Origin of the sequence: Solibacillus sp. FSL W8-0372, assembly GCF_037969735.1 — a bacterium.
GTDB lineage: Bacteria > Bacillota > Bacilli > Bacillales_A > Planococcaceae > Solibacillus > Solibacillus faecavium.
The window spans coordinates 1,077,570-1,135,240 of record NZ_CP150204.1 but is presented as its reverse complement, the minus strand read 5'-3'; the positions used below and the strand labels follow the sequence as shown (position 1 = coordinate 1,135,240).

60 protein-coding genes and 1 riboswitch (2 of these 61 cut by a window edge) are annotated in these 57,671 nt (G+C 38.6%); of the genes, 11 read left to right on the top strand and 49 right to left on the bottom strand.

Annotated features, from left to right (window positions below; all coding sequences use genetic code 11):
* The 3 genes from MKY13_RS05445 to MKY13_RS05435 form a co-directional block, all read left to right on the top strand.
* A protein-coding gene (locus MKY13_RS05445; RefSeq protein ID WP_191698254.1) for a bifunctional UDP-sugar hydrolase/5'-nucleotidase crosses the window boundary here: on the top strand, positions 1–4 show its end. It extends 1,439 nt beyond the left edge of the window; the window shows 4 of its 1,443 coding nt (coding positions 1,440–1,443); its start codon lies beyond the left edge, outside the window; it ends in the stop codon at positions 2–4.
* A 466-nt stretch (positions 5–470) separates the two neighbouring features.
* A complete protein-coding gene (locus tag MKY13_RS05440) occupies positions 471–1,001 on the top strand; it encodes a hypothetical protein (protein WP_339215680.1) in 531 nt (176 codons plus the stop codon).
* A 19-nt stretch (positions 1,002–1,020) separates the two neighbouring features.
* A complete protein-coding gene (locus tag MKY13_RS05435) occupies positions 1,021–2,559 on the top strand; it encodes a flotillin family protein (RefSeq protein WP_339215678.1) in 1,539 nt (512 codons plus the stop codon).
* A 423-nt stretch (positions 2,560–2,982) separates the two neighbouring features.
* Here the strand turns inward: MKY13_RS05435 and MKY13_RS05430 are convergent, their stop codons facing one another.
* The 12 genes from MKY13_RS05430 to MKY13_RS05375 form a co-directional block, all read right to left on the bottom strand.
* A complete protein-coding gene (locus tag MKY13_RS05430) occupies positions 2,983–4,053 on the bottom strand; it encodes a branched-chain amino acid aminotransferase (RefSeq protein ID WP_339215676.1) in 1,071 nt (356 codons plus the stop codon).
* 144 nt (positions 4,054–4,197) lie between these two features.
* Positions 4,198–4,869, bottom strand: a complete 672-nt coding sequence (locus MKY13_RS05425) for a hypothetical protein (RefSeq protein WP_339215674.1) — start codon at positions 4,867–4,869, stop codon at positions 4,198–4,200.
* Positions 4,866–5,360 carry an ECF transporter S component gene (locus MKY13_RS05420; protein WP_339215672.1) on the bottom strand — a complete coding sequence of 165 codons (495 nt, stop codon included), beginning with the start codon at positions 5,358–5,360 and terminating at the stop codon, positions 4,866–4,868. The genes MKY13_RS05425 and MKY13_RS05420 overlap by 4 nt, the downstream gene beginning before the upstream one ends.
* Complete coding sequence (locus MKY13_RS05415; RefSeq protein WP_339215670.1) at positions 5,347–5,775, bottom strand: adenosylcobinamide kinase; 429 nt, start codon at positions 5,773–5,775, stop codon at positions 5,347–5,349. Before MKY13_RS05415 ends, MKY13_RS05420 begins: the two co-directional genes overlap by 14 nt.
* Positions 5,727–6,323, bottom strand: coding sequence for a histidine phosphatase family protein (locus MKY13_RS05410; RefSeq protein ID WP_339215668.1), 597 nt, complete (start codon positions 6,321–6,323; stop codon positions 5,727–5,729). The genes MKY13_RS05415 and MKY13_RS05410 overlap by 49 nt, the downstream gene beginning before the upstream one ends.
* A complete protein-coding gene (gene cobS, locus MKY13_RS05405; protein WP_339215666.1) occupies positions 6,296–7,078 on the bottom strand; it encodes an adenosylcobinamide-GDP ribazoletransferase in 783 nt (260 codons plus the stop codon). Before cobS ends, MKY13_RS05410 begins: the two co-directional genes overlap by 28 nt.
* A 3-nt stretch (positions 7,079–7,081) precedes the next feature.
* Positions 7,082–7,624, bottom strand: coding sequence for a bifunctional adenosylcobinamide kinase/adenosylcobinamide-phosphate guanylyltransferase (locus MKY13_RS05400; protein WP_339215664.1), 543 nt, complete (start codon positions 7,622–7,624; stop codon positions 7,082–7,084).
* Positions 7,625–7,689: 65 nt separating this feature from the next.
* The gene (locus tag MKY13_RS05395; RefSeq protein WP_339215662.1) at positions 7,690–8,643 is read right to left on the bottom strand and encodes an ABC transporter substrate-binding protein; all 954 of its coding nucleotides are present in this window, start codon (positions 8,641–8,643) and stop codon (positions 7,690–7,692) included.
* Positions 8,630–9,190, bottom strand: a complete 561-nt coding sequence (locus MKY13_RS05390; RefSeq protein WP_339215660.1) for a hypothetical protein — start codon at positions 9,188–9,190, stop codon at positions 8,630–8,632. Before MKY13_RS05390 ends, MKY13_RS05395 begins: the two co-directional genes overlap by 14 nt.
* Positions 9,191–9,348: 158 nt before the next feature.
* Positions 9,349–9,531, bottom strand: a riboswitch (cobalamin riboswitch).
* 52 nt (positions 9,532–9,583) lie between these two features.
* Entirely contained in the window at positions 9,584–9,994 is a 411-nt protein-coding gene (locus MKY13_RS05385) for a Fur family transcriptional regulator (RefSeq protein WP_191698265.1), read from the bottom strand.
* Entirely contained in the window at positions 9,991–10,857 is an 867-nt protein-coding gene (locus tag MKY13_RS05380) for a metal ABC transporter permease (protein ID WP_191698266.1), read from the bottom strand. Before MKY13_RS05380 ends, MKY13_RS05385 begins: the two co-directional genes overlap by 4 nt.
* A gap of 16 nt (positions 10,858–10,873) precedes the next feature.
* On the bottom strand, positions 10,874–11,620 hold the full coding sequence (locus MKY13_RS05375; RefSeq protein WP_339215658.1) for a metal ABC transporter ATP-binding protein: 747 nt from the start codon (positions 11,618–11,620) through the stop codon (positions 10,874–10,876).
* Positions 11,621–11,715: 95 nt separating this feature from the next.
* Here MKY13_RS05375 and MKY13_RS05370 point away from each other — a divergent pair, with 95 nt between their 5' ends.
* Positions 11,716–11,964, top strand: a complete 249-nt coding sequence (locus MKY13_RS05370; protein ID WP_339215656.1) for an isopropylmalate synthase — start codon at positions 11,716–11,718, stop codon at positions 11,962–11,964.
* A gap of 111 nt (positions 11,965–12,075) precedes the next feature.
* Here MKY13_RS05370 and MKY13_RS05365 read toward each other — a convergent pair whose 3' ends face one another.
* The 4 genes from MKY13_RS05365 to MKY13_RS05350 all read right to left on the bottom strand — a co-directional run bounded on the left by MKY13_RS05365 (position 12,076) and on the right by MKY13_RS05350 (position 16,531).
* The gene (locus MKY13_RS05365; protein WP_191698269.1) at positions 12,076–12,687 is read right to left on the bottom strand and encodes a pyroglutamyl-peptidase I; all 612 of its coding nucleotides are present in this window, start codon (positions 12,685–12,687) and stop codon (positions 12,076–12,078) included.
* Positions 12,688–12,699: 12 nt separating this feature from the next.
* Positions 12,700–14,118 (bottom strand): D-alanyl-D-alanine carboxypeptidase/D-alanyl-D-alanine-endopeptidase, encoded by a 1,419-nt coding sequence (gene dacB / locus MKY13_RS05360; RefSeq protein WP_191698270.1) that lies wholly within the window; start codon positions 14,116–14,118, stop codon positions 12,700–12,702.
* A gap of 123 nt (positions 14,119–14,241) precedes the next feature.
* Positions 14,242–15,129 (bottom strand): deoxyribonuclease IV, encoded by an 888-nt coding sequence (locus MKY13_RS05355; protein ID WP_191698271.1) that lies wholly within the window; start codon positions 15,127–15,129, stop codon positions 14,242–14,244.
* Between the two features lie 85 nt (positions 15,130–15,214).
* Complete coding sequence (locus MKY13_RS05350) at positions 15,215–16,531, bottom strand: DEAD/DEAH box helicase (RefSeq protein ID WP_191698272.1); 1,317 nt, start codon at positions 16,529–16,531, stop codon at positions 15,215–15,217.
* A 333-nt stretch (positions 16,532–16,864) separates the two neighbouring features.
* On the opposite strand from MKY13_RS05350, the gene vrrA reads away from it, so the two are divergent.
* Complete coding sequence (gene vrrA / locus MKY13_RS05345; RefSeq protein ID WP_191698273.1) at positions 16,865–17,410, top strand: VrrA/YqfQ family protein; 546 nt, start codon at positions 16,865–16,867, stop codon at positions 17,408–17,410.
* 116 nt (positions 17,411–17,526) lie between these two features.
* On the opposite strand, the gene MKY13_RS05340 is transcribed toward vrrA, so the two are convergent.
* Together MKY13_RS05340 and MKY13_RS05335 are read right to left on the bottom strand one after the other, a co-directional pair.
* Positions 17,527–18,399 (bottom strand): SDR family oxidoreductase, encoded by an 873-nt coding sequence (locus MKY13_RS05340; RefSeq protein WP_191698274.1) that lies wholly within the window; start codon positions 18,397–18,399, stop codon positions 17,527–17,529.
* A gap of 123 nt (positions 18,400–18,522) precedes the next feature.
* Positions 18,523–18,801 (bottom strand): DUF1450 domain-containing protein, encoded by a 279-nt coding sequence (locus MKY13_RS05335; RefSeq protein WP_191698275.1) that lies wholly within the window; start codon positions 18,799–18,801, stop codon positions 18,523–18,525.
* 214 nt (positions 18,802–19,015) lie between these two features.
* Here MKY13_RS05335 and MKY13_RS05330 point away from each other — a divergent pair, with 214 nt between their 5' ends.
* A complete protein-coding gene (locus tag MKY13_RS05330; protein ID WP_191698276.1) occupies positions 19,016–19,984 on the top strand; it encodes a 4-hydroxy-3-methylbut-2-enyl diphosphate reductase in 969 nt (322 codons plus the stop codon).
* A gap of 141 nt (positions 19,985–20,125) precedes the next feature.
* The gene (locus MKY13_RS05325) at positions 20,126–21,940 is read left to right on the top strand and encodes a dihydroorotate dehydrogenase (RefSeq protein WP_339215651.1); all 1,815 of its coding nucleotides are present in this window, start codon (positions 20,126–20,128) and stop codon (positions 21,938–21,940) included.
* A gap of 277 nt (positions 21,941–22,217) precedes the next feature.
* On the opposite strand, the gene MKY13_RS05320 is transcribed toward MKY13_RS05325, so the two are convergent.
* The 9 genes from MKY13_RS05320 to MKY13_RS05280 all read right to left on the bottom strand — a co-directional run bounded on the left by MKY13_RS05320 (position 22,218) and on the right by MKY13_RS05280 (position 31,455).
* Entirely contained in the window at positions 22,218–23,339 is a 1,122-nt protein-coding gene (locus MKY13_RS05320) for a Nif3-like dinuclear metal center hexameric protein (protein WP_339215649.1), read from the bottom strand.
* Complete coding sequence (locus MKY13_RS05315) at positions 23,336–24,031, bottom strand: tRNA (adenine(22)-N(1))-methyltransferase TrmK (protein WP_191698279.1); 696 nt, start codon at positions 24,029–24,031, stop codon at positions 23,336–23,338. The genes MKY13_RS05320 and MKY13_RS05315 overlap by 4 nt, the downstream gene beginning before the upstream one ends.
* Before the next feature lie 138 nt (positions 24,032–24,169).
* The gene (locus MKY13_RS05310) at positions 24,170–24,508 is read right to left on the bottom strand and encodes a cytochrome c (RefSeq protein ID WP_191698280.1); all 339 of its coding nucleotides are present in this window, start codon (positions 24,506–24,508) and stop codon (positions 24,170–24,172) included.
* 150 nt (positions 24,509–24,658) lie between these two features.
* Complete coding sequence (locus MKY13_RS05305; protein WP_191698281.1) at positions 24,659–25,795, bottom strand: acyl-CoA dehydrogenase family protein; 1,137 nt, start codon at positions 25,793–25,795, stop codon at positions 24,659–24,661.
* 176 nt (positions 25,796–25,971) lie between these two features.
* Positions 25,972–26,529: a hypothetical protein gene (locus MKY13_RS05300; RefSeq protein WP_191698282.1), complete on the bottom strand. Its 558-nt coding sequence runs from the start codon at positions 26,527–26,529 to the stop codon at positions 25,972–25,974.
* A gap of 164 nt (positions 26,530–26,693) precedes the next feature.
* Complete coding sequence (gene rpoD / locus MKY13_RS05295; RefSeq protein ID WP_191702496.1) at positions 26,694–27,821, bottom strand: RNA polymerase sigma factor RpoD; 1,128 nt, start codon at positions 27,819–27,821, stop codon at positions 26,694–26,696.
* A 30-nt stretch (positions 27,822–27,851) separates the two neighbouring features.
* Positions 27,852–29,681, bottom strand: coding sequence for a DNA primase (dnaG, locus tag MKY13_RS05290; protein ID WP_339215642.1), 1,830 nt, complete (start codon positions 29,679–29,681; stop codon positions 27,852–27,854).
* A gap of 311 nt (positions 29,682–29,992) precedes the next feature.
* Positions 29,993–30,808 carry a pyruvate, water dikinase regulatory protein gene (locus tag MKY13_RS05285; RefSeq protein ID WP_191698285.1) on the bottom strand — a complete coding sequence of 272 codons (816 nt, stop codon included), beginning with the start codon at positions 30,806–30,808 and terminating at the stop codon, positions 29,993–29,995.
* A gap of 8 nt (positions 30,809–30,816) precedes the next feature.
* On the bottom strand, positions 30,817–31,455 hold the full coding sequence (locus tag MKY13_RS05280; RefSeq protein WP_191698286.1) for a helix-turn-helix transcriptional regulator: 639 nt from the start codon (positions 31,453–31,455) through the stop codon (positions 30,817–30,819).
* A gap of 399 nt (positions 31,456–31,854) precedes the next feature.
* Between MKY13_RS05280 and MKY13_RS05275 the strand changes: the two genes are divergently transcribed.
* The gene (locus tag MKY13_RS05275; RefSeq protein ID WP_339215639.1) at positions 31,855–33,243 is read left to right on the top strand and encodes a glycine--tRNA ligase; all 1,389 of its coding nucleotides are present in this window, start codon (positions 31,855–31,857) and stop codon (positions 33,241–33,243) included.
* Positions 33,244–33,766: 523 nt separating this feature from the next.
* On the opposite strand, the gene MKY13_RS05270 is transcribed toward MKY13_RS05275, so the two are convergent.
* The 7 genes from MKY13_RS05270 to MKY13_RS05240 form a co-directional block, all read right to left on the bottom strand.
* The gene (locus MKY13_RS05270) at positions 33,767–34,540 is read right to left on the bottom strand and encodes an IclR family transcriptional regulator (protein WP_339215637.1); all 774 of its coding nucleotides are present in this window, start codon (positions 34,538–34,540) and stop codon (positions 33,767–33,769) included.
* A gap of 116 nt (positions 34,541–34,656) precedes the next feature.
* The gene (locus MKY13_RS05265) at positions 34,657–35,796 is read right to left on the bottom strand and encodes a CoA transferase (protein WP_339216853.1); all 1,140 of its coding nucleotides are present in this window, start codon (positions 35,794–35,796) and stop codon (positions 34,657–34,659) included.
* A 5-nt stretch (positions 35,797–35,801) separates the two neighbouring features.
* Positions 35,802–37,775 (bottom strand): TRAP transporter permease, encoded by a 1,974-nt coding sequence (locus MKY13_RS05260; RefSeq protein WP_339215635.1) that lies wholly within the window; start codon positions 37,773–37,775, stop codon positions 35,802–35,804.
* A 26-nt stretch (positions 37,776–37,801) separates the two neighbouring features.
* A complete protein-coding gene (locus MKY13_RS05255) occupies positions 37,802–38,761 on the bottom strand; it encodes a TAXI family TRAP transporter solute-binding subunit (RefSeq protein WP_339215633.1) in 960 nt (319 codons plus the stop codon).
* Between the two features lie 23 nt (positions 38,762–38,784).
* Complete coding sequence (locus MKY13_RS05250; protein ID WP_339215631.1) at positions 38,785–39,591, bottom strand: enoyl-CoA hydratase-related protein; 807 nt, start codon at positions 39,589–39,591, stop codon at positions 38,785–38,787.
* A gap of 13 nt (positions 39,592–39,604) precedes the next feature.
* Positions 39,605–40,657, bottom strand: coding sequence for an acyl-CoA dehydrogenase (locus MKY13_RS05245; RefSeq protein ID WP_339215629.1), 1,053 nt, complete (start codon positions 40,655–40,657; stop codon positions 39,605–39,607).
* Positions 40,654–41,796 (bottom strand): acyl-CoA dehydrogenase family protein, encoded by a 1,143-nt coding sequence (locus tag MKY13_RS05240; RefSeq protein ID WP_339215627.1) that lies wholly within the window; start codon positions 41,794–41,796, stop codon positions 40,654–40,656. Before MKY13_RS05240 ends, MKY13_RS05245 begins: the two co-directional genes overlap by 4 nt.
* A 245-nt stretch (positions 41,797–42,041) precedes the next feature.
* On the opposite strand from MKY13_RS05240, the gene MKY13_RS05235 reads away from it, so the two are divergent.
* The 3 genes from MKY13_RS05235 to MKY13_RS05225 all read left to right on the top strand — a co-directional run bounded on the left by MKY13_RS05235 (position 42,042) and on the right by MKY13_RS05225 (position 44,480).
* On the top strand, positions 42,042–42,506 hold the full coding sequence (locus MKY13_RS05235) for a hypothetical protein (protein ID WP_191698295.1): 465 nt from the start codon (positions 42,042–42,044) through the stop codon (positions 42,504–42,506).
* A 65-nt stretch (positions 42,507–42,571) separates the two neighbouring features.
* Entirely contained in the window at positions 42,572–43,384 is an 813-nt protein-coding gene (locus MKY13_RS05230) for an EcsC family protein (RefSeq protein WP_339215624.1), read from the top strand.
* A gap of 112 nt (positions 43,385–43,496) precedes the next feature.
* Positions 43,497–44,480: an alpha/beta hydrolase gene (locus MKY13_RS05225; protein WP_339215622.1), complete on the top strand. Its 984-nt coding sequence runs from the start codon at positions 43,497–43,499 to the stop codon at positions 44,478–44,480.
* A 109-nt stretch (positions 44,481–44,589) separates the two neighbouring features.
* On the opposite strand, the gene MKY13_RS05220 is transcribed toward MKY13_RS05225, so the two are convergent.
* From MKY13_RS05220 to MKY13_RS05150, 15 genes are all read right to left on the bottom strand, one after another.
* Positions 44,590–45,375, bottom strand: coding sequence for an MBL fold metallo-hydrolase (locus MKY13_RS05220; RefSeq protein WP_339215620.1), 786 nt, complete (start codon positions 45,373–45,375; stop codon positions 44,590–44,592).
* An 82-nt stretch (positions 45,376–45,457) separates the two neighbouring features.
* Positions 45,458–46,231, bottom strand: coding sequence for a DNA repair protein RecO (gene recO / locus MKY13_RS05215; RefSeq protein WP_339215618.1), 774 nt, complete (start codon positions 46,229–46,231; stop codon positions 45,458–45,460).
* Between the two features lie 61 nt (positions 46,232–46,292).
* Complete coding sequence (locus MKY13_RS05210; RefSeq protein WP_339215616.1) at positions 46,293–47,489, bottom strand: CapA family protein; 1,197 nt, start codon at positions 47,487–47,489, stop codon at positions 46,293–46,295.
* 141 nt (positions 47,490–47,630) lie between these two features.
* Positions 47,631–48,545 carry a GTPase Era gene (era, locus tag MKY13_RS05205; RefSeq protein ID WP_191698300.1) on the bottom strand — a complete coding sequence of 305 codons (915 nt, stop codon included), beginning with the start codon at positions 48,543–48,545 and terminating at the stop codon, positions 47,631–47,633.
* Positions 48,532–48,939, bottom strand: coding sequence for a cytidine deaminase (locus tag MKY13_RS05200; RefSeq protein ID WP_191698301.1), 408 nt, complete (start codon positions 48,937–48,939; stop codon positions 48,532–48,534). The genes era and MKY13_RS05200 overlap by 14 nt, the downstream gene beginning before the upstream one ends.
* Before the next feature lie 119 nt (positions 48,940–49,058).
* Positions 49,059–49,409 carry a diacylglycerol kinase family protein gene (locus tag MKY13_RS05195; RefSeq protein WP_191698302.1) on the bottom strand — a complete coding sequence of 117 codons (351 nt, stop codon included), beginning with the start codon at positions 49,407–49,409 and terminating at the stop codon, positions 49,059–49,061.
* The gene (gene ybeY, locus MKY13_RS05190) at positions 49,396–49,881 is read right to left on the bottom strand and encodes an rRNA maturation RNase YbeY (protein ID WP_191698303.1); all 486 of its coding nucleotides are present in this window, start codon (positions 49,879–49,881) and stop codon (positions 49,396–49,398) included. The genes MKY13_RS05195 and ybeY overlap by 14 nt, the downstream gene beginning before the upstream one ends.
* A gap of 11 nt (positions 49,882–49,892) precedes the next feature.
* Positions 49,893–52,010: an HDIG domain-containing metalloprotein gene (locus tag MKY13_RS05185; protein ID WP_191698304.1), complete on the bottom strand. Its 2,118-nt coding sequence runs from the start codon at positions 52,008–52,010 to the stop codon at positions 49,893–49,895.
* A 798-nt stretch (positions 52,011–52,808) separates the two neighbouring features.
* The gene (locus tag MKY13_RS05180; RefSeq protein ID WP_339215612.1) at positions 52,809–53,768 is read right to left on the bottom strand and encodes a PhoH family protein; all 960 of its coding nucleotides are present in this window, start codon (positions 53,766–53,768) and stop codon (positions 52,809–52,811) included.
* Between the two features lie 2 nt (positions 53,769–53,770).
* Positions 53,771–54,844, bottom strand: a complete 1,074-nt coding sequence (locus MKY13_RS05175) for a sporulation protein YqfD (protein ID WP_339215610.1) — start codon at positions 54,842–54,844, stop codon at positions 53,771–53,773.
* 32 nt (positions 54,845–54,876) lie between these two features.
* Entirely contained in the window at positions 54,877–55,113 is a 237-nt protein-coding gene (locus MKY13_RS05170) for an RNA methyltransferase (RefSeq protein WP_191698307.1), read from the bottom strand.
* A gap of 55 nt (positions 55,114–55,168) precedes the next feature.
* Complete coding sequence (locus tag MKY13_RS05165; protein WP_225231058.1) at positions 55,169–55,711, bottom strand: hypothetical protein; 543 nt, start codon at positions 55,709–55,711, stop codon at positions 55,169–55,171.
* Between the two features lie 137 nt (positions 55,712–55,848).
* Positions 55,849–56,301: a hypothetical protein gene (locus MKY13_RS05160; protein ID WP_339215607.1), complete on the bottom strand. Its 453-nt coding sequence runs from the start codon at positions 56,299–56,301 to the stop codon at positions 55,849–55,851.
* Positions 56,302–56,342: 41 nt separating this feature from the next.
* Positions 56,343–57,350: a flotillin-like protein FloA gene (gene floA, locus MKY13_RS05155; protein ID WP_191698309.1), complete on the bottom strand. Its 1,008-nt coding sequence runs from the start codon at positions 57,348–57,350 to the stop codon at positions 56,343–56,345.
* Positions 57,347–57,671: the final stretch of a nodulation protein NfeD gene (locus MKY13_RS05150; RefSeq protein WP_191698310.1), read on the bottom strand. Its footprint extends 1,010 nt past the window's final position; only the last 325 of its 1,335 coding nucleotides appear in the window; its start codon lies off the right edge, out of view — the gene reads right to left on this strand; the stop codon is at positions 57,347–57,349. Before MKY13_RS05150 ends, floA begins: the two co-directional genes overlap by 4 nt.

Below are 57,671 nucleotides of genomic sequence, written 5' to 3'. Positions count from 1 at the left end.
ATAAATGCTCAAAAATAGCGTATGTCGCTTCGAACAAAACGACATATGCTTTTAATTGCTACTTTACTAATTCCCCACTGGCATCATAAAACTTCAATCCAAAACTCGTATTTCTTTGAGGTAGGTAAACTGCTTCAATACCAGCTTTCCCTTGCTCTACCTGAAACGCTACTTACTTACTAGCATGATCATTCAGCACGCCTTTAACGATTGGATGACCTTCTCCTCGTCCCTTGTAAGACTCCTTCATGCCTCTTTAATTGCCTATAGTTCACCTTTCTTTGTTAGCTCTATGACAAGCATTTGACGTACACGACGCAATTTTTTCTTAATCGTATTATAGGGCGTTTTAAGATAGAGAAATTATTTCTAACCATCAATATATTCTCCCTTTAAATTTTTGTTTTTTCTGAAACTTTTTCCAATTTCATCCGTATTTACTAATACAAAGGACTTAAGGAGGTGACAACTTGTTTGGATATTCCATTGAAACCATTTATTTAACCATCTTAATTGTCATTGGATGCTGTACGATTCTTTATTTGTTTTTCGCAGATTTTGCAGATGTGTCTATCGATGGACTTCCTTTTTTAGATCCGGCTGTTAACCTATCGTTTATTACATTCACTTCTGCTGCCGGTTATTTTTTTGAGCGTTTTTCAAGTTTTACAAGCTTCATCATCTTTATTATCGCATTCATTATAGCGTGTTTACTCACAGCACTTCTTTATTATTTCTTGCTCGTTCCTTTACGCTCAGCTGAAGTATCTCTTGCTTATACAGATGAATCGCTTGAAGGCCAGGCTGGAAAAGTCATTGTACCTGTACCTTTAGATGGCTTCGGGGAAATCGTAATAGAATCAGCAAACGGTATCATTTCCAAACGTGCGGCGAGCTTTCATCATGTAGAAATTCCATATGATACAAAAGTTTTAATTATTGAGATGCGTAATGGTACGGCAATGGTTGCGATTTATGAGAAAGAGGAGTTTCAATTTTAAATTTTAGGAGGAAAAGTATATGTCAAGTATTGCAGAAATGTCAGGTATTTTAATTGCAGTGGGTGTTGCAGTATTTCTAGTTGTCGCTCTTGTAGCGGTTTATGTAATGAAATACCGTACAGCGGGTCCAGATGAAGCATTAATCGTAACAGGTAGTTATTTAGGGAGTAAAAATGTACATACCGACGAATCGGGTAATCGTATTAAGATCATTCGTGGTGGTGGTACATTTGTTTTCCCAGTGTTCCAACAAGCAAAGCCACTTAGTTTACTTTCCAGTAAATTAGAAGTAACAACACCTGAAGTATACACGGAACAAGGTGTACCGGTTATGGCTGATGGAACAGCTATCATCAAAATTGGTGGTTCCATTTCAGAAATCGCAACTGCTGCCGAGCAATTTTTAGGGAAAGATAAACAGGAACGCGAAAGTGAAGCGCGCGAAGTACTGGAAGGTCACCTACGCTCTATTTTAGGATCGATGACTGTCGAGGAAATTTATAAAAACCGTGATAAGTTCTCACAGGAAGTACAGCGTGTCGCATCGCAGGATTTAGCAAAAATGGGCTTAGTCATTGTTTCATTTACAATTAAAGATGTCCGTGATAAAAACGGCTATTTAGATTCACTCGGTAAACCTCGAATTGCTCAAGTTAAACGTGATGCTGATATTGCAACAGCTGAGGCGGATAAAGAAACACGTATTAAACGTGCTCAAGCTGCTCAAGAAGCGCAACAAGCCGAATTAGAGCGTGCTACTGAGATTGCAGAAGCTGAAAAAAATAATCAATTAAAAGTAGCTGAATTCCGTCGTGAGCAGGATATTGCAAAAGCTCGTGCCGACCAAGCTTATGAGTTGGAATCTGCACGTGCAAAACAGGAAGTAACAGAACAGGAAATGCAAGTTAAGATCATTGAGCGTCAAAAGCAAATCGAATTAGAAGAAAAAGAAATTCTGCGTCGAGAAAAACAATATGATTCAGAAGTTAAGAAAAAAGCTGATGCGGATCGTTATGCTATCGAGCAAAACGCAGAAGCCCAAAAACGAAAAGAGCTAGCGCAGGCTGATGCGGAGAAATACCGTATCGAAACACATGCACAAGCTGAAGCAGAGCGTATTCGATTAGATGGTCTTGCTAAAGCTGATGCAGAGCGTGCACAAGGTACGGCTGAAGCTGAAATTATTCGTTTACGCGGTCTTGCAGAAGCAGAAGCGAAGGAAAAAATTGCAGAAGCATTTGAACAATACGGTCAGGCAGCTGTCCTTGATATGATTGTGAAAATGTTACCTGAATATGCAAAACAAGTTGCAAGTCCACTTGCCAATATCGATAAGATTACAGTTGTCGATACGGGTGGCGGTGCAAATGGTGGCGCAGGTAAAGTTACAGGCTACGCAACAGATTTAATGGCCGGTCTGCAGGAAACTTTAAAAGCATCATCTGGTATTGATGTAAAAACATTAATCGAATCATATGTCGGCAAAAATGCATTCGAAAAAGCAGCATCCGTTTCTCACGAAAGATTTAACCATGTAGAGGAATTAGTGGAAAAATAATTCAAGTCGATTATATAATTCCTTAACATTCAAAAGGTCGCTAATTTATTTTTAATTAGCGACTCAGATTGTCGACAAAAGGTCTCGAGGGTTCATCTCTCGAGACCTTTTGTCTTTTAACTAGATACTTAACAGAAACAAGTTGTTCAATCGTTAATATTTCAAATTATGCAGGCGCATTGATTTGTTTGCTAGTCATCATAGGTATAGTACCTCACTTTATTTAAAGCAATAAATAAGTTGATTGGAATGGAGGGACCGTGACTCCACCGGGTAAAGCATCGGCCCCGGAGTGGAAATCAACGATGTCACTGTTAATTTTATTTTTAATTAAAAAATGACTGTAAACATACACTCTTTAAGAGTTGTTTACAGTCTGAGTCGCTAATTTATTTTTAATTAGCGACTTCTTTTTTATCTCAATTATATTTTAACCGTCCAACCAAATAGATCTTCCATTTTACCGTACTGAATGCCTGTTAATGTATCATATAGCATTTGTGTTACTTCACCAATTTGACCGTTGTTAACAGTAATCACATCATCCAGCCACTTTAATTCACCAACCGGAGAAATAACTGCTGCTGTACCCGTACCGAACGCTTCTTCCAGCGTACCATTTTGTGCTGCAGCAACAATTTCTGCAAACTCGATTGCACGTTCTTCAAGCGGAATGTTTTTTGATTTTAATACTTGAATCATCGAGTCACGTGTAATGCCGGGTAAAATACTGCCATTTAATGCAGGTGTAATGACTGTACCTGCAATTTTAAAGAAGATGTTCATGCTTCCTACTTCTTCTACATACTTATTTTCCTTACCGTCTAACCATAATGTTTGAGAGTATCCTTGTTTTGCGGCAAGTTCCGAACCCTTTAAGCTTGAAGCGTAGTTACCCGCTGTTTTTGCTTCGCCGGTACCCCCTACTACAGCACGTACATAATGCTGCTCTACTAAAATTTTAACCGGGTTAATGCCTTCTTTATAATAAGAGCCAACTGGTGACATAATAATCATGAATTTATAGCTTTTCGCAGGGTTTACACCTAAATAGCTTTCCGTCGCAATAATGAATGGACGAATATAAAGAGATGTACCTGGTTCTGTTGGTACCCATTCACGATCCACTCGGATTAATTCCTTCAATGCTTCCAGTGCAAAATCCTCATCGATTGGCGGAATGCAAAGGCGTGCATTAGAAGTATTCAACCGTTGGAAATTACGTTCCGGACGGAATAATTGTACGTCACCTTGCTCTGTCATGTATGCTTTTAAACCTTCAAAAACCGCTTGTCCATAATGGAAAACCATTGCAGCAGGGCTTAATGTAATCGGTGCATAAGGTTCAATAGATGCATTATGCCACCCTTTACCTTCTTCATAATCCATTACAAACATGTGGTCCGTAAAAATTTGACCAAAACCAAGCTTTTCTGCAGGTGTCTTTTCTTTTTTGTTTGTTGATAACTCAGTTGTAATTTGGTACGTTGTCATAATTCATGCTCCTTAACTTATTGAAATTGATACACTCTATCATACCACTTTATTTTTAGAATATTTAGTATTTTTTAATTTTAAACAAAAAATATTTTTTACTAGCAGTTCTAATAGTTTTCGAGCATATTTCATCATTTAAAATTAATTCATTTCTACAATTTCAGTTAAAGGTGCTGTCATATTCTTTTTAAAAGTTTCTTCATATTCTTTTTTTACTGCGACTAGCACAGCACATGATGGTCCGGCCGACGCTTCTAAATTGATTGCTGCACTGTATTCTTCACCGATAAAGCGCTTAATTTCGGTACCAATTCCTTTTGAACCTGTAGGCCAGATTGCTTCAATGATCCCACTTTGTAAACCTTCAAACAACTCTTTTAAGTTAGCAATTTTGTCAAAGTTTTCCACTACATCGTTACCGACTAGCGGTTCACCGACAATATAATAAAGGCAGTTCGTCCGATCACCGCTAAATTGCTTTTCCCCTATTATTGTTAAGGAAACAGCCGACTGCAAAGCGGAAAAATTCGTTTCACTGGAACCTGTCAATGGTGGCATATTTAAAGCCATTTCATTAAATGCCTTTTTAAACCCTTCTGCATACTCATTCCATACGTTGTCACCCGAGAAGTTGGCCATTAATAACTGCACAGGAATTGCCCCTGCACATAACTGCTCCAAAATGGCGGTACGTGCTGTAAAATATGCGGTAATTTCATTTGGTACTTTGACAAGATCATGCTCTTTTGTTCCAATACATCCTGAATTATCGATTGTTACGATTAACCCGTTTACTTCGATCGCGTTTCTCATGCGTTCACCCCAACACGCTGTACCACATTTTTAATGACCGGCATTACGACGATGGCAATGAGACAGTTCACGAATGTTGCAATAGAAAGTGAAGCAATGGATCCGATATAAAATGCCGGTGAAATTAGGAAGTAAAATGGTAAAGGTGCAATAACCCCATTTCCAATCACAACAAATATCCACTTTGAAATATGCAGTCCTTTTCGATGCATTACAGCGAAAATTGCGACAATGATGAACATCTCTACTGCAATAATGATATGGAAAACACCTAATGGAAAGCCAGATGTAAGTCCTGTTGCAATATGACCGAGTGCTCCTGCTGCGCCTGCGAAAATAGGCGGTAAAAAAATCGCACTAATAAATGCGGGAGCCGAATCCAGTGCTGCTGTTGTAACAACGCCTACCGGTATTTTAATAAAACTTCCAATCGCACACATTGCAGCGATTAAAGCGGTTAAAATGATGAAACGTAATTTAGTTTTGTCCATAATGTGCTCCTTTTAAAATTTGTGGAATACCGTACCATACACGAACAACCGTATGCCCTTCGCTACAAAGCTTTTGGTATAGTCGACCACAAGTATCTCTTAATTGTCGTGCTTCCTTTTCAAGCGGCACTACCCCCCTACTCGTATCTGTACAAATACAAAATACTTCAGCAAGTGTGGAAATTTCAGCAATATGCTCAAAAATCTGTAGTGCAACCTGCTCCTCCGGTAGATGAAGATGAGGTAATACAATCTGTTCGAAATTACTAATAATAAATCGTTTATCTCCAGTTACTTCCTCTATCCGAGGTAATGCCCCTTCGTATTTGGCAAGCTCTTTTGTAGGTAATTGTGCAACTAAATCTTCTACATATGCTCGTTTACCGTTATGTGCGCCTCCGAGTATAATGAACATCTTGCACCTCCTATAAAGTCTTCAATCGAACCCCAGCTAAGCGTATAAATTGTTCGGTGGTTGGCAATCGTTTGCTGAAACGTCTGCTCCGTAATACCGTATTTCGCAAGCAGTATCCGAATGACACCACCATGAATGATTAATGTATATTCTTTCTCTTGTTGTACAATTTCATGAACACCCGTTAAAACACGCTGTTGAAACTGTAATAAGTGCTCCCCGTTAGGAATTGGCGTATTTACCGGATCATCAATCCATGCCCTGTAAGTGGGGTTATGTTCTAATTGCTCATATGTACACATTTCAAAATCCCCGAAATGCAGTTCCCTTAAATTTTTGTTTTGATAATATGAAGCATGTGGAAAATAGCATTGAGCTGTTTCACGGCAACGCAATAAATCACTTCCAAATACTTCATTTGTATGGATTGGCATCTGTGCTTGAACCAACTTTAATATCGGTTCATCTGTCCAGCCTATATATTTTTTCTCTATATTCGCTTTTGTCTTTTCATGACGAATTAAATGCAAAGTAACACCGTCAGCCATAGCACAACCTCCACCCCTTCTCCTAAAGCACCGAGTAAATCACCGCTCATCCCGCCAAAATGCTTTTGCGACCATTTCCGGTAAAAGAAAATCGATAGCAACATAACAATAACTAAAATAAATAAGCTGTAAATCGAAAAATAAATCCATGCCACCATAAATACTATAGAAAAAACGCTTATGATTAGCATCAATTTCTTTGGAATGATAATGGATTTAAAATAAGCTGCGAGCCCTGTCTGCTTGGCCGTTTGCATCGTTAAAAAGTAAATGAGCGTCCCTAAACGGGCAATAAAAGGAATAAAAATAATAAAGGGAATAATCTCCTCATGACCATTTAAAAGCATTTCATAAATAACACCGACTTTTAACAGCAATAAGCAAAAAACACTGATGACACCGAAAGCACCTGTACGCGGATCATCCAAAATTTCCAATCGTTTTTCTTTTTCACCATAGGAAAAAAAGGCGTCGCTCATATCTATCCAGCCATCTAAATGCAGACCGCCTGTTAGAATAATGAACATAATTACAATTAAAATCGCCAATAGTAGACTCGAAATGTCACTATAACTTGAGATGATAAAAATGCCACCACTTATTATTGAACCGATGAGTAAACCAACAATCGGTAAGAAGGCGTACATCCATGTAACCGACTTGGCATTCATATCAAGCTGCTTCTTAATTGGGATTGCCGAGAAAAATTGCCATGCTAATAAAAATCCTGTAAAGCTGTTTTTCAACTTGCCCACTCCTTACTTCCACCGCTGTACAAGCTGATATTGTACTTCATATGCTTCATCGCTATGTTGGACAATCCACTGATGAAGTTTTCCCAACAGTTTACGATATAAATTTACCTCATCATAATGTGAAGGCAATTCGTCTAACACTTCATTTGATACAACTATTATTGTAGCACCTTGCTGATGCCAAGCTAGCAATTGCTTTTGCAGCGATTCAATACAATCATTGATATATTCGCTATTTTTGCCTTCTGCTTCATAATTGAAAAGTACATTTGAAAGCCAGGTTGTCACACATTCAAAAAGCACGACTGCCTCTTTTGAAAGCTGTTGAATTGTTAAAGGAATCTGTACTTGCATTTCCACCGTGTCCCAGTTAGCGTTTTGGTTTTGACGGTCCCGCTGATGACGGACAATCCGTTTTTTCATTTCATCATCAAACGATACTCCCGTAGCGACATAGTAAAGCGACTTATTTTCGCCTAACTGCCTCGCATAGTTCTCTGCAAAAGCACTTTTACCGCTGCGTACACCACCTGTTATAAAAATCAATCGTATGCCTCCTTTCCAGTTCAAAAAGAACATGCCCAACTAAGGCATGTTCTTCTATTCTATAACTATTTAAACAGCTCTGGGTATACTGATTGTGCCATAATTTCAACGGCTTCACCAATACGCGGTCCAGGACGTGACATGATATCTCCGTCCACTAAGTAAACTGCCCGCTCCTTGACTGCTTGTATTTTATTCCAGCCTGTGCGTCCTAAAATTTCTTCAACCGCATTTTCCATATAAGTTGCAGGTGAAATAATAATTTCGGGATTGCGAGTAATAACATCCTCTTCTGTCACACTAATCCAGCTCGTCTGATCAGCATAGATATTTTCGATATTCGCATAATCCATTATTTCTTGCTGGAAAGTACTGTTGCCGGTTGTCCAAAGATCCGGAGCTGGGGACACTTCGTAATACACTTTTTTCTTCGTATCGACTGTTGCTGTTTTTTCTTGTACTGTCTTAATTTGTGCTTTAATATCGGCTACAACTTCTTCACCTTTTTCTTCGATACCCATTACTTCAGACAACTGAATAATATCTGAGTAAACATCATCGAATGTCGTGGCAGAAGCAATAACAAATACTTTCAGACCCGCATCTTCCAGTTGAGCAATTTGTGCTTCCTCCCCAATTGTATATGCCACAACTACATCCGGATTCAATTCCAAAATTCGTTCTGCATTAATGGCTGTAGACGTTGAAACACGTTCAATTTTTTGTGCGGCTTCCGGATATGTATCAAAGTCCGTTGCACCAATAATTTGTTCACCTACCCCTAGTTCAAACAAAATTTCTGTATTGCTTGGCTGTAATGAAATAATCGTTTCCGGGACTTCATCAAATGTTACCTCAACACCACGGTCATCGACAACTGTATAAGGAGCGCCATCATTTTTGGATGCAGCTTGCTCCTCATTTTGAACGTCCATATCTGTTTTTTCCTCATCTGATCCACATGCTGCTAATAATAAAGTTGCTGCTAAAGCAACTACCCATTTGTTATTCAATTTCATTTGTTGTAACTCCTTTTTTCTTTTTTGTTGGATAAGATTTTGAGATGAATGGAATTTCTTCTTGATGATGCTGTTGATTCATATAGACCGCCATGACAAAAAATACATTGGCAAGCAGCCCGAGAAAATCAAACAGAATTTTATCCACTTCTCTTTCTTCGCTTACTTTATGTAATGCTCTGTAAGACTTTTTCGCCTCACTGCGGCAAATATGAAGTCTTGCGGCACTTTCGATTCCTTGTGGCAAGACAAACTGCTGAATCGTTTCCCCGACTTCACTTACATAAAAATCGTATCGATCGCTTAACCATTTTAAATCTTCTGATGTAATGGCTAATTTACCGCGGACCGAACCATTGGCATGATAGGCTAATGGTTGAATTTCCTTTAAATCTTCAAGCACAATCTGACCTAATACATCATCGACTAATGTTGGAAATACTGCGCCGATTCGTGTTGTTAAAGAATCTGTCCGAATCTCGTAGTCAACACAGCTTGATTTTTCCCGCATAAACGGATAGCAGGAATAACGAATATCCTTTTTCATAAAGTTCTCCTCACTTCAAGTTGTACCTCCTCGCAATTATTGAGTGAACGAAAAAAAGCCACCCATAAGAAAATGGATGGCTTCAAAAATCAATAAAAGGGTGCAAAACGCTCATTCGATCAGTGATTGCCGTACATTCTCTTTAATTCCGAAGAGGGATGTTACGATAAGAAAAAGATTGGTCTCCTGGCTCTGCGTTTCACTTTACTCATAAGTACCTTCCCGCTATATTAGCAGTGGTATTACACTTATTTTCATCAACGCTTACAGTTACGGATATAGCTTCGGATTTACACCGAATTCCCATTTATGCATCATGCATCTTTTTCCTGCAAATCTATTCAATTTGTCTTTATCACTTTAGCATATAAAAAACTTTATGCAAACTAAATTTTATAAACATTCAGGACATTTGCCATAAATCTCAAATTTATGCGCTTCTACAGTATACCCCGGCAACTTTTCACCAAGCATTTCCATTGGACAGACGGACAGCTCTTTTACTTTACCGCAATCACGGCAAATAAAATGATGATGATGGTGGTCTGATTCACAATGCATGCGGAAATTGCGCTCGCCGTTTAATTCCGTTTCTTCCAAAATATCAAGCTCAACAAAAGTCGCTAAGTTACGGTAGATCGTATCGAAGCTCATCCCAGGGAAATCCTTTTTCAATACTGACAGCAAATCACGGGCAGTCAAATATTTATCAGTAGCTGCAAACATATCCAAAATCAATTCTCTTTTATCGGTCTTTTTATAGCCGTTTTCCTTTAATATTTCCCACGCGCGCGTTGCATTCACAGTACTTCTTCCCCTTTCGATTTAATCGATACTTTTAACACAATTTTTTTGATAAATATAACTAACAATAAAATAATGATTGACGTGACAACAATTGTTCCACCAGGTGCTAAGTTTAAGTAAAATGCAGAAATCAATCCAATAATTACTGCCAGTTCTCCAAATACAATGGCCAAAATAATGGCTTCTTTAAATCCACGGGCCAACCGCATTGCAGCAGCTACCGGTAATGTCATTAGGCTTGAGACAAGTAGAATTCCTACGATACGCATACTTGCGGCAATGACTAATGCGACGACAACCATAAACAATAGATGAATCCACTTTGCAGGTAAGCCACTCGCTTTAGCATATTCTTCGTCAAACGATAAAACAAAGAGCTCTTTAAAAAACAGAACTAAAAATAATACGACAACGACTGCAATCGCCATCACTACATACAAATCCTGGCGCGATACAGCGGAAACTGAGCCGAATAAATAACTCATCAGATCCGTATTAAAGCCACTTGCCAATGAAATTAAAATCGCGCTAATTCCGATACCACCTGACATAATAATCGGAATTGCAAGTTCTTCATAATGTTTATACAGTCGACGTAAACGCTCAATCAATATCGAGCCACTTACAGATGCCACAATACCTAGATAAATAGGGTTTAGCAATGCCAGCCCTGCAAATGACTGACTTAAGTATAGACTTCCGGCAATACCGGCAAGTGTTACATGTGATAAAGCATCTGCTATTAACGACAATCGACGAACAACGATGAACACTCCAAGAAGCGGTGCAATCACGCCAATAATCAATCCCGAGAAAAAGGCATTTTGTAAAAATTCATAGTTTAATATTGCTTCTATCATAATGGCGGTCTACTCCTTAATGAATCTTTCGAACAGAGTGACCATTCCAGCTAGCGATCTGTTCTTCCGAAATTGTATCAAAATCATTTTTATATCCGTGGAAATGGATCGATTGATTTAGGCATGCTACATGACTGACACGATCCGAAACTGTATCAACATCATGCGTAACTAAAATCATCGTCATATTGTGATGCTTATTCAAGTGTGCAAGCATATCATAGAATGCCTGCACATTTTCGCGGTCAATTCCAACTGTAGGTTCATCTAATATAAGGAGCTTAGGGTCTGACACTAAAGCACGTGCGATAAATACACGCTGCTGTTGGCCACCGGAAAGCTGCCCAATATTACGCTTCAAATATTTTTCCATACCGACATCCTTTAAAGCACCTTTCACTAAAATGTCCGCATCTTTTGGATAGCGTTTAAATAATCCAACCTTTTGGACCAAACCGCTTTTAACAACTTCTTCAACGGTTGCAGGGAAGCCGGAATTAAAGGCATTGGACTTTTGCGACACATAGCCAATCCATTCACGGTGCTTAAAGTGATTGGATGGTTCGCCAAATAATTTAATTTCTCCAGACATCGGCTTCAATAGACCTAAAATTAATTTTAAAAGTGTCGATTTTCCAGAGCCATTTTGCCCCATTAACGCCAAAAAGTCGCCCTCATGAACACTTAAAGAAATATTTTTCAATGCTTGTGTGTATTCATATTGAAATGAAACATCCTTCAATTCAATTAGTATTTTTTTCATATCGTTCGCTTCTTTCTAATTCAAAATCATTACGATTCACATCATGTTAGTATAATAGACTTTTTGGTTCATGTAAAGGAAATAAACTTGAAAGGATGATGACTATTCAAATGTTACAATGGTTTGAAAATCTTAAGGGAATGAATGATAAACAGCTACAGAAGTTTGCCAAACAACAGGAGCTTGAATTTTCTATTGAAGAAATTAAAAAGCTTCGAAAAATTTTAAGTAATGCTTCCATTACTTGGGGTATTTACGGAATACCGCAAAATGTACGGGAGGATATTGAAGAGCTGATCGGCTCTAAAAGATATAAAAAACTAAGAAAAGTAATCGGATTTTAATCTTAGCGGAAGGGCTTTTGAGGCCAAATATAAAAAGCTTGGAATTTATATTTAGTTCGTTTTAGAACATTTATAAATTTCCAAGCTTAGTTATTTAATAATATTGTCCAATTAAACGTTTTCTATACATTCTTCTAATGCAAGCTCTATTGCAGCCTCCAAATCACGCCCAGACCAGCCGGGGATTCGACCATGTTGGATCGCCAAATCAAACGACGCCGGTATATGAATAAACCCGGCGGCTCGAATCGAATCGTGATTTGCTGCGTAATACAAGCCTTCATACATAATGTTATTGCACAGGTACGTCCCTGCTGAATTGGATATCGCTGCTGGATACCCTGCCGTATTTAACCGATTGACAATTTTTCGTATAGGCAAAGTTGACAAGTAGGCAACATCGCCATTTGCTCGGATTGGTGCGTCTTCAAATGCATGACCTGCATTATCTTTTTCTCCATCCTTTACATTGATGGCGACACGTTCCGGCGAAATTTTCGCAATACCTGCTGCTAATCCAAGTGAAACAATAATTGTAGGCTGTACTTCTTCAATCAGCTTCAAAAATTGTTCAGGTGCTTTTTGAAAATTAACGGATAGTATATGCCCAACTATTTCATATTGTCCAATAGTTTTCCCATTCAGTGCCTGTACAATATCCATCGTAGGGTTAATCGGATTGGACAGGAATGGCTCAAACCCTGTTAATAATAGTTTTTTCATCTCATTACACCTCTACAAGTTTTTAACAAGCGCTGTCATTGTACGATCGATATAGGCATTTCCGTTCGCAGTGTTATGCAATAAAATCGAGAAGATATATTCTTTTCCACTTTGCCCTTTAATATAGCCTGACAATGTGTACACATTTGGGATATATCCAGTCTTCGCATAAATCCGATTTTGTAAATTAGCGCTCGTCAAACGCTTGCGCAATGTCCCTCCGACAAAACGTTCATCGTTACCTGCGATTGGCAATGATCGATAAAACGTATTGAAATAAGGTTCTTTTTGAACTTTAAATAATAATTGTGACAAACTATTTGTCGTCACAAGATTTGAATTGGACAAACCTGAACCATCTACGATACGCCAATTATCCACAGGAATATCCAATGATTCTGCATAGCTCTTTAATAGCGTTACGCCCTTTTTCGTGCTTCCTTCCCCTAGCTGCTCCTTGCCCATCGCTTTTACGAGAATATCTGCAATACTGTTATTGCTCAGCTTCATAAATGCAGGGAAAATGGATGCTAAAGTACGTGATTCATTCGTGTAAAGCAGCTTTGCCTTTTGTGGCACTTTACCTAATTGAACTTTTGAGTCCTTTGAAAACTTAATCCCTGCACTTTGCCATGTCAGTTTAATTGCCTGCATCGTGTTTTTCGAAGGATCCTGCAATGTTACCCATTCTTTTTTACTGCTGCCTTGTGGAATGTTTCCGGAAATAATAATGCGATTCGTATTGTAAGACCGTTTAATCGTAAGTGTATTTTTATTGCCTTTTTTAACAGTTCTCGCCTGATTGGAAATCACCATGCCACTTAAATTCGGTTCTACTGAATAGCTTGGTTTAGCCCCTACTTTTCCAGGCTTTGCTGTAATAATAATTGTACTCGCATCAAAGTCAGCATTTTGAGACATCGTAATAGCTGAAGTTCGGGCACCGAAGTAATACGTCTCATCCGTTTTGTCGACTCCTGGAGGTAATGTACTGCCGGAAAAGGCTGTGTCATCACCTATTACATGACCGTTAATAGTCCGTATGCCATTACGCTTCAATATTTTAGCAAACTCCTGAAAACTCTCTTTATTTAATGTCGGATCTCCACTGCCTTTTATGTAAACATTGCCGTTCAACGTATTGTTGACAACCTTCCCGTCAATAAATAAATCTGTAGTAAAACGGTAATCTTCCCCTAATATCGATAGTGCTGCACCACCGGAAATTAATTTCATATTCGATGCTGGGCGCATAAGCTTATCTCCATTTTGAGAATAAACAATTTTCCCACTATCAATATCGCGTATTGTCACCGCTGCATTACTTTTCCCTAAGTTCGAAGTAACAGCGCTACTGACAGAGGCGAAACTTTGAATAGGTAATGAAAAGAATAATGCAAATAAAATGACGAGTTGTATAACTTTTTTCATAACATACCTCCATTTAATTTTTTGAAATTTACAGTTAATTCATTATAGCAAATAATGTAATAAAAAAATGTAAAAAAACATACTTTGCATCAAATTTATGCAAAGTATGTTCATTAATTCTTATTAATTACGCAATTCATCAATTAATGCTGGGCGGAATTCCCCATCACGCAGCATTGCAATTTCATGTAAATAAGGTGCTTTTTTATTTTTTGCATCAATACCGACAAATGGTGTTTCCAATATTTTAGGTAAATGCATTAGTTGCGGATGATGAACAATATATTTCATTGCATCAAAGCCAATTTCACCAAATCCAATATTTTCATGACGGTCTTTTGCTGCACCGCGCACATTTTTTGAATCATTAATATGGATCACTTTTAAACGATCTAACCCGATTACTTTATCAAATTCATTTAAAACACCGTCAAAATCATTCACTACATCATAACCTGCGTCGTGAATATGACATGTATCCATACAAATTGATAAACGCTCATTATTCGTTACACCGTCTATAATGCGGGCTAATTCTTCAAATGTACGACCGATTTCAGAGCCTTTGCCTGCCATAGTTTCCAATGCAATTTGCACAGGGTAGTCTTGTGTCAGTACTTCGTTCAAGCCTTCTACAATTCGTGCGATACCTTCATCGACACCTGCACCAACATGGGCACCTGGATGTAATACAATTTGTGTCGCTTCTAATGCAGCTGTTCGTTTAATTTCTTCTTGCAGGAAATTTACGCCTAGCTCAAAAGTTTCAGGCTTCGTCGTATTGCCTAAGTTAATAATGTATGGTGCATGCACAACAATATTCGAAATATCATTTTCCTGCATATGAAGTAAGCCCTTCATAATGTTAAGCTCTTCAATTGGCTTGCGGCGCGTATTTTGAGGTGCACCCGTATAAATCATAAATGTATTGGCACCATAGCTTAATGCTTCTTCACTAGCGCCTAATAGCATTTTCTTACCACTCATCGAAACATGTGAACCTAATAACATTACTCTTCCCTCCAAATTTACTGTCCATTAAAAACAAAAGAGACCGCAAAGAAATACATTCTAAGCAGCCCCTTGCGAAAATTATTTATTGTTCTCTATTATTACGACGCGCTTTAATACGGCGTTCGCGCTTCTTCACTTTTTCCATTTCCCACTTCATATTACGTTTATAGCCTGGTTTTACTTTCTTCGGCTTACGTACGAGGGCTTTTGCTTTTACATCGATTTCATCTTGCTTACGCTCAGTCTTACGGTTTGCACGTTGGTGACGGTCTTTTAAGTCAACCCACTCACCATTTTTCACATCTTTTTGCTCAAATGGAATACCCATTTTTTCGATGCGTACTACTGCATCCTCATCTTCAGGCTGGAACAATGTAATGGCTGTTCCTTTTGTACCTGCACGAGCTGTACGGCCCACTCGGTGAATGAAGAATTCTAAATCTTCCGGGATTTCGTAGTTAATAACGTGTGAAATACCTTGAATATCGATACCACGTGCAGCCAAGTCTGTTGCAACGATGTATTGGAATTCTAAATCACGAACTTGTTTCATCATTTTTTTACGATCACGTGGACTTAAATCTCCGTGAATTTGACCGGCACGAATACCTTCTTCAGCTAAGAAGTTTGCTACAGCCTCTGCATTTTTACGTGTGTTACAGAAAATAACAGCTAAAAATGGATTGATTGCTTTCATAACTTCAAGCAAGCGGGTATTACGTGACTTAGAACGCACAGGTACTAATAGGAAGTTAATTCCTTCAGCTACTGGGCGTTTGTCATTCATATGAATATGGATAGGTGCATCCATATATTTTTTTAGGAATGGTTTTAATTTTTCTGGAATGGTTGCGGAGAACACAAACATTTCAAGCTTTTCAGGCATTGCGGAAGCAAATCCGTCAATGTCTTCAATGAATCCCATATCAAATGCTAAATCTGCTTCATCCACTACAAGTATTGGTGCTGTGTGTACAAGCAATGCATTTTCTTTCACTAAATCTTTAATGCGCCCTGGTGTCCCAACAACAATTTGTGGTTGAGTTTTTAGGCGGTCAATAGTACGTTGTTTATCCGTACCTCCGATAAATAACTTCGTTGAAATTTCCGTTCCTTCAACAAGTTGATTTAATGCATCAAAAATTTGTTGGGCTAATTCACGTGTTGGTGAAGTAATTACGGCCTGTACTTCTTGTTTTTCTTCTACAATACGCTCAACAATTGGCAATAAAAAACTATGTGTTTTCCCTGTACCTGTATGAGCTTGTCCAATCGCACTCTTTCCTTTTAGTACGAGTGGAATTATTTCTTTTTGAATTGGTGTCGGTTCTGTAAATCCAAGCTTTGCAATGGCGTCCTGCAAAAATGGCTTGAATTGATAATCAGTATATTTTGACATTTTTCGTACCTCCTTACATCATTCCTATTGTACCATGTTTCGTACATTTAAGTGACCATCTGCATATCATAACTTATAAATAGTTTCAACGTCAAACAGTTGAGATGAATTTTCTTCATTCAGAAAAATTACTCACATCTTCAAGTAGCTAATGTGTACTTGTTTTTGTTGGGTTCACTAGGTGTCTAAATCGCCCGCTGAATGAAGAAAGACCCCCGGCGCATGTCACAGCTTTTTTAAGAAGTTTTTAGTGTCTTAAAAAAATCTGGCCGCAATTACGCCGAGGCATAATTGATAGAAAATTTTATGAGGACTTTAAGAAAGGAGTTCATTATGCGCCCACCCTATTATTTTCCACCTCAAGGTATGATGAATCAAATGCCTGCTGCACCTGTTGCACCACGTTTCCCAATGTATGCACCATATATGATGCGGAACCCAATGATGAACCAAATGCCAATGCAAATGCCGCCACAAATACCTATGGATGCTGCCGGTGCTGCTGCCGCGGCTGGTGCTGCTGGTGTTGCTGGTGCTGCAGCAGGTGCACCTAGGCTAGAAGGTTTTTTAGCAGGAGCAAACTCTTTATTTAATAATGCACAAAAGTTCACCCCTTATATTCAGCAAGCTGCTCCAATGTTTAAAAATTTACCGGCTTTATGGCGTATGTACAGAGGTTTCAAAGATTCTCCGGATCCACTTGAATCATCCACTGTTGCTATGCCAACAGAACGTCCTAGGGGAGATACAACACCTGGAGAAAGGTCGCAGAGAGAACGGTCCGGCAGAGGTAGAGGGTCAAGACAAAATCCTGAGCCGGTGCAACCTATAACAACAAAACCTTCCCGACCAATGATATTTCAGCCACCCTTTGACTAATGACAACAAAAAAACTACCCCATATTTGACCAATTAAGGGTGATTCGTCAATTAAGTTAACGAGTCACCTCTAATTCGCATATGGGGTAGTTTGTTATTTCATCATTTATTCTTTTTTAAGAGCTCATTATACTTCCACCGTTTACATGAATACACTGTCCTGTAATATATGAGCCATCCTGAGATGCCAATAAAACATACGATCCCGCCAGTTCACTCGGTTGACCAGGTCGTTTCAATGGTGTATCTGTACCAAACTCCTCAACTTGGCCTGCATCAAAAGTTGATGGGATTAATGGCGTCCAAATAGGACCTGGGGCAACCATATTAACTCGAATGCCTTTATCAGCTACATTTTGTGCCAAACTTCTTACAAAGCCTACGATAGCTCCTTTAGTCGCTGTATAATCGATTAAAATAGAATGTCCTCTATATGCATTGACGGATGTCGTACATATAATGGAATCACCTTGCCCCAAATGTGGGAGGGCTTCCTTACTTAAATAAAACATACTATCAATATTTGTACGGAACGTTTTATCCCATTGCTCTACCGTTATATCCAAAAATGAATCTACCGGATATTGTACGGCTGCATTATTGACAACAATATTAATTTGACCGAAATGATCAACCGCTGACTGAACAAGCTTTTTACTTGTTTCATAGTCTGCAATATCTCCTTCAACCAAAATCGCTTTAATACCTTCTTTTTCAACGATGCTTTTTGTTTCTTCTGCATCTGATTGTTCTTTTTCCAAATAGTTTATGACAAGGTTTGCACCTTCTTTTGCATAAGCAACTGCTACAGCTCGTCCAATACCTGAGTCTCCACCTGTAATAATTGCTACTTTCCCTTTCAGCTTATCGCTGCCTTTATATTCATAAGGCTGCGTGGGTAAGGGATTCATTTCACTTTCGATACCAGGTTGGGATGGTTGTGTTTGAGCGGGTGTACCGCCAACTTGTTTATTTTCAACATTTGTCATGAAAGAAACACTCCTCTGATGAACATTTTTAAATGAAAAAATTTATTAGTGAATACAACTAAATTTAATATTTCATTTACGTAATATTTCTTCCCTGTTGAAATTTTTTAAAACAAGTTGAACTTAATATAGGACTGAGTTTTCTTCCAATTCTTTTTCAACTAAAGCCAGCAATTGCTCAGCATCTTCCGCTTTAATAATGTCGCCATTAACTATGGCAAAAAGATTGGCTTCACAAATTTCACAGTTGGATGTACAGCCCGATTCAGTAATTTCAACATCATCTCTTTCGATCAATACATCATATACATCTGCTGCACCGAGCGATAAATTTGTCATGCAAAACTCTACCTGATTTTTTAACTCTTTCGTTTTGCTACGTTTAAAAAAAGAAAACACCATGTCACTCCCCCGCTTTACATACCATTCATTTCTTTCATTATAGCAAATTCATATAGTATCTGTATCTCCATCAGGTTCAGGCTTAGCCGCTTTTCATTACCAGCAAACTTCATAATTTGTTATGAAATAAACTAAAATTCAGTAAGCGAACTTTGAATAAAGTATATACGTCCTATATAATGAACTTACAGGGCTTTGAAAGGAGTTACGTTAAATGAAAGTTATTAAAATTAATCCGCGTGGTTACTGCTATGGCGTAGTTGATGCTATGGTAATCGCTCGCAATGCTGCACTTGACACTTCATTACCAAGACCAATCTATATTTTAGGTATGATTGTCCACAATAAACATGTAACAGATGCTTTTGAACAGGACGGTATTATTACACTTGATGGCGATAACAGAAAAGATATTATAGAGCAAGTGGAAGAAGGAACTGTAATTTTCACGGCACATGGTGTGTCACCGGAAATACGTGAAATTGCCAAGCGTAAAGGATTGGTATCGATTGATGCCACATGTCCGGACGTTACGGTTACACATGATTTAATTCGTGAAAAAACAGCAGAAGGTTATGACATTATTTACATCGGTAAAAAAGGACATCCAGAACCAGAAGGCGCTATTGGTGTAGCTCCGGACCATGTTCACTTAGTCCAATCGATGAAAGATATTGATAGTCTATCATTTGAAAACGAAAAAATTCTCGTTACAAACCAAACGACAATGAGTCAATGGGATGTAGCTTTCCTAATGGATAGTTTAAAAGAAAAATTTCCACATGTAGAAGTACACAAAGAAATTTGTTTAGCGACACAAGTACGTCAAGAAGCAGTAGCTGACCAAGCCGGAGCTTCTGATTTATTAATCGTTGTTGGAGATCCAAAATCAAACAACTCTAACCGTTTAACTCAAGTATCAGTGGAAATAGCAGGTACTCCATCATACCGTATTTCAGATATTTCAGAGCTTCAAATCGAGTGGTTGGAAAATGTTGAAACAGTTGCGGTTACAGCAGGAGCTTCAACACCAACACCAATCGTAAAAGAAGTCATTGCATTTTTGGAAAAATTCGATAAGAACGACCCGGCGACACACGAGATTGTTCGCTCGGTAACGTTAGATAAAATTTTACCGAAAATCAAAACACCAAAGCCAGTAGAAAAAATTATGCCTCTTTAATTAATGGAGAATACAAAAATCGATTATATTGCTTAACGGCGATGTAATCGATTTTTCTTATACTATTGTATAAAATCCGTTTTCAAATTTACTTTTATCGTATGGTAAACTGGAAATAAAACGAGAATGGGGTGACTTCAAATGCCAGATTGGTCCTATCATCCGTTAAAAAAGATCGCTTTATCTAAGATGGAAGCGAAAAACAGTAGGCAATTCATCCATCACTCCATGCGGACCATTGCTTCTATTCCCGGCGGAAAGCGCCTCATCGAATTTTTAGGTCACAACCGAACTAGCCCGCTTTTGCAACAACAGGTAAACGGTATTCACTTTAATTCACCTATTGGTCTTAGCAGTAAATTGGACCCCCAACTTACTGGGGTAACGGCTTTTCAGGAACTCGGTTTAAGTTTTATAGAAATTGGTCCTATTTTAGTTAAAAAGCCTGCACGACAACTACCACCAAAGTGGCAGGAACAGCAAATTTCCTTTTCCCATACAGAGGAAAAAGTATTATTAAAAAATGCATTAAAACTAGTAATTACTAAAAATATTCATTTCCCTCTGTTTGCACGCTTAGACGAAAGCTTAAATAGGCAGGATTTATATACATGTATAACACAGCTTTCTCCGTATGTAGATGGGTTCTTTTTATATGCGAGTCAGATAGAACAACTCGATTCGGACATAGGGGCAACTCTCTATCAAATAATTTCAGCAGATTCTGCTAAGACAATCGAGCAAGTCCCAAGAGCAGTTAGTGGATTTATTATCGATGCCCCTATTACAGCTTCTGAGGACCGTTATAGCGAACATAGTAACGCTTTCTCGTTAATGCACCAGGCTGTAAAGGATTTAAAAAGTTCCTTTCCTGATTCCCCTATCATAACTAGCGGAGCGGTAGAGTCACCTTCACAGGCACTTAGTATAAAGGAGTCTGGAGCAGATTTAATCATGCTTTCAGAAGGTTATATAAAAGCAGGGCCAAGCTTACCAAAACGGATTCATGAACGGCTACTCTATGAAAAAGAGACCCGTAGCCCATCACAGAACTGGCACTGGTCATTTTTATTTGGACTTGGTATTTTAATTGGAGGTTTCATCGCACTATATTTTGCACTTACGACCGTCATTTTAAATTATGATGAATCTTTCATCGGTTTAACGCACCAACAATTAAATCTCATCAATCCACAGATATTGGCCTTTATGGCACATGATCGAATGTCACTCGCAGGCACGATGATATCTGCAGGAATTCTATATATGTCGCTTGCCTATTTCGGGATAAGGCGTCAGCTGCACTGGGCTAAAATAGCTTTTCATAGTGCTGCGATTACTGGATTTTTAGGCATTTTACTATTTATAGGCTATGGGTATTTTGATTGGCTACACGGCCTTTTTTGGCTATTATTGCTGCCGCTCTATGTACTGAGCTGGCAGGAAAGCAAAACGGCAAACCGCAGCCCGCGTTCTTGGCATGACACAAATGACCGGATCTGGATGCGCGGTGTGTATGGTCAACTGCTTTTCGTTATGCTCGGCTTTTTATTGTTGACTGGCGGAATCGTTATATCTTTCATTGGTATTACAAAGGTCTTTGTCTCGACTGATATTAGCTTTTTATGTATGCCAGTTGATATGCTGCAATCGATAAGCGACATGTTAATACCAGTGATTGCACATGACCGCGCTGGCTTTGGCAGTGCACTGATTAGTGTAGGCATCCTTGTATTATGTCTATCGCTTTGGGGATACCGCGCGGGTGAACGTTGGTTATGGTTTACGTATGCTTTCGGTGCCCTTCCCGCCTTTCTAGCAGGTATCGGCACACATTTTGCAATCGGCTATACAACATTCATTCACCTGCTCCCGCTCTATCTATTAGTTGTTATCTATTTAATAGGATTAGTAGTTTCGTATCCTTATTTAATGCAGCAGCCAGTAAGAAATTAATTTAAAATTAAAAGCAGATCAAATTTTACGGATAAGTAAAGTTTGATCTGCTTTATTGCTATAGCGCGTAAAATAGACGGACAAATTCCGCTTATTTATTAATTTAACGTAAAAATATCCAAAATAAGCGGAGATATTCCGTCTATTGATTAAAAAAGCATGTAATTTACAGAATTTCATGTAAATAACCGGAATTCCTCCGTTTATTTCACTTAATTTGAACGGAATTTTGAAAATAAGGGGAATTCCTCCGCTTATTTTACTCCCAGATCACATTCTAAATAAATTTAAACGGCTCTGTATGCATCTTGGATTGAAGAAACTCAACAGATAACTTTTTATCATTACATAAAGACGCCATTTTTTCTGCGACTCCTTTAATCATCACTTTTTCTACATGATGACCAGGATCAATAATGCTTAAGCCATCCAATTCCGCACTTTGGGCCATATGGAAACCAATGTCTCCTGTAACAAATACATCGGCTCCTGCAAATTTTGCTGTACGAATGTACTTATTGCCGTCACCACCGACGACAGCAACCTTTTGCACAGGCTGATCAAGTGGACCAACTGCACGTAGGCAAGGGACATCTAATTGAACCTTCACAAATTCCGCGAATTCACGTAATGTCATCGCTTCTTTTAATTTTCCAATACGTCCCAATCCTTCTTCGTTTGTCGCAACATCCATCGTAAACAAATCATACGCAGGCTCTTCATATGGATGACTATTTAACATAGCCTTTAATATTTTGTTTTTCATCGACTGCGGGAATACAACTTCAACTTTCTCTTCCTGCTCTATATGCAGTTCCCCTATTTCACCTACAGCAGGATCTGCTCCTTCTACTGCGCGGAAACGCCCTTTGCCAGCCAATGTGTAGCTGCATGCTTCATAATTCCCTAATCGTCCAGCACCAGCTTTAGCTAAAACTTCGCGTAGCTCATCAGCATCGTCAACAGGAACAAAAACAGCAAGCTTCATCATTTTTTCCTCATAGGAAATATCTAAAATCCGTCGCTCTTCCAATTGGAGAGCATCTGCCAATAAGTCATTTACCCCACCTGGTGCGACATCTAAATTTGTATGGGCTGCATATACCGCAATATCGTTTTTTAGACATTTTTCATATAATGCGCCTTGCGGATTATCTGTTCGTAAATTGGACAATTTCATGAAGATCGGTGGGTGATGGGCAATAATAAGTTCACACCCATTTTCAATCGCTTCGTCGACCACTTCATGTGTCACGTCTAACGTAACAAGCACTTTTGAGACGGGTTTATTTAATGTTCCGATAGCCAATCCAATCGGGTCATTAGGCATGCATGCATATTTTTTCGGTGACCATGATTCGAACACTTGAATAATTTCGTTGCCATTTACTGACTTCACGCAATCGCCTCCTGTACCAGTTTTATTAAGTGTGTTAATTCTTCATGCTTTGCTTGATTTTCAGGCGTGCTTTCCGCTTGTGCAATCGCTTGTTGAACACGTTCCCAATTGGCGATTTCGCGCGACCATTTCTGTACGAATACGGGTGATTTTGTACTCATTAATTTTGGTCCAAGTAAAATTTCTGCTTCCGTTAACTTCATTTCTCCGCGCTGTAAAACGAGCACTTCATAAACTTTGCCGTCCTCTTCCAAAATCACTTCGTCCTGAATTGCCCAACGATTCGCAAGCGCCCATTCCCGAATCGCTTTAGCATGTATATTTGGCTGTAAAATTAGGCGGGTAACCGTTTTTAATGCCTGTGGATGCTTTTCTAGAATTGAAACGATTAAAGGGCCACCCATTCCTGCAATTGTTACCGCAGTTATCTCATCCCCTTCTTCTACTGCAGCTAAACCATCGGCCATCCGAACTGTAATTTTATCGGTTAAACCTTCTGTCCGTACTTGTTTAACAGCTGATTCATAAGGTCCCTTAACTACTTCGCCCGCTACTGCACGAGAAGCAATCCCTTTATGCACTAAATAACATGGTAGGTATGCATGGTCACTGCCAATATCAGCTACAACTGCCCCTGTAGGTACAAATGAAGCAACCTTTTCTAGTCGTTTTGAAAGTTTTTGTGCGTTCATATTAAATATCCTCATTTCTATATCACAAACTAACTATATTATATAGAACTTTTATAAAAACGTCTCTTTCCAACAAATATTTGCATATCAAAAAAGTGCAGAAAATAGATTTCTCTAATTTCTACACTTTTATGATCTTTACAGACCAGAAATATATTCTGCTACTGCTTCAGCCTCAGCTTCATTTTTAAGAATTGGTGGCATTGCCCCGCTTTCAGTACCGTTTAATGCTACATCTTTAATATGTTCTGCATCTAATCCAACAATACTAGGACCCCCGCCACCAGTTAAATCTCCACCGTGACAAGAAATACAGTTCTTTTGAGCGATATCTTCACCGCTTAATTCAGCAGTTTCGCCTGCATGATCACCATCCGCACTGTTTTTATCAGCTGCACCCTCAAATGACATGAAGAAAATTAGTGCTATACCGAATGCCATGATAAGCGTGTAAGGAATAAGTGGATTGTTTTTCATTGCGTTCCCCTCCCTCATTAAATATTCTAATTCTTTCTAGGCAAATGCCTAGTAAACAATACTAATTGTACTTGATTCACTAGAAAACTAAAAGACCTATTGGACAACTTTTACTAGCTTTGTAACAATTTATCCAATTTGTCATTTTCATCACAATATATGTCTTGCAATTACCATTTTCTGTACTTCCGAAGTACCTTCACCGATTTCCAATAACTTCGCATCACGTAAATAGCGCTCGACTTCATACTCTTTCATATAACCGTAGCCACCATGAATTTGAATCGCTTCATCGCAAACTTCCATCGCCATTTCCGACGCATAATATTTTGCAATAGCTGCCTCTTTACCGAATGGACGCCCTTGGTCTTTTAACCAGGCTGCTTTGTAAACAAAAGTCCGTGCTAATTGTACTTTTACCTCCATATCAGCCAATTTAAACTGTGTTGCCTGAAATTGTGATAAAGTCTTGCCAAATTGCTTACGTTCTTTTGCATACTGAACCGCTTTATCTAAAGCGCCTTGGGCAATCCCTACTGCCATTGCCGCAATACCGATACGTCCTCCATCAAGGGTCGTTAAAAATTGCTTAAAGCCATTTCCCCTTACACCTAATAGATTTTCCTCAGGAACACGCACATTTTCCAAAATAAGTTCTGTCGTATTGGATGCATTTAAACCCATTTTTTCGTACTCTGATTTAATTGTGAAGCCTTGTGCATCAGTCGGCACAATGATTGCACTAATTTCTTTATGATCACCATTACGGCCAGTAATCGCTGTCAATGCCAAATGTTTTGCGAAACTAGCATTTGTTATAAATACTTTTGACCCGTTAATAACAAACTCCCCATTTTCCAATGATGCCGTCGTTTCAGTACCCCCAGCATCCGATCCTGCGTTAGGTTCAGTTAATCCGAACGCGCCAAATGATTCCCCTGTACAAATCGGTGTTAAATATTTTTCCTTTTGCTTCTCTGTACCGAATAAATGTAATGGTGCGCCGCCTAACGAAATATGAGCCGAGTATGTAATACCTGTAGATGCACATGTACGGCTTAATTCCTCTGTAACAATAGCAAAACTAATCGTGTCTGCTCCTGCCCCGCCATATTCTTCCGGAAACGGTAACCCCATAATCCCCATATCAGAAAGCTGCTTGAAAACCTCTACTGGAAAGGTTTTATTTTTATCTCGTTCGATTGCTCCCGGTGCCACTACTTCATCTGAAAATTCCCGGATCATTTTTTGTAACATGCTTTGCTCTGTTGATAAATCAAAATTCATAACATTCATCCTCTCACCCTCAATGTGCTACATTTCCATTGTAATCTAAAATTCTTGTTTTTCACAGAAAATATACGCGTTTTATAGAGAAATTTGTAGAATGATATAATAAAAAAGCTATATAAAAAGTTCATAACTTTCTACATAGCCTTAATTTATTAATTATGTATTGTTGCTTAAAGGAAATAAATCCAAGCACCGATTATTACGAGTAAACCAAGAATGCCTGAAATCGTAAAATAAATAATTTTCATCATAATGCCACTTACTAACCAAAATACACAGTTAATAATCAAAAAGATATAAAGCATTTCATTATTACCGGCAAAATATGTCGTACTTACTTTTAAGGTAACACCTAAAGTCGCTAAAGCCGTGGCCAGTTGCAGCATGACCGCCAATAAATGATTTCTTTTAGCGAAATAAAGCGCTCCGATCAGGCAGCTAACTGCAAACACAGCCGCCACAGCAATGACTACCCATTCAAATTGAATAGTGAACAGCAATAATAAAATAACAAACGCACTTATAGGAAAAAATACAGCTAAATTAAACTTTTTTCGTTTTTCAACATTATGTATCGCTTTTTTTGCCTGACCTGTAATTTCATCATCGCTATGATTGCCTTCTGAATAGAGTGTCATTAAAAAATCGCAATACTGCCCTGGCAACAATTTATTTTGTTTCCAAAAGCTAATTTCATTCATAATAATCTGCTTTTTCTGATTTGACATGACTTCGCCCCATATATGTATGTTATATATATAATTGTAATTAATACTTTAAGAATGAACATCAGTATAAAGTAATGGCATCGTTCATAAAAACCAATACTTATTAACTAAAATACATAAGAAAAAAAGATGAAGAAAAAATTTCTTCATCTTTTCCATATTCCCTATTCCAGGAAGTCCTTCAAGCGTTTTGAACGAGATGGGTGGCGAAGTTTACGTAATGCTTTTGCCTCGATTTGACGAATACGCTCACGTGTAACGCCAAATACTTTCCCTACTTCTTCTAATGTACGAGTACGACCATCATCTAAACCGAAACGTAGACGTAATACATTCTCTTCACGGTCTGTTAATGTATCAAGTACATCTTCCAGCTGTTCTTTTAAAAGCTCGTACGCTGCATGATCAGAAGGTGATTGTGCTTCTGAGTCTTCAATGAAGTCTCCTAAGTGTGAATCATCTTCTTCCCCAATTGGCGTTTCCAATGAAACCGGTTCTTGAGCAATTTTCAAAATTTCACGTACTTTTTCAGGTGTTAAGTCCATTTCTTCTCCAATTTCCTCTGGAGATGGCTCACGACCTAGATCTTGCAGAAGTTGACGTTGAACACGAATTAATTTGTTAATCGTTTCGACCATGTGTACCGGTATACGAATCGTACGTGCTTGGTCTGCAATGGCACGTGTAATAGCCTGACGAATCCACCAAGTAGCATATGTTGAGAACTTAAATCCTTTGCGGTGGTCAAACTTTTCAACCGCTTTAATAAGTCCCATATTTCCTTCTTGAATAAGGTCTAAAAACAGCATGCCTCGACCAACATAGCGCTTTGCAATGGATACAACAAGTCGTAGGTTCGCTTCAGCTAAACGTTTACGAGCTTCTTCATCGCCCTGTTCAATACGTTCTGCTAAACGAATTTCTTCCTCAGCAGAAAGTAAATCCACACGTCCAATTTCCTTTAAATACATGCGCACTGGATCGTTAATTTTAACGCCGGGAGGAACACTTAAATCATTTAAGTCAAAAGCTTCTTCACTAGATTCTTGCTTTGAAAGTGCTTCTTCCTCAAATTCTTCTTTACCTTCAACAGTTATATCATTTTTTTCGATTTCATCAGCAAAGTTGAAAATTTCTTCATTTTCTAATTCAAAAAAGGCTAATGTATCTGAAATTTCCTTCATTGACATTTCGCCAACTTGTTTTGCTTTAGCTAAAAGTTGCTTTTTTACTTGCTCTAATGAAACCCCGTTTACCACCGTATCTTTTGAATGTTTTGACTTGTCCGCCATAAACCTTCCTCCTTCTAAAAACAAATCGAGTTAAACGCCCATTTTTATCCTTCTGCTTAGTTCGATAATTTGCTGGGCAATTTCAAGTGCTCGTCTATGCTCGTGCATCTTTTCTGCTTCTTTTTGTTTATGCTTTAGTTCTTCTATTTTTAGTTCTAATCGACGTTTTTCGATTTGTTTTAAACAATCGTTAATTTCCGCTTCTCCATTATCAGGGTCACGTTCAAGTAACGCAGCATCCATCACAATTTTGCGTAAATCATTATCATTTAAAACTTCAACGAACCGATGAAAATCAGCCATTTCATATTCTTCGTAAAATCCGATTAAACGTACAAATACGGATAAATATTCCTCATGAATGAACGGTTCATTATTTCCTTCTCGAAGCACTTTGTTCACAATATTTACATCATGCAACATATAGGCTAAAAGTATACTTTCTGCACGATCTGTTGCATCTTTTTTGCGATCCCGCTGCATTTGCGTACTCGATACATTCACTGTACTTTGTTCGCGTTTTTTTTCTTTCACATTATCCGCAGCGATTTTTCGTAATTGCGTATTAATCGCTTCTTGAGAAATATTAGTCTCATTGGAAAGTTGACGAATGTATAAATCTCTTTCAATAGGAGAAGTATTATTTTTTAACGTCTCAAGTACTTCCTGAATGTACTGAAGTGTGTCATTTTCAAACTGAAAATTTTTGCCACGTTTAGCATGCATCATCATAAATGCAATATACGCGTGTGGCTTTTCGATTATTTGGTTTTTAAATGCTTCTTGACCATGTGTACGAATGTAATCATCCGGGTCAAGTTTATCCGGTATAACAGCAACTTCGACTTTAATTTTTTCTTCATTGAGCATTTGTGCAGCCCGCTTTGCCGCTTCAAAACCAGCATTATCACCATCATAGCAAACTGTAACTTGCTGAACTAAGCGTTTGAGCTTTGTAATATGCTGGGGTGTTAGCGACGTACCCATCGTTGCAACTGCATTGAATATGCCTGCACGATTAGCTGCCAATACATCAATAAAGCCTTCCATTAAAATAACTTGTCTTACTTTTCGAATTGATGCTCGTGCCTTATCTAAATTATAAAGCACTTGACTTTTATGAAAGATAGGCGTTTCAGGACTATTCAGGTACTTAGCATCTTCGCCATCCGTATTTAAAATCCTGCCTGAAAATGCTATTGGCTTTCCATTTTCATCTCGAATAGGAAACATAATCCGTCCACGGAAACGATCAAAATAGCTGCCGTCGCTTTCTTTTTGAATAATAAGACCGCTTTCAGCCATTTCCGATAAGTCATACCCTTTACGTTCCAATAATATTGAAAGCGTATCCCAATTCGGTAAAGCCCATCCTATTTGATGTGTTTCGATTTGTTCCTGTGTAAATCCTCTTTCAAGTAAATAATTTAATGCAGGTTCGCCGTCTTCAGTGTTTATCAAAATATGATGATAAAACTCTACTGCAAAATTATGAGCTTCCCTCATTTGCTGTTCTTTTTTCGAAACTGTCGAATTCGACATTGTCTGTTCGGACGATAATTCCATTTCAAGTGGAATCCCTGCACGCTGACTTAATTTAATAAGTGCATCTGGAAACGACAATTGTTCGATGTCCATAACAAAGGTGATTGCATTTCCTCCAGCGCCACAGCCAAAACAATGAAAAATCTGTTTGTCGGTTGACACTGAAAATGAAGGTGTTTGCTCTCCATGAAACGGACATAAGCCGAAATAGTTGCGCCCTTTTTTCGTCAATTGCATATAATCGCTTATAACATCGACTATATCCGACTGCGAGCGAATTTGTTCAATCACATGTTCAGGTATTTTTCCAGCCACATTATCACCATCTACACTATTCGAGATAAATTACAAAAATCCTCTAAAATACGACAAAATTTATAAAACAAATTTGTAATTACTCTATAATTAATATTTTTACCACAATTTTAATATTATAAAACAAAAAGACTACTGTTGCTATAATTTTTCGTAAAAAATATAAGAAAAAAGGCTAATTAAAACGAATTTTATCGATATCTATGAGTTTTAACTAGACCAAAAGTATAAATATTAATATATCAAAAGAATAAAATATTGTCCCACTAAAAAAACCTCCCCTTCTAGTCGTCAAGAGGTGGCTTTAGAGTCTATTTACATTCAAGCTCTAGCATATCTAATATTTTATGGGCTGTCTCTTCTACAGCACGATTCGTCACGTCAATGGCACGACAGCCAATTTTATCGACAATGCTATAAAAGTAGCGAATTTCTTCTTCAATTCTATTATGTTGTGCATAAAAAGCATCTTCTGTTAAACCTAATGTAATTAAGCGCTCTTTTCGAATGTTATTTAACTTTTCAGGCGTAATGACTAACCCAAAACACTTTTTCGGATCGATTTGCATTAATTCTATAGGCGGCTTAACTTCAGGTACAAGTGGAACGTTCGCTACTTTATATCTTTTATGTGCCAAATATTGGGATAAAGGTGTTTTTGATGTTCTTGATACACCAATTAGTACAATATCGGCCAGTAAAATACCGCGCGGATCTTGTCCGTCGTCATATTTCACAGCAAATTCTATCGCTTCGATTTTCTTAAAGTAGTCATCATCCAATTGATGCACTAAACCAGGCTTTTGCAAAGGCTTCTCATCAAAGGAAGTTTCGATTAAATCGAGCATTGAACCTAATAGGTCAATAACAGGTACGTTATATTCCATAGCAATTTTTAGTAGGGCAAGACGCATGTTCTTTTCAACTAGCGTAAATACAATGGTCGCCCCATTTGTTTGAGCAATCTGCACAATTTTTTCAAGCACATCTATATGTGTTATATGTGGAAACTTACGAATTCTTACTTTTTCGAAGTTTGGTCGGAATTGGCTAACAACTGCTTTAACAGCCGCTTCTCCTGTTTCCCCAACAGAATCGGATACGACAAATATTGTCAATTTTTTCATAAAATCACCTATAAATCATGCGTTTCAGCTAATGAAATAAACGCACGTGTAATACTCGTTTTCGTTAATCGTCCAGTAATAATTAGACCTTGCTCTGTCTCTTCTACAACCGGCACGGAATCAATTTCCCGTTCAATTAATACTTTAGCTGTGTTTACTAATGAATCGGATTTAAGACAATAAGCGATATTCGGCATTCTCGTCATAATGATATGCACAGGCATTTTATTTAAATCCTGAGTCCCGATACTGGAACGTAATAAGTCTTTTCGCGATAATACACCTTGCAGCATTTCATTTTTATCAACTACAAACAGAGTCCCTACATCTTCAGAGAACATATGTATTATAGCTTCATATATTGTCATCTCTTCTGAAACAACTACAGGAACGGACTGGAAATCTTTAACTTTTAAATTTAGCATCGATTCTGTAAAGGCAGCCGTTGATTTTTTTCCCGCATAAAAATAGCCGACACGAGGTCGCGCATCTAAAAAACCTGCCATCGTTAATATGGCTAAGTCCGGTCTTAATGTAGCCCGTGTTAAACCAAGGCGCTCGGCAATATGTTCGCCCGTAATAGGACCATTTTCTTTTACAATTTGCAAGATTGCATCTTGACGTTTATTGAGTTCGATTGGACTCACCCGCTTCAAATAATGTTATACTTTTTCCTCAATTATTATATACTATTTTCTTCTATATTGCGAAGAAAACAATCCCATGCTACAATATGAGCGAACAATTTAATTTCATATGTAAGCGATGAAGGGAATAATAAGTATCAATTCTAACATGAGCGAGTAGGGATAGTGCAAGCCTACAGCGAATTGAGAAACGGCACCCCTGAGCTCATTTTATAAAAGAGGTTTTTATTTATTTAAAAACAAGCGGGGTGGAACCGCGGGTATATCGTCATGATGCACTCGTCCCCGGGCATGAAGTTTGTGCCCGGAGACGGGTGCTTTTTATCTTCTTGCAGCGCGTGCCAAAGAAATTCGGACACTGCGCCAACGTATATTAATATTTATTAGGAGGGATTTTTCATGGCAGAAAAATCAATGGAAACTATTGTATCATTAGCAAAACATCGCGGATTCGTATTCCCTGGATCTGAAATTTACGGTGGTTTAGCAAACACTTGGGATTACGGTCCACTAGGTGTGGAATTAAAAAACAACGTTAAAAAAGCTTGGTGGCAAAAATTCGTTCAGGAATCTGAACACAACGTAGGATTAGACGCAGCAATTTTAATGAATCCAAAAGCTTGGGTTGCTTCTGGTCACGTTGGTAACTTCAACGACCCAATGATCGACTGTAAATCTTGTAAAGCTCGTCACCGTGCGGACAAATTAATCGAGGATGCTAACTTAGCTAAAACGGGCGAAGAAATCATCGTTGACGGTATGACATTCGACCAAATGAAAGCAAAAATGGAAGAGCTTGTAGTAGCTTGTCCTGATTGTGGCAAAATCGATTTCACAGACATCCGTCAATTCAACTTAATGTTCAAAACGTTCCAAGGTGTAACTGAATCTTCAACAAACGAAATCTTCCTACGTCCTGAAACAGCACAAGGGATCTTCGTGAACTTCAAAAATGTTCAACGTTCTATGCGTAAACGTACACCATTTGGTATCGCACAAGTAGGTAAATCTTTCCGTAACGAAATTACACCAGGTAACTTCACATTCCGTACACGTGAATTTGAACAAATGGAGTTAGAATTCTTCTGTAAGCCAGGTGAAGACTTAGAGTGGCACGAATACTGGAAAAACTTCTGTAAAAACTGGTTATTAAACTTAGGCATGAACGAAGAATCTATGCGTATGCGTGACCATGAGGAAGATGAGTTGTCTCACTACTCAAATGCAACTTCTGATATCGAATTCCGCTTCCCATTCGGCTGGGGCGAGCTATGGGGTATCGCTGACCGTACAGACTTCGACTTAAAACAACATATGGAGCATTCAGGTGAAGATTTCACGTACATTGATCCAATTACAAACGAACGCTATGTACCATACTGCATCGAGCCATCTTTAGGTGCTGACCGTGTAACATTAGCATTTTTATGTGACGCTTATGATGAAGAAGCGTTAGAAGGCGATGACAAACGTACCGTATTACGTTTCCACCCTGCACTAGCACCATTCAAAGCAGCAGTGTTACCATTATCGAAAAAATTATCAGACGAAGCAGGCGAAGTATGGGCTGACTTACGTAAATCTTTCCCAGTTGACTTCGACGAGTCTCAATCAATCGGTAAACGTTACCGCCGCCAAGATGAAATCGGTACACCATTCTGTATCACGTACGATTTCGATTCAAAAGAAGACGGCCAAGTAACAGTTCGCCACCGCGATTCAATGGAACAAATCCGCATGCCGATTGCTGATGTTAAGGCTTATATTGAGAAGCATTTAGTATTCTAAGTATCAAATTTAATTATAGTTTACAGTAGGCATGCGGATTTGCGACGAGGATTGACGTTTACGGCAACCGCAGAAGCACACGCTTTCCGCATGCCGATTGCGGAAGTTAAGGCTTATATTGAGAAGCATTTAGTATTCTAATTCCCAAATAAATATGGATAATTAAGGCACTTTCCGTTCGTTTTCGAATAGAAAGTGCTTTTTTTCTTACCCTATTATATTTAGTAACTTCAATATGAACTGAGCAATGAAAATAAGCGGAGTTTTTGCTGTTATTTTAAAAATCGCGCTCATTTTTGAATAAATAAGGGGAGATTTTCCGCTTATGTTACGCAAAACTCCTTCCTATCCATGTTTTTCGAGTCAATAGACGGACTTTCTCCGCTTATTTTGGCCCTTTTTTTAATTTTTTTCTGAATAACCGTAATTTCTCCCTCTATTTATCCAGTTAGAGCTTTCCCCCACCGCCATCTTCTCGCAAAAATAAAAACAATCCAACCGATTCTAACACGGTTGGATTGTTTCATTTATTCAGCTGCTTTTCAATATCGAATTTCGCCTGCAGGATCAAGTCGCGCAACGTATCAAATTGCCCCTCATCAAAACGTGCTTCCGGAATAATAATCGCAATGGATGCAATCGGTCTTCCATTTGAAATAATAGCTGTACTGAACGAACAGGCTCCAACAATACGCTCTGCTCTTGTGAAAATGTATTGTTGTTCACGTACTCGCTGCAACTCCTGCATCAACTTTTCACGATCAACAACTGTATTTTCTGTCACACGCTGCAAACTTACATTATTCAAATATTCATCGATTTCTTCCTGAGGTAAAAAGGCCAGTAACGATTTTGCAGAGGCGCCTGCATATAGCGGCGACGTATCTCCTACATGATTACGGGCTGATAATGCAAAATTACTTTCGATGTTCATAATACAACGGCGCTCATTGCCATCAATAATACTCATCGAAATACTTTCATTTGTTATGTGGTTAAGCTGCTGAAGGATAGGCTGCGCAATTGTAATAATGCTAGATTCTTCCTCCACTAACTTCCCTAAGTGAATTAATGATAAGCCTAGTTGATAATGTTTTGTGCGTTCATCTCGAATCAGAAATCCTTCGTATACTAAAGTAGCTACAAATCTTTGTAGACTTGATAAGCCGATCCCAGTTTTTTTATTTAATTCTGTTAAAGAAAGCTTTGGTTGTTCTTTTGTGAAGGCACGCAGTATAACTATTGTTTTTTGTACGGTTTGCATTAAATACATTTTTTCAAACTTGTTTTGCTCCATCCAGACGCCCCCTTTTCCTAATAGTATCAAAATTAATTGGAAGAAAAAAGAAGGGCTTATGCTAAAAGTCACAATTACCTTTTTCGCCATTTATTCTATGGCAAAATCTTTATACTTCAGCTTTTATTCATTTTCAAAATTTCTTCTGTATGCTCACCCAAAAGTGGTGGGCCGCTATCGTAGGAAATATTCAATTCGGAATATTGCAAGGGATTTTTCACAAATTTTACAGTACCGTATACTGGATGATCCATCTCCCCTATTAAATTGCGTGCAATAACTTGAGGTTGTTGAAACGCCTCTGCTACAGTATTGACGCGTCCACCCGGAATTTTAAACTGCTGCAATAACTTGATCCATTCATCACGGGTTTTTGTTTTAGTAACCTCAGAAATTAACGCCGTCAATACAGGTTCATTTTGCTTACGTAGCGTATTCGTTTTAAAACGTTCATCCATAGTCCACTCACATCGATTAACCATTTCACAAAACTTTCTAAATTGATCTTCGGTCCCTACACAAAACATGAGCGGACCATCTGCGCATTCAAATACTTGATACGGTGCTACGTTATTATGTTTGTTACCGAGCCTCGATGATTCGAAGCCTGTATTTAAATAGGCACTTGAAATATTCGCAAGGGAGCTCATCTGTACGTCAAGCAGTGCTAAGTCGATAAACTGACCTCGCCCCGTTAAATCACGCATGCGCAATGCTGATAGAATACCGATTACTACATAATGGGACGTTAAAATATCAGCAATTGGCACTCCTACTTTCGTCGCTTCCCCATCCGGATGTCCTGTTACATCCATTAAGCCGCTCATCGCCTGAATGACTGGATCAAAACCGGGCTCATTGGCAAGAGGTCCCGTTTGACCAAAGCCGGTCACAGAGCATTGAATAATGCGCGGATTAATTTGTTTAAGATTTTCATAATCGAGCCCCATCTTTTTCATATCGCCCGTTTTAAAGTTATCAATAATAACATCCGACTCTTTTACTAAATCCAATAGGACCTCTTTATCCGAAGTATCCTTTAAGTTTAAGATAATCGACTTTTTATTACGATTGGCACTAATATAATAGGTGCTCTCACCATTTATGAACGGACCCCAATCACGCATACTGTCAGAACCATTCGGATGCTCGATTCGAATAACCTCTGCACCTAAATCCGCTAAAATCATCGTTCCTGCTGGTGCCGCATAGACACGGGATAAATCCAATATTTTAATATTTTCCAATGGGCGCATCCCCATCACCTCGCTTCTTCACCTTTTATTAACGATGGTACAACTTTACGTTCAGGCTGCTTCATCATAATTTGTGTTGTAACTGCAATAGCGATCATTGCCAATGCTATTAGGTTATAAATTAAAGTTGTATCCATTAGCGCAATTCCTGCGAAAAAGAAAACAAGACGCTCCATAAAATATGTTCGGCGAAGTAAATACCCTTTAATACCAGCCGCGATCGATACGCCACCGATACATGCTGTAATTGCCGCTATAATGTATTCTCCGATTGTTCCGCCTGTGAGCAGAAGGGCCGGATTGAAAATGAAGAAGAACGGTACAATAAAGCCAATCAACCCTAAGCGAACCGATTCAAACGATACTTTATTCGGCGATTCACCTGCAATACCGGCAGCTGCATATGGTGCTAATGCTACAGGTGGTGTAATACTGGATAAAGCAGCAAAGTAAAAGGCAAACATATGGGCTGCAATTGCCGGTACACCTAATTGAGTTAAGATCGGTACTGAAATGGTTGCCACAATAATATATGCTGCAGTAGCTGGAATACCCATCCCTAATACGATACTAATAACTGCTGTTAAAATAGCCGCAAGCATGACACTGTCTCCAGCAAAGCTTAATACGTTATTACCGATGATTAAGCCGATACTTGTCAATGTAATTGTTGCAATGACAATGCCTACAATCGCACAGGCTATTCCTACACTAATCGCTCCTTTGACTCCTTCAACAACCGAATCAATCACCGTTTTCAAGCTCATACGTGTATGTTTTCGAATAGCCGCTGTCGGCACTACTGCAAATAACGCAAAGATTGCTGCATATATTGGTGAAAATCCGGCAAACAACATAAATAATAAAATAATTAATGGAATTGATAAGTGGCCGCCATTTTTTAAAACTTGCTTGGCAACGGGAATATTTTCTTTTGAAATACCTGATAACCCCATTTTTTTCGCTTCAAAATGGACGATCATAAACAACGTTAAATAGTAGAGAACTGCCGGTATAATGGCAGCCAACATCACGACTGAATACGAAACACCTATGTATTCTGCCATAATGAAAGCAGCTGCACCCATGACTGGCGGAGCAATTAAACCCCCTGTCGAAGCAACAGCCTCTACAGCCCCGGCAAATTTTTTCGAATAACCCGCCTTTTTCATCATTGGGATCGTAACAGTACCGGTTGTAACAACATTACTTACAGCACTTCCGCTAATCGTCGCCATAAGTGCACTTGCAAATACCGCAACCTTTGCCGGGCCACCTGCTGTACGCCCTGCAATTGTTAGCGCCAGGTCATTAATGAAATCTGAAAAGCCACTATTTTTCAAGAAGGCACCAAACAGTACGAAAATGAAAATGTATGTTGCCGATACACCAAGTGCAGTACCGAAAATACCTTGTCCACCCCAGAACATAATATTGATAATACGTTCTAAGCTGAATCCGTAATGTCCTAGAATACCTGGAATATATGCACCGAAGAAGTTGTAGGCTAAGAAGAACATCGCAATTAATGTCAGAGCATTACCGACAACGCGGCGTGCTGCCTCAAACAGTAATATAATAGCTATTGCGCCGACCCATAGATCAAGAACCGTATTTTCCCCTGCGCGGTCCCGAACTAAAATATCGTATACAATAACAAAATATAGCGTCACGAATATCGATAATGTAATACAAATGCTATCAAACCATGTTGGCAATCTTCTCGTCCCTACACTTTTCTTTGTTGCCGGATAAAATATAAAGCTAAATAAAAGTAGAAATCCTAAATGCCAGGCACGGAACTTTGTTGCTTCCATTACACCGATACTGCTCATATAAATTTGGAAAATAGACCAAACAATTGCAACTCCAATAACAATTTTGCCAAATAAGCCAACATAGGTACGGGAATTTATATTTTTATCTTCGAGATCCATTAGCTGCTGTAGCTCATCTTTTTCAAGAGATTTTCCAGTCATATAGTTTCCTCCTTATCACTTTACTTTTATTCGACAACACCAATTTCACGGTAATAGCGCTCTGCTCCTGGATGAAGTGGAACATCCGCTGTTCCTGACACCGCATTTTCCGGACTGAACTGCTTTGCAATACTGTAGGATTTTTCAAGTGAGCTTAAGTTTTCCCATAACGCTTTCGTTAACTGATAAACCGTTTCGTCACTTACACTTTCGTCAATGACGATCGTACTGTATTGACCGACAGTTTGAATCGCTTCCGGCTGTTTATCATAAGTGTTTGGCTCGATTGTATAGGCAAAGTTCCAAGGGTATTCTTCTACTAAATAGTCAATTGCGCTGTCAGACATGCTTAATACTCTTGAATCTACTGTTGAGATAAGCTCTGTTGCAGCAGCTGCCGGGACCCCTGTGTATATATTGACACCTTCCACTTGACCATTTCGCATTAAATCCGTAGCTTCCGTAAACCCTACATAGTTGGCTTTAATATCATTTTCTCCAATACCATGTGCCTCAAGAACAAGTCGGGATTCCACTTCAGTGGCACTCCCTGCTGCTCCGAATACGAAGCTCGATCCTTTTAAATCTTCAATCGTTTTATATTTATCGTTTTTTTTCACAATAATATGACTAATATTTGGATATAAGTTTCCTAGTATACGAATGTTCTCATATTGCCTTCCTTCGAAGCTTCCTACACCGTTGTAAGCTTCATATGCAATATTGACTGTAGTAAAGGAAATATTCGCCTCGCCTTTTCGCATTAAATTCAAGTTTTCTATACTTCCATTTGATGCTTGTGAAGCGACACGCTTTTCCAATTCATTTGTCCACATAGTAGAGATTCCTGCACCAAGTGAATAGAAAACACCCGTAGTGGTACCTGTTGTAAAAATTAACGGCTCTCCATATCGCTCAATATTACTTTGACAACCTACTAACAACATAGCAGCAATCGAAATAGCTGCGAGCAATTTTTTCTTCATCCGCATACCCCTTTTCAGATGTATTATTTAAATACGGCTTTTCGTTTTTCTACAATCGCTTTAACCCCTTCTTCGTATGTCGGTAATTCCGTTACTAGGCCCATTTTAGAAGAAATATAATCCAGCGACGAACGTAGGCTCATTGTTTGGCTTTGGTAAACCGCACGCTTAATAATTTTTATTGATTCAATTGGTCCAGCAGCTAATTTTTCCGCATAGTTCAGCGTATAATCCTCAAGTTCATCGTCATTGACAACGTAAGTAACTAAACGTGTTTCCTTCGCTTCCTCGGCTGTTAGTACGCGCGCTGTCCATAACATATCAAGCGCCTGATCGATCCCTACAATACGAGGTAAAAAATACGCACCGCCGTCTCCTGGAACAATCCCAACATTAATATAGCTTTCTGAGAACTTAGCAGATTGTGCAGCAATTCGGATATCACACATTAATGCCATATCAAGCCCCGCACCCATCGCAAAGCCATGCATTTGTGCAATGACCGGCTTATCGATTTCTTCAAGGAGAAGCGGGACACGCTGAACCTTTTTCCATAACGAGTTTTTACGAGCCAAAGCTGTTGAAGTAATGTCTTCTTCACTATTGAAAAATCCATTTCCAGCAATCATCGCCTTCACATCACCACCAGCGCAAAATGCTTTGCCGTTTCCTTTTAAAATGACAACACGTATATCATCATTATCCCGGACTTCTTCCAAAGCCTTAATCCACGATAAAATCATTTCTTCGCTAAATGCATTCATACTATCTGGACGATTTAGTGTAATCGTTGCAATATGATCCTTCACATCAAATAATAAATCCGCCATATTTTCTTCCTCCTTATGCATGAACATGCGCTTCATTTTGTTCTGTCATACTTTCCCATAAATCCATTTTCGACTCTAGCACCTGCTTAGCTAACTGCTGCTTCCAATAGCGCGCCGTAAATTCCTCATCTCTCCAAGCCCATAAACGGCGTGTAAATTGATGTAATCGATGCTCGTGCGTAACGCCGATTGCTGCATGAACCTGATGTGCGGCAGTGGCAACTGCGCGGCTTGCATCATCCATTCTTAATCGCGAATACGCTACTTCAACCTTTTCTTGACCATCGACCAATAATGTTTGGACATTGTTCGTTGCTACCGTCATCAATGTCTGTTCGCCAGCCATATTTGCCAAATGCTGCTGCACGAGCTGGAATCGATGAATCGGACGACCAAATTGCTCGCGCTCCTTGCTGAATTGCACACTTAGTTGGAATGCTGTCGTAAGTGCACCGTTCATTTTACTGACAGATGCTGCTGTAACTAATTTCGATAGAGCCACATACTGTTGTGCGGTAATCGATACTTTTTGAAGCGCTTTCACTTTTTCAAAAACAGCTTCCGACCTTGGTTCTGCTGCAAGGTTAGTCCCGTTTTTCAGTAACACATTTTCCAGATCGGCAACGACGATAAATTGCTGTGAACCTTCCTGTGCCAAGACAACGATTTTCTCTGCATATTTAGCCCATGGAACATGTTTTACCGTCCCAAACAAAGTATCTTCTTTAAGCTGAAGTGGTGTAGTAATACTGTAGGTTGTCAACTGCTCATACCCTTTTATATCAATCTGTTTCAGTAAATAGTTTGCTAACGTATGCTCAATAAACGGAACGGGTGCAGCATACTTTCCAATCAGTCCATACAGTGCAAGCAAATCTTCAATATCTCCGCCTGCGCCCCCATCTTCTTCACTGACTGCTACATTGTGCAATTCATTTTCAAGTAATAGTTGCCATACATTTTCAGCCCACAAATTTTCCTCCAGTAAATCTACCGTTTCTTTCTCAACTTTATCTTTCAGTACTTTTTCCACTACTTCTACGACCATGTCCTTTATTTCACTCATTGTGCAACAACCCCCTTCGCTAAAATTCCGTATAGAACCTCGGATGTGCCACCACGAATTGTGAACCCCGGGGAATGTAAAATCGATTCTGCCAAATAGCGTTCAATTTCTTTTTCGCTTTGAAGATTTGGATATACATCTAGCAATAAACGTACGATCTCCGGAATTTTCTGTTCAAATTTAGTGCCGATACTTTTTACAAGTGCTGCAGGAATAATTACTTCGCCGCCTTCTTCCAGTACCTTAGCCACACCGATAGATAAATTGCGCAATGACCAAAGCTCTGCAACTAGTTTCATTGCCTCTTCCAACCCGGAAAGATCTCTCTTTTTCTTTAATTCTTCAATCGCTTCATTTAAAAGCGGGAATGTACTTAAAATACGCTCTGGCCCACTACGTTCAAATGCCAGCTCTGCCAAACCTTGCTTCCACCCATTACCGAGCGTTCCGACGACCATTTCGTCCGGAACAAATACATTATCGAAAAATACGTCATTGAAATGTGGCTCCCCCGTTAAATAGCGGATTGGTGTAATAGTTACTCCCTCACCTTTCAAATCGATAATAAACTGTGAAAGACCTTCATGCTTTTTTTCACCTAATGGTTCTGTTCGAATAAGCGTTACCATGTAATGCGAATCCTGGGCATTGCTCGACCAAGTTTTTGCCCCATTTACAATCCAGCCACCTTCCACTTTTTCGGCACGTGTTGCAACAGAAGCTAAATCTGATCCACTATTCGTTTCACTTAACCCAATGGCGAAGAAACATTCACCCTTTACAATTTTCGGCAAGAAGAATTCCTTTTGATATTCTGTACCAAAACGCAGTAGAAGCGGTCCTGTTTGACGGTCAGCGAACCAATGGGCAGCTACCGGAGCTCCATATGCCAAAAACTCTTCCGTTAAAATGTAACGGTCTAACGTACTGCGTTCTTTACCTCCATACTGCTTCGGCCACGTCATCCCTATCCAGCCCTGCTCTGCTACAAGTTTAGAGAAATCAGGATTTGAACCGCTTAACCATGAGTCACAACGAGTCTCAAATGTCCCTTTCTCAATATGTTGTTTTAAAAAGCTTCGTACTTCCTGTCTAAATTGTTTTTGTTCTTCTGTAAATTGAACTTTAGGTAGATTCATAAAATAACCTCCATTACGCATATTGTGTAACTACTTTCTCATACCGATATTATACGTAATAAATTTCTGAATTGTCAAAATTATTCTACAATATTTTAGTTTTTTATAGCTTTTTCACTCCTAAACGAGCAGTTTTTTACAATATCAATCTTTGTTATTATTCTGTAAAAATAGAAAGAGATTGCTAACATTTCACCTAAAAATAAGCTATAATTTTCTGAAAAGATAAATAATGGGGTGGAAGTATGTTTTTTCAGTTAAAAGAAAAATCTGTAAAACCATTAGATACGTATGATAAAATCTCTCGACTCGTCAAAGCGATCCTCCATTTCGAATGCCCGGACCATCGTGGGCAGCATCACATTCTCTACACAGCGAATATGCAGTTAGAAGCCTATCGGGAAGCAAAGGATTTTTACCGTAGCCATGACGACCCAAGCAGTGCTTTAGGCTGTCTAAGTAGAGAAGCTTATGAGCAGGCCAACAAGAAATACAATCAGCTTTATACAATCATTCGGGGCTATATGCATTTAAGCGAAGACAATAAACGCGACCATTTCAACCACCACTTCCGCTTTTCTAACGAGAAAATTGATAAAATGTATAGTCTTTTCGAACAAAAGCAGCATCATGACCATTTAAAACTCGAAGAATTGTTTTATGAACGGTTAAAAGAAGATGTAGCTCCTCTATTAACACAATTTGAGTAACTCCGATGAAACCTTTTCTGCTCTTATTCGTAAATTGAATAGCAAGTCCATTAGGAGGGCGAACCTTGGAAACTAAACAACAGTTGGAGAATTATTTGCAGGCAATTCAAGAATGGGAAAAGGATCAAAGCGGTTTATGGTTTTGGGAAAAAATTGGTCGTATTCCATTCAAAATGCTTGATAAACTAACACCAAAATTCATTCAGGAAAAAATTTCAGTATTAGTAGATGAGCTAGTTAGCTATGTGCAATCAGGCGGTAAGTATTTAGTGAGTGAAAAGTCCATGATCAACCATATCCAAAAGCATACATTACATTCAATTTCGTCTATAAAAGACATTGGGGAGATCCCGATAGAAGATATGGTGGCTCTTAGTGAAAAGCTGCAGAAAAACCGGGCAAATATCGCTACGGTACAGGGGGCTTCCACAGGCTTTGGAGGAATATTCACATTAGCAATTGATATCCCTGTTATATTGGGAATTGCCTTAAAAACGTTACAGGAAATTGCGCTTATCCATGGCTATGATCCGAACGAAAAAACAGAGCGTATTTTTATTGTAAAATGTCTGCAGTTCGCTTCATCCGATATTGTTGGTAAAGAGGCAATATTAAATGAACTTGCCCAAAACTATGAACAGCGGCGCTCTGCAGAAAATATGGTATCTCAACTACAAGGATGGCAAGAAGTGTTTTATACGTACAGAGATAATTTTGGGATGAAGAAGCTGTTCCAGATGATTCCGGTGGCAGGTATGATTTTCGGGGCATTTATTAATAAATCCATGATTCAAGATGTCTCCGAAGCAGGCATGATGCTTTACCGAAAACGACGGGTATTGGAACGTATGAATCAGCTAGAGGGTAGTGAACTATAACGTTACGTCAACCTTCTTTAATCAAAAATTCTTATTGACGTATTATCGGCTTCTTTGAATATGAATCCTAACAATTACTGTATACGAAACCTAAAAGTTAAGGAGGAGGATTTTGAAGGTAGAAGAGAGGACTGTTCAATTCATAAAAGAATATGTGGAGATAGAAGGGCATCAAAATGGTTTATTCATTGAATCAATAGATTTTCAAAATCCGGTTCTCCTGTTTTTGCATGGAGGACCTGGATTTCCACAGTATTCAATCTTAAAAAAATCAGGACTTAGATGGGCAGAATACTTTACAGTTTGTTATTGGGAACAACGTGGCACCGGTATGTCTTATAACTCATCGACCCAAGGCAAAGTGACGTTAGAAAGATTGGTTTCTGATTCCTTAATAATAACTAACTACTTAAAGAAAAAGTTCAATAAAAAGAAGATATATATATCCGGACACTCTTGGGGAACGTTGCTCGGAAGCATAGTTGTTAGTCAAAATCCTGAGCATTATTTAGCTTACATTGGGGTAGGACAATTTGGGAGGCATTTTGATTCCAATAAACAAACTTATGAATTTTTATTGGAGACAGCGAGTAAACGAGGTGATAAAAGGGCAGAGAAAGATATTCAATCTGTTGTGTTTGATCGAGATTTTTATAAAAATCAGGGCTATCGTAGAATACTTGGAAGATATCTCAACAAATTTGGGGGCGGTACGAAAAGAATGGGATATTCCAATTGGCAAGGTATGAAGGATCTGTTTACTTGTAATCATTATTCCTGGAAAGAGCGTTTTAACATACCAAAGGGAATTTTTTTTAGTTATGATTCTTTAGGTGAAACAATGGCAAAAGCCGATGCAACATTGTTAGCACCTCGTTTTGATGTTCCTGTTTTTATCTTACATGGTGTGTATGATTACCAAACATCCTACAAGGAAGCAAAACGTTTTTACGAAAAAATAGAAGCTCCATCTAAAAAATTTTATACATTTGAAAACTCTGCACATTCTCCTTTTATAGAAGAACAAGAGAGGTTTCTACACATTCTAAGAACTGATGTACTCTGTTCCGAGTGTTCTTATAAAAACCCATCTTAGCAGTTTTCCTTAAGCCATAATGTACGCGTGAAATTTAAAAATAATGCCCCTCTACGATACGCACGTCGAAAGGCCAACTATCGTAATTTTTGGGATAGTTGGCGATTTTTTATATTAAAGCTATCTTTTTATTTAACTCATGCATTTCTTTTAACCCTTTATAAAAAGGATATTGCTTTCTCAACGCTTCTTCCTGATCAATTTCCATCACTAAATTATTTAGATATAACATCGAATCATCCAACCGCTTCCGAATCTCCAACAAATTATTTGTGACCTGACCATGCCCCGGCACAAGTGTTTGAATTTTATTATCAGACATAATTGCTGCTGCCTTTTGTAATGTATTCTTATAACACTGCAAATCCTCAATAAAGGGAAACTCAACATCCGATAAATAATCGCCCGCCAATAAAATTCCGTAGGGTTCCACTACAGTAAATAAACCGTCCCGAGTATGCCCGGGTGCCAGGTAAAATGTGCATGAAGCATCTTCCAAATTAACCATCTGGCCATCTTCTTTAATAACAATATCAATTGTTGGATAAACAATCGGATAGTCTCTTTGAATATAGTACTGTGCATCAAATTGATGTATTTCCTCTAACACCTTTTCTTTATCCGAGCGATTCACAAATGCCTCACTCGCTATTGTTGTAGCATTCGGAAAAGCTCCGGCTGCAATAATATGGTCAAAATCACTATGAGTATAAATAATAAATAATTTCTGTTCACCCATAATCGATTGTATGTAGGCTTTTATTTCATCAATTTCATTCGGCAGCCAATTAGGGTCAGTTAAAATGATTGCCCGTTCTGTTTTAACTACCGCGGACGTTGTTTGATAGAGCACACTTTGAAATACCGTTATATTTTCATTTTTAAACTGTTGCATCCTTCATCATCCCTTTCAAATAATAAAGCTAGTCAAATGTAGAAACGCTCCATCTGACTAGCTTATTTCCTAGGCAATTAATTCAGTTTTCTTCCTTTTTTTCACGCTGCAATAAAGGTGTACGCTCTAATTGCTCTATAAAACTTCGTGATTTCAGCCGTATTCCTGTTTGCTCTTCATAGATTGTCGTGACGATTTTCTTTATAAATTGCTTCGTCTGTGGCTTCAATTCAAGCTTGCCTACTTGATCAATCGGCACTGTATAAAACATGCGGATCAGTTTTAACTGTGTTGGTGATAGTCGGATAATATACGGATCCAAATGAAAACAACGATGGCATATAAAGCCTCCTTGTGTAAATGAAAAAGCAAATTCCCCGTCTACTGCACCACAGCCGGCACATGCATGTAAAATTGGCTGCACCCCCGCATACGGAAGCATCTTCCAATCCACAAATAATGTAATCGCTTCAGGGTCATAACCTTCTTCAATCGCATTCAGCGCATGAATTAAAATTTCAAAGGCATACTGCTCGGGTCTACCTTCTTCAACTAAACGATCGATAATTTCCACAATGTAGCTCGCATAGGCTGTTGCCGTAATGTCCGTTTGAATATGGCGCATTGAATTAAAATGTTCCCCTTGCTGCAAAGTTCCCATACCTGACGTACGCTGGACTAAAAATGAGCCGTGCATAAAAGGCTGTGTCACACCTGCAAGGCGGCTTGTAGGTTTCTTGGCTCCACGCGCCATACATGCCACTTTTCCTGCTTCACGAGTCATAATCGTAACAATTTTGTTTGATTCACCGTAAGCACGCGCTTTTAAAACGATGCCTTCCCATTTATGTAGCATCTATTGCACATCCTTCTATTTCTTTCATAGTATTATTATACCGTACCGCTACATCAAATGTTTAATAAACGGTTACCTCATCACCAATTATTTTCTTTACCCAATCCAGATTTTGAACAGATCGTTGTTCCACATCTTTTAAAGGATATACTCGGTAAATACCATCTGTATCTTTCAATACGGATGTCGCATAGAGCTCGGGCTGTCGAATCGTAATAACATCGCCTTCCTTCGTAATTTCCAGGCTAGCGATCCCGCCAATCATAGTGTTCGGAATGGTTAAAATCGTTGAAAAGAAATTGCCTAGGGAATAAAAGACATGCGTTTCATGCCCCTGTTCAGTTACGAGTTTTTTGTATGGCTGCAGCACATGCGGATGTGTCCCGAGAACAATATGTGCCCCAGCCTCATTTAAAACTTTTGCGTAATGCTTCTGATAGTCGCTTTCGCTATAAGCGTATTCTGGTCCCCAATGCATGGAAACCGCTACAACATCTACTTCTTCCTTTAATAATTCTATATCCGCCTTTATTTTTGTCTCATCAATATAATTGATAATATATGGGGAGCCTTTTGGTAAGTACAGTCCGTTAGTGCCATATGTATAGGCAAGTAATCCGATTTTTATCGACCCAACTTCAATAATACGGTCATTCGCTTTATCTTCAGCATTTTTATACGCCCCTACGTAAGGCATACCGTACTCATCCAGGTTTTCAAAAAATGTACGGACACCACCTTCCCCTTTATCAACGGTATGGTTATTTGCAATAGTAACCATATCTACACCTGCATTTTGTAGATCGCGCAAAATATGAGGAGGGCTCGAGAATTGAGGGAAGCCACTTAATGCATAATTGTTCCCTACTGGAGGGGATTCCTGATTTGCAATTAAATAATCATAGCTTTGCATAGTTGGGGCCACCGCTGCAAAAGATGACGTGAAATCCTCATATTGAGCAAGCCTCAAATGAAGCAGAACATCTCCAACCATCGCAAGACGCATAGTTTCTTTTACAATCTCCGGCTGTGGCTCAATCTCTGGTTCCTTTACCGGTTCAAGCCCAGTAACTGGTTCGACCGTTTCTTTAATATCGCTGCTTTGCGCAAGCTGTTCTTTCCCGCCTTCAACGGGTGTAGTCATTTGCCCCTCTGCTATAACTATCGGAGTGTCTTTATCCATCGTTACCATAACGGCCACTAAAATTCCTAATGACACGACCCAAAATGACAACAAAAATTTATTTAATGTATTCAATCATTCACCTACTAAGTTTATTGTAAAATAATTCCTATTATATCTTATAATACTAAAGTTTATACAAGTATACACTAGCAAAATTGCAGAAATAAATAAAGAACAGATGCAACATAAACGCTGCATCTGTTCATATTATTTTTAATACTCGTCTTCTCTAAAGCCGAAATCACGTAAATGGGTTTGCTTATTACGCCAATCTTTTTGCACTTTTACCCAAAGCTCTAAATATACTTTTGAACCTAGCAACATTTCAATATCCTGGCGGGCACGTACACCAACCTCTTTTAAAAGGGCACCGCGTTTTCCGATAACAATCCCTTTTTGTGAATCGCGTTCAACCATAATTGTCGCCTGTACATGAATCATATTTTCCTTTTCTTCATGTGGTTTAATACGTTCAATAACGACCGCGATTGAATGCGGAATTTCTTCACGAGTTAAATGCAATACTTTTTCACGAATTAATTCAGAGATAATGAAGCGCTCCGGATGATCCGTTACTTGGTCAGCAGGGTAATATTGAGGCCCTTCCGGCAAGTATTTTTCAATTGTCGTTAATAAGTTTTCAACGTTGTTGCCTTGTAATGCTGAGATTGGAATAATTTCCGCAAAGTCGAACTTATCTTTATACGAATCAATAATTTTTACTAATTCATCAGGATGTACTAAATCGATTTTATTAATAATTAAAAATACCGGTGTTTTATTGCCTTGCAATAACTCGATGATGAACTCGTCACCTTTACCGATTGCCTGCTCTGCATTCACCATGAACATAATAACATCGACTTCTCTTAATGCATTACGTGATGTTTTTAACATAAATTCGCCTAATTTATGTTTAGGCTTATGGATTCCCGGCGTATCGATGAAAATCGTTTGAGAGTTTTCCTGCGTTAATACACCTTGTACTTTATTTCGTGTTGTTTGTGGTTTGTCCGACATAATCGCGATCTTTTGACCAATTACTCGGTTTAAAAATGTTGATTTGCCGACATTTGGTCGACCTACAATCGAGACAAAGCCCGATTTGTATCCTTTATTTTCCTGCATTTTTCATATCCTCCGTATTAAACGCACCCGGGATAAGCTCGCCTACTGTCGTTTGCTGAACGTCACCATTCATATTCGTTAAGTAGACAGGCATATCCGGTGCACAAAATTCACTCATTACTTGTCGACAAGCTCCGCATGGAGAACATGGACCCGGTGTATCTGCTACAACCGCTAATGCTTTAAATTTCATATTGCCTTCCGATACCGCTTTAAAAAATGCTGTACGTTCCGCGCAGTTTGTCATACTATACCCTGCATTCTCTATATTGCAGCCATTGTATACAGTACCGTCCTCAGCTAATAATGCCGCACCTACTTTAAATTTCGAGTAAGGCACATAAGCAAATTCACGTGCAATTTTAGACTGTTCCATTAGTTGATCCATGTTCATCGTCAGTTCCCCCAACATATACATATTATTTTAATCACTACCTGTCCTTGCTTCCAAGTTCAGCTGTCGACCAGAGTAATAACTTTCCAGTAAGTATTCTTATGTTTCCAAAAAAGAAGTTATAGCCATTTTGGTAAAAATATGAGTAGTCCGATTATAACACTTGCGAGCGCAAAAACAAGTACAGCACCTGCTGCAATATCCTTTGCCTGCTTTGCAATCGGATGAAATTCCGGTGAAGCAAGGTCCACTACTCGTTCGATGGCTGTATTTATCAGCTCGGCACCTATAACGAGGAAAATTATCAATACAATAATACTCCATTCGACTATAGTTAAGCCTGTTAATACACCTGCGATGATGACTATTATTGCGCTCACTAAGTGAAATCTGAAATTTTGTTCGTTGACAGCCGTAAATATTCCCTCCATTGCATAACGGAAAGATCGGAAAAACTTACGGACGTTCATTTGTATCACGACCTAAGCCGTATGATTGTAAAATGGCATCCTGCTTTCCGAACATGATTTTCTCATCTTCAGGTGTCATATGGTCATATCCGAGCAAATGCAAAAAACCATGCACCGCCAAAAATCCTAACTCACGTTCAAAAGTATGCCCATATTCCGCCGCCTGCTCTTTTGTGCGGTCTGTTGAAATAATAATATCTCCCAATATACGTGGTATACCTTCTCCGATAATTTGCATTTCTCCTTCACCCATTTCCTCCAGAGCGAATGAAATAACATCGGTAGGTTGATCTTTATCGCGATATTCACGATTGATTTCATGAATGGCCTCATTCGTTACAAATGTAATCGATACTTCAGAACCATCTTCAATCCCTTCGTGTTCGGCTGCGTGCTGCAGCAGTTCTTCCACCAATTTTAAATGTGGATTTTTTACTTCATTTGTTTCATCTAAAAAATCAATTAATAACAATTTGTTCCCTCCTAATTTTCCTTTGGATATTCAATACGCGAGTGGAACGTCCCATTTAAAGTTTCACATAAAATATCTTCAATCGTTTTCAGTTCTTTCAAAGAAATATCACATTCATCAAACTGATCATCTTGCACACGGTCTTGAATAATCGACTGTACAAGCTTATGAATTTTTTCTGCACTCGGCTGATTCAATGACCGTACTGCAGCCTCTACACTATCTGCAATGCTAATAATTGCTGCCTCTTTCGATTGTGGCTTTGGACCAGGATAGCGGAATATACTTTCATCCAATTCTTTCCCTTCTTCCTTCGCCTTAAACAAGAAGAATTTCAATGTACTTGTCCCATGATGCTGTAAACAAATATCAATAATCTCCTGAGGCATTTTATGCTTGCGTAGAAGCTCTGCCCCATCAGTAGTATGTGCGATAATAATTTCTGCACTGCTTTCAGGTGACATAGAATCATGTGGGTTTGTACCCATTTGGTTTTCTATAAAGAACATCGGTCTTCGCGTTTTACCTACATCATGATAATAGCAGCTTACTCTTGCCAACAAGCCATCCGCTCCAATTGCTTCACACGCAGCTTCTGCTAAATTCGCTACCATAATACTATGATGGTACGTACCAGGCGTCTCCGTTAAGATTTTTTTCAAAAGTGGATGATTTGGATTCGACAGTTCAATTAAGCGCATGACTGATAAAATTCCAAATGCAGACTCAAAATACGGAAGTAAGCCCATCATCAACGCACCGGATAATAATCCCGATATGATTGCAGCAGCTGCATAGAATGAAATTTCCATAAAGCCATAGCCAGATTGTGCCATCAATAAATAAAACGCAATAAATAGAATGTTAACAAGCGTTACAATACCAACGGCCTGTAAAATATCTTTCCGCTTTTCCAAACTGCGCATAAAAATAATTGATGCAAATCCGCCAAATAAAATATAAAGCGCCATATCCATCTGTAAAATGGCAGAATAGCCTTCATGGAAAATAATGCCTGCTGATGCTGCGGTCATTAATGTTACTATGCTCGCTGTACGGTCATTTGCCAATACACGAACAAGCATCGTCACGAGAGCGGAAGGATAAATAAATGCAATCGTTAAATCAAAATTCCCTGAAATCATTCCGATTAACTTCATCATGATCAATGCGATAGAATAGACAATCATCGTAACGAATAATTCATTACGCTTTTTGGAAGGGTCCTTTTTTGAACGATCAAATAATGCAAATAAAAATGCCATCTGCAGAACAATTAATATAACTAGACCGGCAATCGGTTTAATCGATTCTTCACTATCCAGCATCCCTAATAATTCGAGTTGTCGATAAATTTCCCGAGTGACAACTTCCCCTTCTTGAACAATGATTTGTCCTTGAAGAATGCGGGTCGGTTCAACTGCATCTTTAGCTTGCTGCACAGCAATAGCTGTTTTTTCTTCATCAAGTACTTCTGTTTCTACGACAGCAGCTCGTCCAACTGCAACTGCTACACTCATTAAACTATCCGATATGGAAGGATGCTGACGAATTTTACTTTCAAGGTCATTACGATATGTAATCAGATTTTCCCTACGAAGCGGACGATTTAAATTCGTTTCCACCAATGCAGCCAGTGAATCACGTGTTGATTCGATATTTCCTTTTGGAGCATTCAGTAAATTTACTAGCTGTGCATCCGATAAAATCAGGTTTTGCTGATTTTCTATTATATCTTTTAGATTTGAACGCAATAACTCCAGCTGTTCTGGTTGGCCTACTTCGCCATCCTGATTCCCAATATCCCTTTTCACGTCCAATACAATATCAAATATTGTCGTTACAAAAGTGGCACGGTGGCTAGGAACATCTTCTTTAAATATGTAAACAGGTTCTACTGAGCGTTCGGCACTCTCCACTTCCTGTTCTGTTTTGACGGTATCTTCAATTGTTTTTATTGAACGAATTGTTTCTGGCGATAATTCTGTTAATTTAATATCATATGTAACACCACGGACATTATCAATCATTAAAGAAAATTGTAACAATGCCGTAGCAGTAAGAACGATAATTAGCAACGCACGAAAACTAATTAATTGGATGAGCTTTTTTATTTTCTCTATGACCATGCACCTCCACTTTCTTTCTACTCTTATTTTAACAAATTTATATCCTCCTTGTTACGAAAAGCTTGAATGTTTTTCTAATAATGTCTATCCGCCTATAAAATTATCTATTAAAAGTGACCGATTCGACTCATCACCATAACATCGGGTTGCTTTTCTAATGAAGTTTCACTTGATTGGTGGGCTACGGCAAGACAGCGCTAAAGCCACGTGAAGTGTCTTTATCACTGCCTTTATTGCCGTTTGTGAGGCCCACCAATCCCAAAATTTTGCCTTCGTTATAAAGTGAAGTAAAAAACACCCAATCAAGCCGCTTGCGCTATCGCGAGGCGGCGGAGTACGGAAATGCTCTGTATTATAGCAGAAATTCACTTAATGCCAAAGCAGAGTGACATGGAGCGAAGGATGAGCCTCCAAAATACTTGCTTCAACGTGTTTTCCCCGTAGCGTAGCAGAACGGACTTAATTAGAAAATATTATTTTTCAATTTTGTCATCCCCTACTTATGGTGATGAACCTATTTTTAATTTATTTGTGAAATAACGGAAATTTCTTTCTCTATTTATCTCAGGTAGATGAATCAAGATCCATATTTACAAATGATACCATTTATTTTTATAACTTTGAGCTTTTAGTCTAAAATTATCATAAGACCAAAAAGAGCAATTGCACGGTGCAACTGCTCTTTGCGTAATTATAATTCTTGATCTGAGTATGCCTGGATTACTCTTGCTACTAATGGGTGTCTCACTACGTCGCCTTGTGCCTGTCGCTTCGCTTTCGGCACAGAGGGTTTTCCTTTTATAATTCCTGGTCTGAGTATGCTTGGATTACCCTTGCTACTAATGGATGCCTCACTACGTCACCCTGCTCTAAAATCTGGAAATGAATGTCTTTTACGTATTTTAATGTCCGTTCTGCGATTATGAGACCTGATTCGGTGTTTTTCGGTAAATCAATTTGCGTTTTATCTCCGGTAATCACCATTTTAGATCCAAAACCTAAACGTGTTAAAAACATTTTCATTTGCTGGTGTGTTGTGTTTTGGGCTTCATCCAAAATTACAAATGCATCATCTAATGTACGCCCGCGCATATAGGCTAATGGCGCAATTTCAATTGTTCCGCGTTCAATTAGACGCTGAGTCTGTTCCTGCCCGTAGATGTCATGCAGAGCATCATATAGAGGGCGTAGATAAGGATCGACCTTTTCCTTTAAATCGCCCGGTAAAAACCCTAAAGATTCCCCTGCTTCAACTGCAGGTCGGGTTAAAATAATGCGTTTTACATGTCCATTCTTTAAAGCCTGTGTGGCCATAACGACAGCCAAATAAGTTTTACCTGTACCGGCTGGACCGATACCGAAAATTAAATCTTTATGACGGATTGCCCGAATGTATTCACGCTGACCAATTGTTTTGGCACGAATCGGCTTTCCTTTTGTATTGCGTGCTATTTCTTCATCATATAGTTCTGCATAATATTCAATTGTGCCTTTACTTTCCATTTCAATCGCTGTTGTCACATCGCGCTGATCGATATTAATATTTTTCCGTATTACTTTAAGCAATGCTTCTAATACTGAATATGCTTGTTTTTTCTTTGCTGCATCGTCCCCAGCAATTTGAATTACCTCGCCACGCGTAATAATCTGGACATTATAAGTTTCTTCAATCAATGTTATATTTGCATCAGACATTCCCAAAAGCATGACTGCTTCATTTGGATTGTCGATTTGGAGCTCAACATATTTTTCTGACATACTCATTCTCCTTGGTGAATTAGATGTGGTTTTGCGATATTTTCATTTACTAAATACAAGACTTTCCCTTTAACTGTATCATCATCAGCGGACACGTGCAAAAGTTTTTCTGCCTTAATTGCCGATTCAAGCGGTAATGAATAAATCATCTTTTCATGCAATAACGGTAAAATTACTGATTCGATATCCTTCTCACTTATCTTCTCCGTTTTTTTATGGAACATTCTATACGATTCATATGTCACAATGGACTTTAAAGGTTTAAATGATTTCTGCTCAATTGAAGCCCCAATTTGATTCCAATTTATTTGATAGTTCCAACCGTAATCATCCAGTACTTCCATTTCAATTGTTTTAGGAATGGTAAAAGAAGTTTCAAGCCAATAGTCGACAAACACTTTACCTTCCGCTCCGATTAAAATTGATTTTTCTCCGTATTCCATAATTCCCGACACGAGAACATCCCCACGATAAACCGTCGTATTTGGCTCTACTTTACGAATCCCTTTTTCGATTTGAAAATGTGTAACGACTCCATTGTTTCCGGCGATTAAATATTGATTCGTACTTGAGTTTTGGGGCGGTTCTATTTTTGGCGCTAACTGTGGGCTAATTGTCACTTTACTGCCGTTTTTCATAATATGTACCCAAGAAAACTCCCTGAACTCCCTCATCATCGTTTGACGAATTTCATTATCGGAAATAAATGCATTTTTTCGCACAGGAAATTCTATTCCAACTTCCTTCTGTAAATAGTCCATTACTTCATCCTCGATTTCGACCGTTTGCGCTTCTACATCCACTTGCCAAATAAACCGTGATAATAATAATGGGACAATAAGCAGTAAAATTAATCCTATTCCCGTCTTCAAATCCTTTTGCAAAATAATTTCCGGTTCACTATAGCGAATCTCTATTCTAACTTTTGCCTGTTTTCTCAGCTTTCGAATTAAAGACAAATCTTTGTGCGCTAGCTGGAAAGTAATTTCCTTTCCGGGGAAACGCAATTGGGTAATACGAATATTATTTTTTTTCAGGAGCATAATAAACGTATTGGCTTCTGTTGATTGCTTCATTTTAATGGTGATAAGCTTTTTATAAGGTTTTTTCATTTTTTTATTCGCTCAATCGTTAATTTTTCAAGCTTGCTGCAATGAATTAAAAAACCCTCCTCAAACAGATGCATAACTTCCAGCTCACCGGCACGAATATGCATAGTAAAGTCCTTCGTACGACAGTTATATTCAGTTGGAGATACATCTCCTACCGTATAGTACCCGTCATACCGGATATCCATAAAAGAGGTGATTTGTAATTTATTATTTACAGGAAATAATTTTCTCAATAAAAAGCCTCCTTTTTACGTCACTATATGCTACGGAAAAAGAAGGCATGTGTAGTTATTTAATTGGAATTTCCCAATTTGATGAGTCTCCAAGTGCATCACCGGAGCTTTCACTGTCCGGCTCTTTAAACACTGCCGGAGCTTGTAAATTTAAAGATTCATTTTTATTGTATTGTTCCTCAGGAATTAAATAAACAACGGTAAAATTCGTTTTCATTTGCGGATTCACTAAAATCTGTTCATCGCCAACTGTGGATGACAACTGCTCAATTTTCACATTATCTGGAGTTTCTATATTGAAATGAGGTGTATAATAAACCATTTGCTCAAACTCATTGTGAATCTCTCCGCTTACTTCAAGTAGATAATCACCAGATTGCAAATTGGTAGATTGTGCTAGCATTTCACTATTAGTTACCTTTTGAATTTGATAGTCTAATGAAACTGTTACCCCTTCCAGATTATGCGAAATTATCTCATCATTTTCGTAAACAACATTTGTTTCGCCTGCATCTGTAAGGCTCTCATCATTAGTATTCCCACAAGCTGCTAAAAATATCACACTCATCATCATGACGTTAAACCATACACTTTTCAATTGTATTCCCCCTCTCATCATCTATATACCCACTTCTTATGACATTCAATAGTAATTATATTCCGCCAGTTACTTGTTTAACTCAAAAAAGACTACCTATTTCTACGTAATTTCCGCAGTAATAGGTAGTCTTATAATTATCTTCTTCTTGACTTCGGTGGACCCAAAACTTCTGTCATAATGACCGCTTGCATTAAGTCACGCTGACTAGTCGGCACTACCTGGAATGCTTCAGCCTCTTTTTTTGCCAATGCAACGATTGGACGTTCCTTTAATGAACGCGCACTATTTGGATTGTCTATACGTGCATCAGTTATAACTCGCTTAGCCTCTATAACAGGCTTTTCTACTTGTTTAGGAAGCTCTTGAGTCATTTGTTGTGCAACTGGCTTTGCCTTTTCATTAAGCTGACCAAATACCTCATTTGCAAAGTCCTCTAAAGATTTCGGACGTCTTTGCTCGGTTCTTTGTTCTACTTCCTGTTTTCGAGGAGCAGGTTGACTGCTAAATGGCGGCATCTGATTTGATTCTTTCTTTTGCTGTTCTTTTCCTTTACCTAACAAGGAACTGACAACAAATATAATAATCATTATGATAAGTCCTTCCATCTAGTGCTCACTCCCTTCCTCGATTATTTATTCTTTGGATCCTGGTTTTCGTTATTTGAAACTTTTGAAATAGAATCACGCATAGATGTGTCTGCCTGAACATTTTTATAGTTCATATAATCCATGATACCAAAGTTACCCGAACGAAGCGCTTCTGCTAGAGCCATAGGAACTTCTGCCTCTGCTTCTACTACTTTCGCTTTCATCTCTTGAACTTTTGCAATCATTTCCTGCTCACTTGCAACGGCCATCGCACGACGTTCTTCCGCTTTTGCCTGTGCAATGTTCTTATCTGCTTGTGCTTGCTCAATTTGAAGCTCGGCACCGATGTTTTTACCGATATCAACGTCTGCGATATCAATCGATAGAATTTCGAAAGCTGTACCCGAGTCTAAACCTTTAGAAAGAACTGTTTGAGAGATTAAATCTGGATTTTCTAGTACTTTTGAATGCGATTCACTAGAACCTAATGTAGATACGATACCTTCACCTACACGGGCAACGATCGTCTCTTCACCAGCACCACCGACTAGGCGATCTAAGTTAGCACGCACTGTAATACGCGCTTTTGCTTTTACTTCAATACCGTTCATTGCAACACCAGCAATGAATGGTGTTTCAATAACTTTAGGGTTTACCGACATTTGTACTGCTTCTAAAACGTCACGACCAGCTAAGTCAATCGCTGCTGCACGTTCGAAAGTTAACTCAATATTTGCTCGGTGTGCCGCGATTAATGCATTTACTACGCGGTCAACATTACCACCTGCTAAATAGTGGGATTCCAGTTGGTTAATTGTTACGTCCAAACCTGCTTTATGTGCTTTAATTAACGGATTCACGATACGTGAAGGGATTACCCGACGTAAACGCATCCCGATTAATGTGAAAATACTTACTCTTACACCTGCTGCAAGTGCACTAATCCATAGTGCGACTGGAACAAATGTGAAAAATACTGCTAGGATGACAAATGCAATAATTAATCCAATAATTAATGTAATGGTTCCTGCATCTTCAAACATACTCATACTTCTTCTCCACCTTTTCCAATAAATTCTCTCACGACAATACGCGAGCCTTCTACTTTCACTATTTCCACTGTTTTACCAGCATCAATATAGCCACCTTGTGTCACGACATCAAGACGATCTTGACCGACCAAAACTGTGCCCGATGGACGCAACGGTGTAATAGATTGACCTACTTTGCCTATCAATTCAATTCGGTTCGTATTTGAAACATAGCCTTCTTCCGTCGACGTAGCATCTCTCAGTACGAGACGATTAAACATATGCAACTTTTTCCCGAAGAATTTCATAAGTATCACCATTCCTATACCTGCAATTATC

Coding starts and splice junctions, on each gene's coding strand:
- MKY13_RS05175 (WP_339215610.1), bottom strand. CDS start 54,844: ATGAAGCAATCAACAGAAGCCAATACGTTTATTATGCTCCTGAAAAAA.
- MKY13_RS05300 (WP_191698282.1), bottom strand. CDS start 26,529: ATGTCAAATCAGAAAAAGCAGATTATTATGAATGAAATTAGCTTTTGG.
- MKY13_RS05240 (WP_339215627.1), bottom strand. CDS start 41,796: ATGAATCTACCTAAAGTTCAATTTACAGAAGAACAAAAACAATTTAGA.
- MKY13_RS05375 (WP_339215658.1), bottom strand. CDS start 11,620: ATGAAAAAAATACTAATTGAATTGAAGGATGTTTCATTTCAATATGAA.
- vrrA (WP_191698273.1), top strand. CDS start 16,865: ATGCGCCCACCCTATTATTTTCCACCTCAAGGTATGATGAATCAAATG.
- MKY13_RS05435 (WP_339215678.1), top strand. CDS start 1,021: ATGTCAAGTATTGCAGAAATGTCAGGTATTTTAATTGCAGTGGGTGTT.
- MKY13_RS05410 (WP_339215668.1), bottom strand. CDS start 6,323: ATGGCTGACGGTGTTACTTTGCATTTAATTCGTCATGAAAAGACAAAA.
- MKY13_RS05395 (WP_339215662.1), bottom strand. CDS start 8,643: ATGAAATTGAATAACAAATGGGTAGTTGCTTTAGCAGCAACTTTATTA.
- MKY13_RS05390 (WP_339215660.1), bottom strand. CDS start 9,190: ATGAAAAAGGATATTCGTTATTCCTGCTATCCGTTTATGCGGGAAAAA.
- MKY13_RS05245 (WP_339215629.1), bottom strand. CDS start 40,657: ATGAGTGAAATAAAGGACATGGTCGTAGAAGTAGTGGAAAAAGTACTG.
- MKY13_RS05255 (WP_339215633.1), bottom strand. CDS start 38,761: ATGAAGAAAAAATTGCTCGCAGCTATTTCGATTGCTGCTATGTTGTTA.
- MKY13_RS05415 (WP_339215670.1), bottom strand. CDS start 5,775: ATGTTCATTATACTCGGAGGCGCACATAACGGTAAACGAGCATATGTA.
- era (WP_191698300.1), bottom strand. CDS start 48,545: ATGCAGGAAAATAAAGGATACAAATCGGGCTTTGTCTCGATTGTAGGT.
- MKY13_RS05160 (WP_339215607.1), bottom strand. CDS start 56,301: ATGATTATTATATTTGTTGTCAGTTCCTTGTTAGGTAAAGGAAAAGAA.
- MKY13_RS05315 (WP_191698279.1), bottom strand. CDS start 24,031: ATGAACGCACAAAAACTTTCAAAACGACTAGAAAAGGTTGCTTCATTT.
- MKY13_RS05200 (WP_191698301.1), bottom strand. CDS start 48,939: ATGAACATGGATCAACTAATGGAACAGTCTAAAATTGCACGTGAATTT.
- MKY13_RS05305 (WP_191698281.1), bottom strand. CDS start 25,795: ATGAATTTTGATTTATCAACAGAGCAAAGCATGTTACAAAAAATGATC.
- MKY13_RS05220 (WP_339215620.1), bottom strand. CDS start 45,375: ATGCAACAGTTTAAAAATGAAAATATAACGGTATTTCAAAGTGTGCTC.
- MKY13_RS05350 (WP_191698272.1), bottom strand. CDS start 16,531: ATGTCAAAATATACTGATTATCAATTCAAGCCATTTTTGCAGGACGCC.
- MKY13_RS05380 (WP_191698266.1), bottom strand. CDS start 10,857: ATGATAGAAGCAATATTAAACTATGAATTTTTACAAAATGCCTTTTTC.
- MKY13_RS05310 (WP_191698280.1), bottom strand. CDS start 24,508: ATGAAAAACAATCCACTTATTCCTTACACGCTTATCATGGCATTCGGT.
- MKY13_RS05420 (WP_339215672.1), bottom strand. CDS start 5,360: ATGGACAAAACTAAATTACGTTTCATCATTTTAACCGCTTTAATCGCT.
- MKY13_RS05430 (WP_339215676.1), bottom strand. CDS start 4,053: ATGACAACGTACCAAATTACAACTGAGTTATCAACAAACAAAAAAGAA.
- MKY13_RS05335 (WP_191698275.1), bottom strand. CDS start 18,801: ATGGTGTTTTCTTTTTTTAAACGTAGCAAAACGAAAGAGTTAAAAAAT.
- MKY13_RS05425 (WP_339215674.1), bottom strand. CDS start 4,869: ATGAGAAACGCGATCGAAGTAAACGGGTTAATCGTAACAATCGATAAT.
- floA (WP_191698309.1), bottom strand. CDS start 57,350: ATGAGTATGTTTGAAGATGCAGGAACCATTACATTAATTATTGGATTA.
- rpoD (WP_191702496.1), bottom strand. CDS start 27,821: ATGGCGGACAAGTCAAAACATTCAAAAGATACGGTGGTAAACGGGGTT.
- MKY13_RS05180 (WP_339215612.1), bottom strand. CDS start 53,768: ATGTCAGAAAAATATGTTGAGCTCCAAATCGACAATCCAAATGAAGCA.
- MKY13_RS05185 (WP_191698304.1), bottom strand. CDS start 52,010: ATGGTCATAGAGAAAATAAAAAAGCTCATCCAATTAATTAGTTTTCGT.
- MKY13_RS05370 (WP_339215656.1), top strand. CDS start 11,716: ATGATGACTATTCAAATGTTACAATGGTTTGAAAATCTTAAGGGAATG.
- MKY13_RS05250 (WP_339215631.1), bottom strand. CDS start 39,591: ATGGCGGATTTATTATTTGATGTGAAGGATCATATTGCAACGATTACA.
- MKY13_RS05330 (WP_191698276.1), top strand. CDS start 19,016: ATGAAAGTTATTAAAATTAATCCGCGTGGTTACTGCTATGGCGTAGTT.
- MKY13_RS05365 (WP_191698269.1), bottom strand. CDS start 12,687: ATGAAAAAACTATTATTAACAGGGTTTGAGCCATTCCTGTCCAATCCG.
- MKY13_RS05355 (WP_191698271.1), bottom strand. CDS start 15,129: ATGTTATTAGGTTCACATGTTTCGATGAGTGGTAAGAAAATGCTATTA.
- recO (WP_339215618.1), bottom strand. CDS start 46,231: ATGCTACATAAATGGGAAGGCATCGTTTTAAAAGCGCGTGCTTACGGT.
- MKY13_RS05325 (WP_339215651.1), top strand. CDS start 20,126: ATGCCAGATTGGTCCTATCATCCGTTAAAAAAGATCGCTTTATCTAAG.
- MKY13_RS05270 (WP_339215637.1), bottom strand. CDS start 34,540: ATGGAGCAAAACAAGTTTGAAAAAATGTATTTAATGCAAACCGTACAA.
- MKY13_RS05275 (WP_339215639.1), top strand. CDS start 31,855: ATGGCAGAAAAATCAATGGAAACTATTGTATCATTAGCAAAACATCGC.
- MKY13_RS05235 (WP_191698295.1), top strand. CDS start 42,042: ATGTTTTTTCAGTTAAAAGAAAAATCTGTAAAACCATTAGATACGTAT.
- MKY13_RS05265 (WP_339216853.1), bottom strand. CDS start 35,796: ATGCGCCCATTGGAAAATATTAAAATATTGGATTTATCCCGTGTCTAT.
- MKY13_RS05340 (WP_191698274.1), bottom strand. CDS start 18,399: ATGACAAATGTTGAAAATAAACAAGTTGGCGGTACACCCGCTCAAACA.
- dacB (WP_191698270.1), bottom strand. CDS start 14,118: ATGAAAAAAGTTATACAACTCGTCATTTTATTTGCATTATTCTTTTCA.
- MKY13_RS05260 (WP_339215635.1), bottom strand. CDS start 37,775: ATGACTGGAAAATCTCTTGAAAAAGATGAGCTACAGCAGCTAATGGAT.
- MKY13_RS05195 (WP_191698302.1), bottom strand. CDS start 49,409: ATGAACGTCCGTAAGTTTTTCCGATCTTTCCGTTATGCAATGGAGGGA.
- MKY13_RS05285 (WP_191698285.1), bottom strand. CDS start 30,808: ATGAAAAAATTGACAATATTTGTCGTATCCGATTCTGTTGGGGAAACA.